At 63.5% G+C, this 56,360-nt stretch carries 53 protein-coding genes and 4 pseudogenes (2 of these 57 cut by a window edge); 21 read left to right on the top strand and 36 right to left on the bottom strand.

The window, feature by feature from the left end:
- A protein-coding gene (locus ACQY4Y_RS17180; RefSeq protein WP_428491810.1) for a hypothetical protein crosses the window boundary here: on the bottom strand, positions 1-397 show its 5' portion. Its footprint begins 350 nt before the window's first position; the window shows 397 of its 747 coding nt (coding positions 1-397); its start codon is at positions 395-397; the stop codon falls past the left edge of the window.
- A 177-nt stretch (positions 398-574) separates the two neighbouring features.
- Positions 575-982: a DUF6471 domain-containing protein gene (locus ACQY4Y_RS17175; protein WP_428491788.1), complete on the bottom strand. Its 408-nt coding sequence runs from the start codon at positions 980-982 to the stop codon at positions 575-577.
- Here ACQY4Y_RS17175 and ACQY4Y_RS17170 point away from each other — a divergent pair.
- Complete coding sequence (locus tag ACQY4Y_RS17170) at positions 918-1,892, top strand: IS1595 family transposase (protein ID WP_428491787.1); 975 nt, start codon at positions 918-920, stop codon at positions 1,890-1,892. The genes ACQY4Y_RS17175 and ACQY4Y_RS17170 overlap by 65 nt on opposite strands.
- Positions 1,893-1,903: 11 nt before the next feature.
- Here the strand turns inward: ACQY4Y_RS17170 and ACQY4Y_RS17165 are convergent, their stop codons facing one another.
- Together ACQY4Y_RS17165 and ACQY4Y_RS17160 are read right to left on the bottom strand one after the other, a co-directional pair.
- Positions 1,904-2,797 (bottom strand): hypothetical protein, encoded by an 894-nt coding sequence (locus ACQY4Y_RS17165; protein WP_428491786.1) that lies wholly within the window; start codon positions 2,795-2,797, stop codon positions 1,904-1,906.
- Positions 2,798-2,886: 89 nt separating this feature from the next.
- Entirely contained in the window at positions 2,887-3,327 is a 441-nt protein-coding gene (locus ACQY4Y_RS17160) for a hypothetical protein (RefSeq protein WP_428491809.1), read from the bottom strand.
- Positions 3,328-3,420: 93 nt separating this feature from the next.
- Here ACQY4Y_RS17160 and ACQY4Y_RS17155 point away from each other — a divergent pair, with 93 nt between their 5' ends.
- Positions 3,421-4,308, top strand: a complete 888-nt coding sequence (locus tag ACQY4Y_RS17155; RefSeq protein ID WP_428491808.1) for an efflux RND transporter periplasmic adaptor subunit — start codon at positions 3,421-3,423, stop codon at positions 4,306-4,308.
- Here ACQY4Y_RS17155 and ACQY4Y_RS17150 read toward each other — a convergent pair.
- The 6 genes from ACQY4Y_RS17150 to ACQY4Y_RS17125 all read right to left on the bottom strand — a co-directional run bounded on the left by ACQY4Y_RS17150 (position 4,283) and on the right by ACQY4Y_RS17125 (position 11,471).
- Positions 4,283-4,765, bottom strand: coding sequence for a GNAT family N-acetyltransferase (locus ACQY4Y_RS17150; RefSeq protein ID WP_428491807.1), 483 nt, complete (start codon positions 4,763-4,765; stop codon positions 4,283-4,285). The genes ACQY4Y_RS17155 and ACQY4Y_RS17150 overlap by 26 nt on opposite strands.
- A gap of 62 nt (positions 4,766-4,827) precedes the next feature.
- On the bottom strand, positions 4,828-5,586 hold the full coding sequence (locus tag ACQY4Y_RS17145) for an alpha/beta fold hydrolase (RefSeq protein WP_428491806.1): 759 nt from the start codon (positions 5,584-5,586) through the stop codon (positions 4,828-4,830).
- Positions 5,587-5,703: 117 nt separating this feature from the next.
- A complete protein-coding gene (trpE, locus tag ACQY4Y_RS17140; protein WP_428491805.1) occupies positions 5,704-7,236 on the bottom strand; it encodes an anthranilate synthase component I in 1,533 nt (510 codons plus the stop codon).
- Between the two features lie 33 nt (positions 7,237-7,269).
- Positions 7,270-9,195 (bottom strand): peptidyl-prolyl cis-trans isomerase, encoded by a 1,926-nt coding sequence (locus ACQY4Y_RS17135; protein ID WP_428491804.1) that lies wholly within the window; start codon positions 9,193-9,195, stop codon positions 7,270-7,272.
- Positions 9,196-9,420: 225 nt separating this feature from the next.
- Entirely contained in the window at positions 9,421-9,705 is a 285-nt protein-coding gene (locus tag ACQY4Y_RS17130; RefSeq protein WP_428491803.1) for a hypothetical protein, read from the bottom strand.
- 266 nt (positions 9,706-9,971) lie between these two features.
- On the bottom strand, positions 9,972-11,471 hold the full coding sequence (locus ACQY4Y_RS17125; RefSeq protein ID WP_428491802.1) for a flavin-containing monooxygenase: 1,500 nt from the start codon (positions 11,469-11,471) through the stop codon (positions 9,972-9,974).
- A gap of 247 nt (positions 11,472-11,718) precedes the next feature.
- Between ACQY4Y_RS17125 and tpiA the strand changes: the two genes are divergently transcribed.
- From tpiA to ACQY4Y_RS17110, 3 genes are all read left to right on the top strand, one after another.
- Positions 11,719-12,456, top strand: coding sequence for a triose-phosphate isomerase (tpiA, locus tag ACQY4Y_RS17120; protein ID WP_428491801.1), 738 nt, complete (start codon positions 11,719-11,721; stop codon positions 12,454-12,456).
- A gap of 114 nt (positions 12,457-12,570) precedes the next feature.
- Positions 12,571-12,927, top strand: a complete 357-nt coding sequence (gene secG, locus ACQY4Y_RS17115) for a preprotein translocase subunit SecG (protein ID WP_428491800.1) — start codon at positions 12,571-12,573, stop codon at positions 12,925-12,927.
- Positions 12,928-13,161: 234 nt separating this feature from the next.
- Positions 13,162-14,793: a CTP synthase gene (locus ACQY4Y_RS17110; protein ID WP_428491799.1), complete on the top strand. Its 1,632-nt coding sequence runs from the start codon at positions 13,162-13,164 to the stop codon at positions 14,791-14,793.
- A 152-nt stretch (positions 14,794-14,945) separates the two neighbouring features.
- On the opposite strand, the gene ACQY4Y_RS17105 is transcribed toward ACQY4Y_RS17110, so the two are convergent.
- Positions 14,946-16,274, bottom strand: coding sequence for an FAD-dependent oxidoreductase (locus ACQY4Y_RS17105; protein WP_428491798.1), 1,329 nt, complete (start codon positions 16,272-16,274; stop codon positions 14,946-14,948).
- A 77-nt stretch (positions 16,275-16,351) separates the two neighbouring features.
- Here ACQY4Y_RS17105 and ACQY4Y_RS17100 point away from each other — a divergent pair, with 77 nt between their 5' ends.
- Positions 16,352-17,686: an MFS transporter gene (locus ACQY4Y_RS17100; RefSeq protein ID WP_428491797.1), complete on the top strand. Its 1,335-nt coding sequence runs from the start codon at positions 16,352-16,354 to the stop codon at positions 17,684-17,686.
- Positions 17,687-17,722: 36 nt separating this feature from the next.
- Here ACQY4Y_RS17100 and ACQY4Y_RS17095 read toward each other — a convergent pair whose 3' ends face one another.
- Complete coding sequence (locus tag ACQY4Y_RS17095) at positions 17,723-18,784, bottom strand: IS630 family transposase (protein WP_428493640.1); 1,062 nt, start codon at positions 18,782-18,784, stop codon at positions 17,723-17,725.
- A 442-nt stretch (positions 18,785-19,226) separates the two neighbouring features.
- Here ACQY4Y_RS17095 and ACQY4Y_RS17090 point away from each other — a divergent pair, with 442 nt between their 5' ends.
- The 3 genes from ACQY4Y_RS17090 to ACQY4Y_RS17080 all read left to right on the top strand — a co-directional run bounded on the left by ACQY4Y_RS17090 (position 19,227) and on the right by ACQY4Y_RS17080 (position 21,848).
- The gene (locus tag ACQY4Y_RS17090; RefSeq protein ID WP_428491796.1) at positions 19,227-20,573 is read left to right on the top strand and encodes an LLM class flavin-dependent oxidoreductase; all 1,347 of its coding nucleotides are present in this window, start codon (positions 19,227-19,229) and stop codon (positions 20,571-20,573) included.
- Positions 20,574-20,648: 75 nt separating this feature from the next.
- Positions 20,649-21,263: a glutathione S-transferase family protein gene (locus ACQY4Y_RS17085; RefSeq protein WP_428491795.1), complete on the top strand. Its 615-nt coding sequence runs from the start codon at positions 20,649-20,651 to the stop codon at positions 21,261-21,263.
- Between the two features lie 3 nt (positions 21,264-21,266).
- On the top strand, positions 21,267-21,848 hold the full coding sequence (locus tag ACQY4Y_RS17080; RefSeq protein ID WP_428491794.1) for a histidine phosphatase family protein: 582 nt from the start codon (positions 21,267-21,269) through the stop codon (positions 21,846-21,848).
- A 32-nt stretch (positions 21,849-21,880) separates the two neighbouring features.
- On the opposite strand, the gene ACQY4Y_RS17075 is transcribed toward ACQY4Y_RS17080, so the two are convergent.
- Genes ACQY4Y_RS17075 through ACQY4Y_RS17060 form a run of 4 tightly spaced genes read right to left on the bottom strand, consistent with a single transcriptional unit; the run spans position 21,881 to position 27,660 of the window.
- A complete protein-coding gene (locus ACQY4Y_RS17075) occupies positions 21,881-23,557 on the bottom strand; it encodes an ABC transporter ATP-binding protein (RefSeq protein ID WP_428491793.1) in 1,677 nt (558 codons plus the stop codon).
- A complete protein-coding gene (locus ACQY4Y_RS17070; protein ID WP_428491792.1) occupies positions 23,554-24,597 on the bottom strand; it encodes an ABC transporter permease in 1,044 nt (347 codons plus the stop codon). The genes ACQY4Y_RS17075 and ACQY4Y_RS17070 overlap by 4 nt, the downstream gene beginning before the upstream one ends.
- Positions 24,597-25,673, bottom strand: a complete 1,077-nt coding sequence (locus ACQY4Y_RS17065) for a microcin C ABC transporter permease YejB (RefSeq protein WP_428491791.1) — start codon at positions 25,671-25,673, stop codon at positions 24,597-24,599. The genes ACQY4Y_RS17070 and ACQY4Y_RS17065 overlap by 1 nt, the downstream gene beginning before the upstream one ends.
- A 46-nt stretch (positions 25,674-25,719) precedes the next feature.
- Positions 25,720-27,660, bottom strand: coding sequence for an extracellular solute-binding protein (locus tag ACQY4Y_RS17060; RefSeq protein WP_428491790.1), 1,941 nt, complete (start codon positions 27,658-27,660; stop codon positions 25,720-25,722).
- Between the two features lie 362 nt (positions 27,661-28,022).
- Here ACQY4Y_RS17060 and ACQY4Y_RS17055 point away from each other — a divergent pair, with 362 nt between their 5' ends.
- Positions 28,023-29,543, top strand: a complete 1,521-nt coding sequence (locus tag ACQY4Y_RS17055) for a hypothetical protein (protein WP_428491789.1) — start codon at positions 28,023-28,025, stop codon at positions 29,541-29,543.
- Positions 29,544-29,561: 18 nt separating this feature from the next.
- On the opposite strand, the gene ACQY4Y_RS17050 is transcribed toward ACQY4Y_RS17055, so the two are convergent.
- The gene (locus ACQY4Y_RS17050) at positions 29,562-29,969 is read right to left on the bottom strand and encodes a DUF6471 domain-containing protein (RefSeq protein WP_428491788.1); all 408 of its coding nucleotides are present in this window, start codon (positions 29,967-29,969) and stop codon (positions 29,562-29,564) included.
- Between ACQY4Y_RS17050 and ACQY4Y_RS17045 the strand changes: the two genes are divergently transcribed.
- Positions 29,905-30,879: an IS1595 family transposase gene (locus ACQY4Y_RS17045; protein WP_428491787.1), complete on the top strand. Its 975-nt coding sequence runs from the start codon at positions 29,905-29,907 to the stop codon at positions 30,877-30,879. The genes ACQY4Y_RS17050 and ACQY4Y_RS17045 overlap by 65 nt on opposite strands.
- A gap of 11 nt (positions 30,880-30,890) precedes the next feature.
- Here ACQY4Y_RS17045 and ACQY4Y_RS17040 read toward each other — a convergent pair whose 3' ends face one another.
- The 8 genes and pseudogenes from ACQY4Y_RS17040 to ACQY4Y_RS17005 all read right to left on the bottom strand — a co-directional run bounded on the left by ACQY4Y_RS17040 (position 30,891) and on the right by ACQY4Y_RS17005 (position 39,684).
- Entirely contained in the window at positions 30,891-31,784 is an 894-nt protein-coding gene (locus ACQY4Y_RS17040) for a hypothetical protein (RefSeq protein ID WP_428491786.1), read from the bottom strand.
- Positions 31,785-32,102: 318 nt separating this feature from the next.
- Complete coding sequence (locus tag ACQY4Y_RS17035) at positions 32,103-33,539, bottom strand: Ig-like domain-containing protein (RefSeq protein ID WP_428491785.1); 1,437 nt, start codon at positions 33,537-33,539, stop codon at positions 32,103-32,105.
- A 959-nt stretch (positions 33,540-34,498) separates the two neighbouring features.
- Positions 34,499-34,736: pseudogene (locus ACQY4Y_RS17030) on the bottom strand (MerR family transcriptional regulator); the annotation flags it as partial.
- A 102-nt stretch (positions 34,737-34,838) separates the two neighbouring features.
- Positions 34,839-35,150, bottom strand: a complete 312-nt coding sequence (locus ACQY4Y_RS17025) for an integration host factor subunit alpha (RefSeq protein WP_428491784.1) — start codon at positions 35,148-35,150, stop codon at positions 34,839-34,841.
- 94 nt (positions 35,151-35,244) lie between these two features.
- Positions 35,245-36,216, bottom strand: a complete 972-nt coding sequence (locus ACQY4Y_RS17020; protein ID WP_428491783.1) for a beta-ketoacyl-ACP synthase III — start codon at positions 36,214-36,216, stop codon at positions 35,245-35,247.
- Between the two features lie 351 nt (positions 36,217-36,567).
- A pseudogene (gene plsX / locus ACQY4Y_RS17015) lies at positions 36,568-37,575 on the bottom strand (phosphate acyltransferase PlsX); the annotation flags it as partial.
- A gap of 31 nt (positions 37,576-37,606) precedes the next feature.
- The gene (gene rpmF / locus ACQY4Y_RS17010; RefSeq protein WP_428491782.1) at positions 37,607-37,810 is read right to left on the bottom strand and encodes a 50S ribosomal protein L32; all 204 of its coding nucleotides are present in this window, start codon (positions 37,808-37,810) and stop codon (positions 37,607-37,609) included.
- A gap of 164 nt (positions 37,811-37,974) precedes the next feature.
- Complete coding sequence (locus tag ACQY4Y_RS17005) at positions 37,975-39,684, bottom strand: AMP-dependent synthetase/ligase (protein WP_428491781.1); 1,710 nt, start codon at positions 39,682-39,684, stop codon at positions 37,975-37,977.
- A 116-nt stretch (positions 39,685-39,800) separates the two neighbouring features.
- Here ACQY4Y_RS17005 and ACQY4Y_RS17000 point away from each other — a divergent pair, with 116 nt between their 5' ends.
- Entirely contained in the window at positions 39,801-41,597 is a 1,797-nt protein-coding gene (locus ACQY4Y_RS17000) for a M3 family oligoendopeptidase (protein ID WP_428493659.1), read from the top strand.
- A 74-nt stretch (positions 41,598-41,671) separates the two neighbouring features.
- On the opposite strand, the gene ACQY4Y_RS16995 is transcribed toward ACQY4Y_RS17000, so the two are convergent.
- From ACQY4Y_RS16995 to ACQY4Y_RS16970, 6 genes and pseudogenes are all read right to left on the bottom strand, one after another.
- The gene (locus ACQY4Y_RS16995; RefSeq protein ID WP_428491780.1) at positions 41,672-43,009 is read right to left on the bottom strand and encodes a tetratricopeptide repeat protein; all 1,338 of its coding nucleotides are present in this window, start codon (positions 43,007-43,009) and stop codon (positions 41,672-41,674) included.
- The gene (locus ACQY4Y_RS16990; protein ID WP_428491779.1) at positions 42,979-43,551 is read right to left on the bottom strand and encodes a hypothetical protein; all 573 of its coding nucleotides are present in this window, start codon (positions 43,549-43,551) and stop codon (positions 42,979-42,981) included. The genes ACQY4Y_RS16995 and ACQY4Y_RS16990 overlap by 31 nt, the downstream gene beginning before the upstream one ends.
- A gap of 37 nt (positions 43,552-43,588) precedes the next feature.
- Positions 43,589-43,786: pseudogene (locus ACQY4Y_RS16985) on the bottom strand (ABC transporter substrate-binding protein); the annotation flags it as partial.
- Between the two features lie 29 nt (positions 43,787-43,815).
- Entirely contained in the window at positions 43,816-44,679 is an 864-nt protein-coding gene (locus ACQY4Y_RS16980; RefSeq protein WP_428491778.1) for an ABC transporter substrate-binding protein, read from the bottom strand.
- Between the two features lie 14 nt (positions 44,680-44,693).
- On the bottom strand, positions 44,694-44,972 hold the full coding sequence (locus tag ACQY4Y_RS16975) for a hypothetical protein (protein WP_428491777.1): 279 nt from the start codon (positions 44,970-44,972) through the stop codon (positions 44,694-44,696).
- Between the two features lie 341 nt (positions 44,973-45,313).
- On the bottom strand, positions 45,314-45,505 hold the full coding sequence (locus ACQY4Y_RS16970) for an ABC transporter substrate-binding protein (RefSeq protein ID WP_428493658.1): 192 nt from the start codon (positions 45,503-45,505) through the stop codon (positions 45,314-45,316).
- 338 nt (positions 45,506-45,843) lie between these two features.
- Between ACQY4Y_RS16970 and ACQY4Y_RS16965 the strand changes: the two genes are divergently transcribed.
- A protein-coding gene (locus ACQY4Y_RS16965) for an ISAzo13 family transposase (RefSeq protein ID WP_428491776.1) occupies positions 45,844-47,036 on the top strand; the annotation gives its coding sequence in 2 pieces (ribosomal slippage) (positions 45,844-46,333 and positions 46,333-47,036; 1,194 coding nt in all).
- Between the two features lie 23 nt (positions 47,037-47,059).
- On the opposite strand, the gene ACQY4Y_RS16960 is transcribed toward ACQY4Y_RS16965, so the two are convergent.
- Both ACQY4Y_RS16960 and ACQY4Y_RS16955 read right to left on the bottom strand, forming a co-directional pair.
- Positions 47,060-47,311 carry a hypothetical protein gene (locus tag ACQY4Y_RS16960; protein WP_428491775.1) on the bottom strand — a complete coding sequence of 84 codons (252 nt, stop codon included), beginning with the start codon at positions 47,309-47,311 and terminating at the stop codon, positions 47,060-47,062.
- A 214-nt stretch (positions 47,312-47,525) separates the two neighbouring features.
- On the bottom strand, positions 47,526-48,245 hold the full coding sequence (locus ACQY4Y_RS16955; protein ID WP_428491774.1) for a cysteine hydrolase family protein: 720 nt from the start codon (positions 48,243-48,245) through the stop codon (positions 47,526-47,528).
- Between the two features lie 236 nt (positions 48,246-48,481).
- Here ACQY4Y_RS16955 and ACQY4Y_RS16950 point away from each other — a divergent pair.
- Positions 48,482-48,694, top strand: a pseudogene (locus ACQY4Y_RS16950) (ABC transporter permease); the annotation flags it as partial.
- A 157-nt stretch (positions 48,695-48,851) separates the two neighbouring features.
- A complete protein-coding gene (locus ACQY4Y_RS16945) occupies positions 48,852-49,496 on the top strand; it encodes an ATP-binding cassette domain-containing protein (RefSeq protein WP_428493657.1) in 645 nt (214 codons plus the stop codon).
- A gap of 174 nt (positions 49,497-49,670) precedes the next feature.
- On the opposite strand, the gene ACQY4Y_RS16940 is transcribed toward ACQY4Y_RS16945, so the two are convergent.
- Positions 49,671-50,945: an ISNCY family transposase gene (locus ACQY4Y_RS16940; protein WP_428489471.1), complete on the bottom strand. Its 1,275-nt coding sequence runs from the start codon at positions 50,943-50,945 to the stop codon at positions 49,671-49,673.
- A gap of 111 nt (positions 50,946-51,056) precedes the next feature.
- Here ACQY4Y_RS16940 and ACQY4Y_RS16935 point away from each other — a divergent pair, with 111 nt between their 5' ends.
- From ACQY4Y_RS16935 to ACQY4Y_RS16915, 5 genes are all read left to right on the top strand, one after another.
- Positions 51,057-51,353, top strand: coding sequence for an oligopeptide/dipeptide ABC transporter ATP-binding protein (locus ACQY4Y_RS16935; RefSeq protein WP_428491773.1), 297 nt, complete (start codon positions 51,057-51,059; stop codon positions 51,351-51,353).
- A 74-nt stretch (positions 51,354-51,427) separates the two neighbouring features.
- Positions 51,428-51,604, top strand: a complete 177-nt coding sequence (locus tag ACQY4Y_RS16930) for a hypothetical protein (protein WP_428491772.1) — start codon at positions 51,428-51,430, stop codon at positions 51,602-51,604.
- On the top strand, positions 51,604-53,007 hold the full coding sequence (locus ACQY4Y_RS16925; RefSeq protein ID WP_428491771.1) for an amidase: 1,404 nt from the start codon (positions 51,604-51,606) through the stop codon (positions 53,005-53,007). Before ACQY4Y_RS16930 ends, ACQY4Y_RS16925 begins: the two co-directional genes overlap by 1 nt.
- Before the next feature lie 12 nt (positions 53,008-53,019).
- Positions 53,020-53,220, top strand: coding sequence for a hypothetical protein (locus tag ACQY4Y_RS16920; RefSeq protein WP_428491770.1), 201 nt, complete (start codon positions 53,020-53,022; stop codon positions 53,218-53,220).
- 102 nt (positions 53,221-53,322) lie between these two features.
- The gene (locus ACQY4Y_RS16915; RefSeq protein ID WP_428491769.1) at positions 53,323-54,531 is read left to right on the top strand and encodes an ISAzo13 family transposase; all 1,209 of its coding nucleotides are present in this window, start codon (positions 53,323-53,325) and stop codon (positions 54,529-54,531) included.
- Between the two features lie 23 nt (positions 54,532-54,554).
- On the opposite strand, the gene ACQY4Y_RS16910 is transcribed toward ACQY4Y_RS16915, so the two are convergent.
- Both ACQY4Y_RS16910 and ACQY4Y_RS16905 read right to left on the bottom strand, forming a co-directional pair.
- The gene (locus ACQY4Y_RS16910) at positions 54,555-55,415 is read right to left on the bottom strand and encodes a penicillin-insensitive murein endopeptidase (protein ID WP_428491768.1); all 861 of its coding nucleotides are present in this window, start codon (positions 55,413-55,415) and stop codon (positions 54,555-54,557) included.
- Positions 55,412-55,933, bottom strand: a complete 522-nt coding sequence (locus ACQY4Y_RS16905; protein WP_428493656.1) for a polysaccharide biosynthesis/export family protein — start codon at positions 55,931-55,933, stop codon at positions 55,412-55,414. Before ACQY4Y_RS16905 ends, ACQY4Y_RS16910 begins: the two co-directional genes overlap by 4 nt.
- 281 nt (positions 55,934-56,214) lie before the next feature.
- Between ACQY4Y_RS16905 and ACQY4Y_RS16900 the strand changes: the two genes are divergently transcribed.
- On the top strand, positions 56,215-56,360 hold the 5' end (the start) of the coding sequence (locus ACQY4Y_RS16900) for a GumC family protein (RefSeq protein ID WP_428491767.1). The gene runs 2,128 nt beyond the window's last position; the window shows 146 of its 2,274 coding nt (coding positions 1-146); its start codon is at positions 56,215-56,217; its stop codon lies beyond the right edge, outside the window.

Here is a 56,360-nt window from a genome sequence, read left to right as displayed (position 1 = left end):
AAGACGTCTTCGGTGGAAATGGAGTCAATGGGCTCTCTTCTTGCCGGTTAAGACTGATCGGACCCGGGCTAAGGATGACATCGGCAAATACTCCCAATATAACAGCCGGACCACTCCCGTGATTTACAAGTTGGAAGATGAACCGCAGTCTTTCGGAATCTCCCCGATAGCAATCCGAATAGTTGTGAGTGACTCGCTCGATAAAAACGTACGGGCGGCCAAGGGCAGACACAGCTATGTCGCGGGTTTCGTCAGCGATCCCTGTTTGTCGCCGAGCAATTTTTGCTTGCTGAATGCCAATCCACACCTGTCCAAAGGTGAACAGGACAATCGCGACATCCGTCCACTTGACATCGGAAGCCCACGCCGCCGCCCAAACGTGGCGAAGCCAGTCCATCCACAATTTCCGGCAATCCTTCTCGGCTGCATTCTTATGGCGGCGGCATACCAAACGGGCTCCCGTGAAGGGAGAGCCTGGACCATCGTTGCAATTTTGTTGGCGGCATCTGCGTGGCCTGTAATTTTCGTTGGAAGCTTAATTGTTCAATCTTTCTAAGCCACATTGTGAAAGACGCTAACCGTCTGCAGGTTCTCCCAATCGCAGTGTGTGGCAACCGACTGCAACGAGGCACTGGACAAAAAACACGGCCGTAAATCCTCCTCGGCTGATCTTGTTAGCTATGTTCCGCTCGCTTTCTTGAACGCCGATCTCTCCTAACTTCACCGCCAATTCACGATAACCGACGTTCCGGCGCTTCAGCTCCGCTCGGAGCATACCCTTCACCAGATTTTGCCATTCAATATCTGTCGCCATACCATCTCCGGATTCAGTGTTTAGATCATCATATTCGATGTTTTGACCATTGACAACAGGGTTGTTTGTCATCATATTCGGTGCATCAACACCGGATACGATGATGTCACAGCATTTCCTTCTCTCAGCCAAAGCCCGGACGCTCTCGCTAGCGTCGGTGATGCGCATGACGGCCTTGGAAGCTGAGACTGTGTTTCGGGCCGTACGTTGGGATGAAGGCAAGGCAATCTGCCCGCACTGCGGTTGCCCGACCGTCTATGAATGCCGCCGCCCATCCGGCGCGCTGCGGTTCCGTTGCAAGGCGTGTCGCAAGGACTTCAGCATCACGAGCGGCACCCTGTTTGCATTCCACAAGATGCCGCTGCGGCAATACCTCGCGGCCATCGCCATCTTCGTGAACGAGGTTAAGGGCAAGAGCGCGTTGGCTCTCTCCCGTGATTTGGATTGCCAATACAAGACCGCATTTGTCCTGGCGCATAAGCTGCGGGAGGCGATGGCGTTCGAACTGAAGGGGATGCGCGTCGGGGGCGAGGGCGAGACTGTCGAAATCGATGGCGGCTACTTCGGTGGGTACGTGAAGCCTGCCAACCATCGCGAGAACCGCCGCGACCGACGCCTTGCCAAAAACCAGAACGGAAAGCGTCAGGTCGTAGTGGTGGTCAAAGAGCGCGGTGGCCGTACCGTCCCAGCCGTCTTCAATGCCGAGGTGGACGCTATGGGGTTCATCGTCCAGCGGGTGAGCCCGGTTTCGAGGATCGTGGTTGACGAAGCGTCGTCTTGGAACGCCCTACATGCCGGGTTTGACGTGGCCCGGATTGACCACGGCAAGCTCTACAGCGACGGCTCAGGCGTCTACACGAACGGTGCGGAGGAGTTCTTCTCCCGGATGCGCCGGGCCGAGATTGGACATCATCACCACATCGCAGGCCGCTATCTGGTCCGCTATGCCCAGGAAAGCGCGTGGCGTGAGGATTACCGCCGGGTTGCCAACGGCCAGCAGGTCAAAGCCGTAGCGGGGCTGGCGATGTTGGCGCCTACCTCGGTTGATTGGTGCGGGTATTGGCAGCGTGCTAATTAGTTTGCGGCCGGTTACAGAGGCAGAGGAATTTGTCTGATGCCCGGACGATGCTCAATAACTTGCACCACCGTGTACTCTGTTTTAAGGCCGCCATCGGTTTGTTTTTGGACAACCCTAACCTTGCAAAGCAAGATGTCACCCTTGGAGAAAGATATCTGATTGGTATCGACTTTGCTCAAAAAGCCAGCGTCCTCGATCGCGGCGCTGATTGCATTGGTTCCGTCATTGAGCCGCCATTTATTATCTTCTTTGAAAGCAAGAGAAATTATGGAGAACGCGGTGACCCGAGTATCATCAACCAAAGTTGCATCTGGGATATGGGGCTTTGCAAAGTAAGAAGCTTCAGACTCTGTGACTCTGACAATCTCTCTGGTTTTCTCTCGAACTTCGAATGAGTTAATTCCCTCTTTTCTCAGGGGTTCCTCGATCACTTTTTGCGCAGCGGTACGAACCGCTATATCCTGATATAATCGCAATAAAGCCGTCGGTACGTCTATTTGCTCAGTGCCGCTAATCAAGCGCACGATGTTCTCGGGTAGTGGCTCGACTTTATCTAATTCACCGCCCTTGAAGCGTTTGATTAAGCCAATGAGCCCGACACCCATTGTTGGAACGCCGACCAAAAGACCGACCAAGTTGTTGGCGGCAGTAATGCCCGGACCGGTAAGCAGAGCCATAAGATGTTCGCCGACCGTTTGAATAACTTCAAACGTAATCTGAAAACACCCCGGTTCGGTGGCCTTAACTTGAACTTTGACGCGGGCGATGTCGCCGTTGAGAATTGTATTCGCCGCATCAAAGAGTTGACCCAGACCTAGCATTGCTGGCGCCAAGTCCCTTACATCCATTGCGTGCTCGCGCAGCGCCGGTCCGTCATAGGCAATCGTAAACTCTGCGCGACTCATGCAGCCATTGTAGAAGGAAAACCGTTTTAGAGTCAATGGGTTAGGTAAATACTAAGAGACTCAAATCATTGAGTCTTCTTTAACAATCCTCAAGGGCGCCGCGTCCATCGCGCACCCAGCCCGTGCCCTATCTTGCCGATTGCGCCGGACATTTGCAGCCGATGCAGCGCACCGAGAAACCGCTTGATCATGTTGTAACGGATTTTGGCGTCCTCCGGGTCAAGCCCCTTCTCCGACATGGTCCACCGGACGATATCCTCGGCTGAAATGGGATCACCATTGGCTCGCCTGACAGCCTCACGGCAGCGGCGGGATATCTCACCGTTGGCGAAGAACCCGGAGCGCGCCGCAGCGGGAGCCTTTGGCCTTATGTTCTGCGGGACTGAATCCGGATCGAAGAGCTTCAACGCCGCGTCTATGTGCGCCATGTCCGCGCGGGCTTGGTGCGTGCGCTCTTCCAGGTCTGTGATGAGACCTGATAACTCCGCGCGCTTCTCGACCAAGCCGCTGATTACAAATGAATTCGACATGCCACATATGGTAGGCTAAGCCACGGCGCCGCGCCTCTATCCTGTGGTGGCGACTGCTACCTAATACCGCGTCGACGCGCAATCCGGGTGTTTGTGACCCTGCTCATCCTGGTGTGCGCGACAGCAGGTGGGGTCTGGATGTGGAACCACTATCTGGTCGGGCCATGGACGCGCGACGGGCAGGTGCAGGCCAACGTGGTGAGCATCGCACCAGAGGTGTCGGGCCGGATCATCACGCTCTCGGTCAGCGACAACCAGTTCGTGCACAAGGGCGATCTTCTTTACGAAATCGATCCTTTCGATTACCAGGTGGCGTTGGCCTCGGCGCAGTCGGATTTTCAAAGCAAGCAAGCCAGTCTGCAAAACGCCAATACCGAGGCCGAACGGCGCAAGCAGTTGGGAACCTTGACGACCTCGGTGGAGGAGAGACAGACCTACACCACCAATGCCGATGTCGCGCAGGCGGCGTTTGCGTCCTCGATGGCCAATCTGTCGCAGGCGCGGATAAACCTGCAGCGCACCAAGGTAGTTTCGCCGGTGAACGGATATATCTCCAACCTGCTGCTGCATTTGGGCGATTATGCGACCAAGGGAACCCGCAACATATCCGTGCTGGACAGCGACAGTTTCTGGGTCGCGGCATATTTCGAGGAGACCAAGCTGCACGGCATCCACCCTGGCGATCCGGCGGCGATCGGGTTGATGGGGTTCGATGCGCCGCTAAGGGGTCATGTCGACAGCATCGCCCGGGGCATTAGCTCGCCGAACTATGATCCTGGCACGCTGGGTCTGGCGTCGGTCAGTCCGGTGTTCACCTGGGTTCGGCTGGCGCAACGGATTCCGGTGCGTATCCACATCGACGAAGTGCCCGAGGGCGTGTTGCTGGCAGCCGGCGAGACAGCAACGGTAACCGTCGGGGCGCGCGCGATAGAGGCAACGCGGACGACGCACGGGATCATTTCGCGGCTGTTCTCCCGGTGACGGCGCCGGGTTGCCGGCTGACCGGGCGTGGTCGTCCACTGTTCGTCAGCAGCCGCTTGCGCAGGAAGATGCGCTTGTGATCCGCCGACCAGTCAAGTTCAGCGAAGACCTGATAACCAAGTTTCAAATAGAAGTCGGGAGCCTGGAAGCTGAACGTGTCGAGCCAGGCGGAGTGGCAACCTCGGTCTTGTGCCCGCTCTTCGCCGGCATCCAGCAACCGCCGCCCGAACCCTTGGCCGCGCAGTTCCTCCGTTACCCAAAGATATCGCACGAACAGCCAGCCGCTGTAGGTTTCTCCAGCTAGGCCAGCGACGATGCGGTGGGAATCCCGCACGAAGACCCCCAAGGGTTTCCAAGGCTGATGTCGCGGCCAGCGGATTTCGTTGAAGTCCTCCAGCCCGCGCGGGAGGACCTCGATGTCGGCTTCGATCGGGTCGTCCTCGATGTCGAGGCGCAAGCCGGGGGGCAAGATCACGACAAACCTCGATCGGAGATTTTCGGCTTTGGCTTACGCGAAGTTCAGCGCGCGGACGCCGGTCGATGGGCCCGCAGGAAAGACCGCGTTTGGCGTACCACCAGCGGAATCCGATCCTTCGGGTCTTTCCACGGGAACAAACTGACTTCGGAATTGGGCGCCAGCATCACGGATTCCATCGCCACCGCGTACGGATGGGCCGGGACATCATCCGGTAACACCAACACCGGCGTCTGGCAGGCGCGGACGAAATCCCGCGATACCGTCAGCACGAAGTCGGGATCGGAACGGTACATCCTGGTCAGGAAAGCCTTGACCATCGGCATCGTGATGTCGGGCCGGTGGGCGCACAGTTGCGGACCCCAGCCGGTCATATTGTTGTTGTAGAACAGGTCAGGCTGCTCAGGACGCACCCCGCTGGGCTGCGCTAGCACGGCAGCCGCGATGCGTCCCGGCGCCCGCCGCAACAGGTTCCAGATGAACGGGCCGCCGATGCAGAAGCCGATCACCATGAACTGCTTGATCCCCAGGTGATCCATCAGGCCGAGTTGGTCATCGGCGTGCGAGTCCCACGGCCGATCGACCTCCAGCGGGCCCGAGGACTGGCCTCCGACGGCGTTGCGCAGGTCCATCGCGATGCAGCGATATTCATCCTTGAACTCCTGCATCGGGTTGAACGGCGCGCCCTCGGTGAGGAAGGAAAGCGTCGAGTTCAACCCGCCGCCCGGGATGATCAGCAAAGGCATGCCGGAGCCGGCTTCCTGGTAATGGATGCGGAGTTCGTTATGTTCGTAGAATGGCATTTTCTCCCTCCCGTGTCTGGTGCGGCGTTACGCGCCTGGGTGCCGGATCGGCCGGACGGACAGTCTTGAGCCGGACGCGTGGCGCGGCAACCCTGGCTGCGGGCCATAGCCCGGCGTTCAGCCGCGGGCGGCGTTTCCCCTGGTCTTGCCGGCGGCGAAGCGCACCGCTTCTTCCGCCGCCCGCACCAGTGCGCGGGCTTTCTGGTGGCACTCCTCGTACTCTGACTCCGCCACCGAGTCGGCGACGACACCTGCGCCGGCCTGGACGTACATCATGCCGTCCTTGACCAACGCGGTGCGCAGCCCGATGCAGGTGTCCATCGTTCCGTTCGCCGCGAAGTAGCCGATGCATCCGGCGTAGATGTTGCGCCGGTCGGGCTCCAGTTCCTCGATGATCTGCATCGCCCGCACCTTGGGCGCGCCGGACAGCGTGCCGGCCGGGAACCCGCCGGCCAGGGCGTCCAGCGCGTCCAGCCCCGGGCGCAGCCGGCCCTCGACGTTGGACGAGATGTGCATCACGTGGCTGAAGCGTTCGACGATGAAGCTCTCGGTCACCTTGACCGAACCGACCGCGGCCACCCGGCCGACGTCGTTGCGGCCGAGGTCGAGCAGCATCAGGTGTTCGGCCCGCTCCTTCGGGTCGGCCAGCAGTTCGGCTTCCAGCGCCTGGTCTTCCTGATGAGTGGCGCCGCGCCGGCGGGTGCCCGCCAGCGGGCGCACGGTGACGATCCCGTCGCGCAGCCGCACCAGCACCTCGGGCGACGAGCCGACGATGGAGAACCCGCCGAAGTCCAGGTAGAACAGGAACGGTGCCGGATTGATCCGGCGCAGTGCGCGGTACAACGAAAACGCCGGCAGCGCGAACGGCACGCTGAAGCGCTGCGACAGCACGATCTGGAACGCGTCGCCGGCGGCGATGTAGTCCTTGCACCGAACCACCCCGGCGATGAAGTCCGGCTTGGAGAAGTTCGAGGCCGGCGCCGGCGGGTCGGGCAGCATCACCGGCGGCGGCTGATGCGGCAGCGGCCGGTCCAGCGCGGCCTCGGCGGCGTCCAGGCGGGACATGGCGCGCTGCCAAGCGATTTCGGCCGAGACATCGCCGGCCGGATAGACCGGCGTCACCACGGTCAGCTCGTCGTTGACGTTGTCGAATATCGCCAGCAGCGTCGGGCGCAGCATGATGCCCTCAGGCACGCCGATGACGTCGCGGTTCTTCGCCGGCAGAGCCTCGATCTGGCGCACCATGTCGTAGCCCAAGTAGCCGACCAGCCCGCCTGCCATCGGCGGCATGTGCGGGGGCACCTCCAACTGGGATTCGGCGATCAGCGACCGCAGGCTGTCGAGCGGCGGCTTGGTCTCGGCTTGGAAGGCGTGCGGTGCCGACAGCGCGTGCCGGTTGACCGAGGCGCGGCCGTCCTGGCAACGCCACACCAGATCCGGCTGCATGCCGATGATCGAATATCGCCCGCGCGCGGCGCCGCCTTCCACGCTTTCCAGCAGGAACGAATTGGGTTGGCCGTGCGCCAGCTTCAGGAACGCCGCCACCGGGGTTTCCAGGTCGGCCACCGTCTTGCGCCACACCAGGCTACCGCGTCCGGCCTGGTAGGCCAGCCGGAAGGCGGCGATCCCAGGGGCGAGCGACAGGTTCATGGCACCACTCCGTTGCTGAGCCTGCGCCTACTTTTACTGTGCCTGGATGACACTGTCGAAGCCTTGCTGGTTGATCCGCGGATTGGCCCGCTGGCGCAAGGCGGCGACGAAGACGTCGACCATGTCGTTGCCGATCGACTGGCTGACGGCGGCGCGGGCTTGGTCATAACCGGCCTTGTCGGTGGCCGGGTCCGGCTTCACCACTTCGGCCAGTTGAGCGACGAGGAATCCCTCCGGCAGTTCGACCACCGTTGCCTCGGCCTTTTTCAGGTTGAACAAGGCGCGTTGCAGTTCCGGCGGGACATCCGGGTTGGGCTGATCGCGGGTCACCAGCGGGGTGAGCTTCGGCGTGACGCCAGCCACTGTCGCGGCATCGGAAAACGACTTGCCGGCCTTGACCGAGGTCATCATCGCGGTTGCCGCGTGGCTTTCGAATTGCCGCCGCTGGTCCAGCTTCCAATCCTCGGTCACGTTCTGCTTCACCGCGTCGAACGGCTTGCGGCCGGCCGGTATGATGTTCTCCACCGCCACCGCGTAATACGCCGACCCGCCGGTGGACGGGGTCTGCACCTCGGTCAACTGCGGCACATCACCCCGGTGGGCCTTGAACGCGGCGGCGATCATCGCCGCTTTCAGTTCGGGTGGGCCCGGGATCGGCGCCGCCGATCCGGTCTCGGTGTCGCCGTTCGCGTTCATCGTCCCGGCCACTCCGATCAGCCCGAGATCGCCTGGCAGGTCGTCCAGCGCGGTGCCGTTGCCCAGCAACTGGTCCAGCTTGTTGGCTCGATCATACATCAGATCGGCGGCTTTCGAGGCGCGCAGCCGCGCCAGCAACGCGTCTTTGGCCTGATCGAACGTCGTGCTCACCCCGGGGGTGATCTTGGTTACCTTCACCACGAACCAGCCAAGCTGGCCCTTAACCGGTTCGGAGACGGCATTCGCCGGGGCCGAGAACACCGCCCTTGCCAGGTCTGGATCGGGGAATTGCACCTTGGTCGCATCATCCTGGGTGATCGCCGAGGCGCCCTGGGCCTTCGCGGCCGCGCCGATCGCCGCCCAACCCGCGGCGCCTGCGGGCGCGCCACGCCACTGCGCGGCCAGCGCCTGCGCCTTGGCCTGATCCGGCGCCGAGATCACCTCGGCCGACCGCGTCTCGGGCTTCTGATAGTCCGCCTTTTGCTCGTCGTAGGCGGCGTGCAGTTCCTGGTCGGTGACGCTGATCTGCGGCCCGAGCGACTGCGGCGACAATTCGATCGCCTTGATGCGGCGGAACTGCGGAGTGGTGTAGCTCTTGGGGTGGTTTTTGTACCAGGCCTGCAGCGCGGCCTCGTCCAGGGGCGCCGGTTCAGACGCGGCGGATAGCGCGAACAGCGCGGTATCGGCCGAGCGCTTTTCGAATTCGCTTTCGTAGAGCGGCTTGACCTCGACGTTTGGGGCGGCCACCGATCCGCTGACCGCGGACAGCAATTGCTGCTGGGCGATATCGGCGCGCATCTGCTGCAAAAATCCGGCCTCGCTGTAGCCGTTGTTTTGCAACACCTGCGTCAGCACGGCATGGCTGAACTTGCCGTCGGATCCCCGGAACGCCGGCATCGAGCGAACCACCGCCGCCAGCGCTGCGTCCGGTGTCACCACGCGCAGATCGCGCAACTCCGCCGCCAGGGCGGCCTGGGCGATCATCCGGTCCAGCGTCTGCCGCCCGACCTGGCGGCGCAGATCGGGGGTCGCCTCCTGGCCCGACGGCAGGTTTCGGGTCTGCTGAGCCATCGCCCGCTGGTATTCGGCCTGGAAGGCGGGAACTTCGATGGTCTGGCCGCCGACTTTGGCGATCCAGCTTGGCGGCCCCATTATCCGGAACAGATCGCCGCTGATACCCCAGCCGACGAACGAGACCGCCATGATCACGAAGAAAATCCGGGCGATCCAGGACTCGGTGAAGCGGCGGAATAGGGACATCATGCGACGGAACAGGCCCGGAAGTGGGAAACCGGCGCTGCGTATACGGCGCCTCGGGCCGCAAGGCTAGAGCGTTCCGCGGCTGACCGTGCACCGCGGAAGCGCTCTAGCCCTTTGATTTGTCGCACGATTCACGCGCCGTGGCCGTTTCGTCCGGCGCGATAATGTCGGCGCGCAAATGCTGTCGCGCGATCATGCCGCCGACGGTTGGGCCGGCGGCAGCGGCTGTTACTCGCCGACGGTTGCGCCGGCGCCGGCGGGGACCTCGGCGCCGGAGAGCGGGGCGGTGACCACCATCGCGTCATCCCACAGAACGCTTGAAAAACCGCACTTGCGAGCGGTCCTTTCAACGCGGCGCTTGGCCTCGGAGCCGCTGGCGCCGAGCTGGTATCGCGGCAGATCGTGCAATTCGGCCGCGATGCTGTCGGTGCGGTAGTTGATGTGAAATAGCCCGCGTTCGACTTGGCAAAGAGTCGCTCTGAGGACTCGTTGTCGCAGGCGTTCGGATTCCATTGTTACCTCCCTTGCGAGGACGGTCTCGCCTTTGCCTGGCGCCACGGACGGATGACCGCCGTCGAACCGCCGCCGCGAATCACCGTCGCTCCGGGCAATACCAGAGTTGTGGGCACGCTGACGGCCAGTCACAAATGCGTCATCATTATAAAACGACCGATTTTGTCGCCGCTTTGACGGCATGGAACAGGATCGTGCCAAGCAAACCGCTCAAAAGTGCGCACATCATGTGACAAAATAGACGAATCGAGGCTTTCCCCGGCTGGTCAGGCATAGACGAATGTCCCGCCATCCAGATCGATCTCCGGGAACTCGTCCTTTTCCGTCCAATAGTCCTGGGTGTGCTGCCACTCCGCCTTGTCGCCGCGTTTCGGCAACAGGTGCATGCCGCGCATAATGTATCCGGGATTGAAGTTTTCCGGATCGATCCAGGGCAACAACGGCATCGCTCGGTCTTCCGCTCGCAGCGCCGGCTTCACCCGCCGCACCCCCTTGGCGTGCATGTGATTGAGCAGCCGGCAGACGAAATCACCCACCAGATCCGCCCGCAACGTCCAACTGGCGCGGAAATAGCCGAACACCCAGGCCATGTTGGGCACGCCGGTGAACATCATGCCGCGATAGGTCACGGTATCGGAGAACACCAGCTCTTCGCCGTCGATGCAGAATGCGATGTCGCCCAGCACGTTGAGGTGAAAGCCGGTCGCGGTCACGATGACGTCGGCGGCCAGCGCCTGGCCAGACTTCAGCTGGATACCGGTCTCGGTGAAGCGTTCGATCTCGTCGGTGACGACCGAGGCCTTGCCGGAGCTGATGCCCTTGAACAGATCGGCGTCCGGCACGAAGGCGATACGCTGCCGCCATGGCCGATAGCTGGGGGTGAAGTGCGACGCGACATCGTAATCCGGCCCTAGCTCGGCGCGCACCGCCGAAAGCAACTCGCGCTTCACCACCTCGGGTTCGCTGAATGACCGGCGGGTGAACACGTCCTGGTCGTGCAGGATCTTCCGTCGCACGATCTCGTGGATCCAGGCTTCCTCGATCCCGAGGTCGCGCAGTTCCTCGGCCAGCGCGATGGCGTTGCGTCCGGTGCGGAAATAGGTCGGCGAACGCTGCAGCATGGTGACGTGGGCGCAGTCGTCGGCGATCGCCGGCACCAGTGTCGCCGCCGTGGCCCCTGATCCGATCACCACCACCTGCTTGGACCTGTAGTCGAGGTCGTCGGGCCAGGTCTGCGGGTGCACGATCCGGCCGCGGAAGTCGGCCATGCCCGGCCATTCGGGCGTGTAGCCGACCGAGTGCCGGTAATAGCCCTGGCACATCCACAGGAAGTTCGTGGTGAACCGCACCACCTGGCCGGAATCCGTTGTTGTGGCCTCGAGCGTCCAAAGGTTGTCCTGGCTGGACCAATTGGCGGTGGTGATCTTGTGCCGGTAGCGAATGTGGCGGGCCAGGTCGTTTTCCTGGATGACCTCGCCCATATAGGCGCGGATTTCGGCGGCGGTGGCGATCGGGGCGCTGGTCCACGGCTTGAAGCGATAGCCAAAGGTGTGCAGGTCGCTGTCGGAGCGGATGCCGGGATAGCGGTGGGTCCACCAGGTGCCACCGAAATTGTCCAGCGCCTCCAGCACGACGAAACTCTTGGCCGGACATTGCCGGGTCAGGTGATAGGCGGCGCCGACCCCGGAAATGCCGGCCCCGACGATCAGTATGTCGAAGTGCTCGGTCTGTCCGACAGGTTGAGTGAGGCTTGCTGTTTCGCTCATGGAGGTCTTTTCCGGCTGTTGGCGGCATAAGGGCGTCGCCAGGGGTGTGCGCGCAAGGAGGGCGATCCATGATACGGCCGTCTGCGAGGTTTGGAAGATCCTCTCTTATCCAGCCTGATCGGCGGAACGCGTCGAGGCTTCGATCGGGCGAACCGGGCGGATCACGCAGCGGCGATTCCGGTGTTCTCACTTGACGCTCATGACCAGTGCGCTAGCAGCATATTCGGACAGCAATGGAGAGCCGTCGGTGCCACAACTGATTGCCGGGAACTGGAAGATGCACTGCCTCGCGGCCGAGGCGGTGGCGCTGGCGCAGGGGATCGCCGCTGGCGCCCAAGGCATCGCCGCCGAACTGCTGGTCTGCCCGACTGCCTTGCACCTGGCTGCGGTCGCCGAGGCGTTGCACGGCAGCAGCGTCGCGGTCGGCGGGCAAAATTGTCATCAGGCGCCGCAAGGTGCCCACACCGGCGACATCGCCGCGCCGATGCTGCGTGATCTCGGCGCCACCTGGGTCATTCTCGGCCATTCCGAGCGCCGGCTGAACCACGGCGAGACCGATGAACTGGTGCGCGAAAAAACCGTGGCCGCGGTCGAGGCCGGCCTGACCCCGATCGTCTGCGTCGGCGAAACGACCGACCAACGCGCCGGGGGCGCGGAAACCGAGGCCGTCGGTTGGCAGCTCGCCGGCAGCCTGCCGAAGCCGTTCACCGGCGTGCTTGCCTACGAGCCGGTCTGGGCGATCGGCACCGGCAAGACCGCAACCGAGGAGGACGTCGCCATCATGCACGGCTTCATTCGTGAGGAGTTGGTCCGCCAGTTTGGCGACCTCGGGCAGGCCATCCGTATCCTCTATGGCGGTTCGGTCAAACCGGCCAACGCGGGCTCGCTGCTGGCGGTGGCCAACGTCGGCGGCGCGCTAGTTGGTGGGTCGAGCCTCGATCCGCGGGAGTTCCTGGCGATTGCCCGCGCCGCCCAGGCGGGCTAAGAGGCCCGGCCGGCGATCGGTGGTTTTTCACCGGGCAGCGTCATCGAGTCTGTTAGAGATACCCCAAGTTGATGGCCCGATCCGCGGGCCAGGTCGGTCGGAAAGTCCCGCGCGTTGACCACCGTTTTGCTGATCATCCATTTGTTCGTCACCCTGGCGCTGATCGGCGTCGTGCTGATCCAGCGCTCCGAGGGCGGCGGGCTGGGCATCGGCAGCTCGCAGGGCATGGGATCGTTCATGTCCGGACGCGGCACCGCGAACCTGCTGACCCGCGCCACGGCGATCCTGGCGGTTATCTTCATGGGGCTGTCGATGACCCTGGCACTGCTCAATCGCGGCACCTCGGGGTCCACCACCCGCTCGATCCTCGACACCCCGGCTCCGGCCTCCGCCCCCGCTCCGGCGTCCACCCCCGGCCACGCCCCAACGCCGCCAGCGGCGCCGGCGGGGCCGTCCGCACCGACTAACTGATCGCTCTGGCTGCGTGGCCGGCGGCCTGCAACGTTTCGCCGAAGCCGCTTTCGACGCCCATTCTCGCTGTTGACGTCATGGGTCAGGCGTCTGATCTAGGCGAGCTTTTCAACATCGAGGCAGCGCCAGAGCCACGTCCCGCTTATGGTCGATTGCCACCCCGCCGGGATTAATTCCGCGCCGCTCACCACCGGGCTTCCCCAAGCCCGATTCGGTTCGGTATGATGGGCGCCCATGACGCGATATGTATTTGTTACAGGCGGCGTGGTCTCTTCGCTGGGAAAAGGCATTGCCGCGGCGGCGCTGGGTGCGCTGCTGCAGGCCCGCGGTTTCACCGTCAAGCTGCGCAAGCTGGATCCCTATCTGAACGTCGACCCGGGCACCATGAGCCCCTATCAGCACGGCGAGGTGTTTGTCACCGATGACGGCGCCGAGACCGACCTCGACCTTGGGCACTACGAGCGCTTTACCGGCGTTCACGCCACCCAGTGGGACAACGCCACCACCGGGCGTATCTACCAGGACGTGATCGCGCGCGAGCGGCGCGGCGACTACCTCGGCGCCACCGTGCAAGTGATCCCCCACATCACCGACGCGATCAAGGACGTGGTGCTGCGCGACACCCAAGCGGTCGATTTCGTGCTGGTGGAGATCGGCGGCACCGTCGGCGACATCGAAAGCCTGCCGTTCCTGGAAGCCATCCGCCAGTTGGGCAACGAGCTGGGGCCGCTGGCGGCGATGTTCGTCCACCTGACCCTGGTGCCCTATATCCCCTCGGCGGGCGAGCTGAAGACCAAGCCGACGCAGCACTCGGTGAAGGAACTGTTGAACGTCGGCATCCAGCCACAGATGCTGCTGTGTCGTTGCGACCGGCCGATCCCCGACAATGAGCGGCGCAAGATCGCGCTGTTCTGCAATGTCCGCCCCGAGGCGGTGATCCCGGCGCTGGATGTCGATACCATCTACCAGGTGCCGATCGCCTACCATGACGAAGGCCTGGACCGCGAAGTGCTGCGCCAATTCGGGCTGGGCCTGGACAGCGAGCCGGATCTGTCGCGCTGGCGCGACATAGTCGACAAGGTGCGCACTCCGGAGGGCGAGGTCCGCATCGCGGTGGTGGGCAAGTACACCAACCTGCTGGACAGCTATAAATCGCTGTCGGAGGCACTGGCGCACGGCGGCATCGCCAACCGGGTGCGGGTCCGGCTGGACTGGGTGGACAGCGAGATTTTCGAGCAGCCCGGCACCGTGCAGCGGCTGCAGGACGTGCATGGCATCCTGGTGCCCGGCGGCTTCGGTGAACGTGGCACGCCAGGCAAGATCGAGGCGGTCCGCTTCGCGCGTGAGCACAAGGTGCCGTTCCTCGGCATCTGCTTCGGCATGCAGATGGCGGTGATCGAGGCGGCGCGAAACCTTGCCGGCATGGAAGATGCCTCCTCAACCGAGTTCGGCCGCTGCGACCGGCCGGTGGTCGGTCTGCTGACCGAATGGGCGCGCGGCAACCAGATCGAGCGACGGAGCGAACGTGACGCCAAGGGCGGGACGATGCGGCTGGGGGCGTATCCGGCGTTGTTGCGCGACGGCAGCCTGGTGCGGGCGATCTACGCCGGCGCCGCGGTGATCGAGGAACGCCATCGCCACCGCTATGAGGTCAACGTCAACTTCCGTGCGTCGCTGGAGGCGATCGGGCTGCAGTTCTCCGGCATGTCGCCCGACGGAATCCTGCCCGAGATCGTCGAGCTGCCGGCTCACCCGTGGTTCATTGGCGTGCAGTACCATCCGGAGCTGAAGTCAAAGCCGTTCGCGCCGCATCCGCTTTTCGCCGGTTTCATCGCTGCCGCTGTACGTCAGGCGCGGCTGGTGTAGTTTTCGAGGCCGAGGTTTGCCGCAACCCGGTGAACCCCGGTCTCGCGCCCGTGTCACGCTGTTTCGGTGACCCGCCTATTTGCTGCGCCCTCTTGCCGACGGTATCGGGTTTCGACCGCGCGCTCGGAGCCGCGCAACGTGCCAAGTTCATGTCACGAGGGCATTGTTTTCAGCACCGGCATCGACGCCAGATCAGCCTTATCGATCAAAGCCCCCTGCTGTTTCAGCAGCGCCCGCACCTCTGCCGCGCGCACGTCCGCCGCCTGCATTGGGCCGGTATCGGCGAAGCGGGCGGCGGCGACACCGGCCGCCTGCCCGGTGGCGAATGCCGTCCCCATGACCCGCAGGCTGGCACCGGCGCGCCGATCGCCATCGGCGGTGCGGCCGGCGCCGAACAGGTTGGTTGTGTCCTTGCTGATCAGGCAACGCAGCGGGATTTCGTAGGCCGCGCCGTCGGGCGGCGGGGCGAAGCTGCTGGCGAAGCTGGTCCGGTCGTGCCACTCCACGCCCCAGGCGCCCAGCGCCACGCTGTCATCGAACGGTGTCTGCTGCGTGACCTGGTCCCAGGTCAATTGCCCGCCCGAGTCGATATGGCGGGATTCGCGGGTGCCGAAATCGGGGCCGGTGGAGACCAGATAGGCGCCGCCGCAGCCGGGCAGCGTGCGCAGGACCTGCAGATACGCCCAGGCCTGGCTTCGCCCGCCCGCCTCGGCGCGAGCCAGGCCGCGGACGTCGCGCGGGTCGTAGTCCTCGGAGGCGAGGTAGCAAGCCAGATCGCCCGAGATCGGCAGGCGCACCAACACGGAGCTTTCCTTGCTCAGCCGCGCGCCGCGCGCCTTGGCGGTCTTGATCGCGGCCTCGAACGCCGGCAACGCGATCCGGGTAACGGGGGCGATGCCGCCGAAGCGCATCCCGAGCGTGCCGAGGTTGACCGCGCCCTGGTTGCCGTATCGGGTGGAAGCGCCTGCCAGCCAGGCCAGATCGCCGTCGCCGGTGGCATCGACGAAGGCGGCGGCGGCCATCGCGTGGGGGCCGCCGTGGTCGTGGAAGGTCAGTTCGGTGACGCGGTCGCCATCGCGTCTAGCGCCGGTGATGAAGGCGTGCAGCAGGACATCGACCCCGGCCTCGGCGCAAAGCGCGTCGAGGGTGTGCTTCACCGCCTCGGGATCGAACACCACGAAGACGCCGCGATGGCGGAACGGCGGGGTCACCGCGCCGAGCACCCGCAGCCTGGTCAGCACGTCCTCGGCCACGCCGCGCACCTCCTGACGGGTTTCGCCGCCGAGGGTGTAGAGGCCACAATAGGTCAGCACGTTGCGGATGGTGGACGCTCCGCCCAGGCAGCCGGCGGCTTCGACGAGGGCGGTGCGGGCGCCGGCGCGCGCGGCCCCGATCGCGGCGGCTACCCCGGCGCTGCCGCCGCCGGCGACGATGACATCGTAGGGTTTCGACAGGGAAAGCTGGACCTGACTGGCTGGCATGTGTTTGATCGAACCTTCAAAACATTGAAACCGCACGGGCGGTTCACCATCGGACAGCACGTGGATGGGGATATCAGATGCAAGGCGCGCAACCTCACTGGTCGTCGCGGTTGCCGTTCTACTACGGCTGGGTGGTCATCGGCATCGCCTTCGTCACCATGGCGTTCGCAGTGACCGCGCGCACCGCGTTTTCGCTGCTGTTGCCTCCGCTGATCACCGAGTTCGGCTGGGACCGGGCTCTGGTCGCCGGAGCGTTTTCCTTCGGCTTCCTGGTCTCGGCGATAACGAGCCCGATTTTTGGCCGGGTGATGGATCGCCACGGTCCGCGGATCGTCATCGGCAGCGGCATATGCCTGATGAGCAGCGGGCTGATCTTGGCATCGGCGATCGAAAAGCCCTGGCAGCTTTATGCCACGCTGGGTGTGCTGGTCAGTGCCGGGGCAAATCTGACGACCTATACGGCGCATTCGCTGTTCCTGCCGAACTGGTTCGTGCGCCGCCGCGGCCTGGCGATCAGCATCGCATTTTCCGGGGCAGGGGCCGGGGCGATCGTTTTGCTGCCCTGGTTGCAGACGATAATCGGCCGCGACGGCTGGCGAACGTCGTGCTGGGTGATGGGGCTGCTGGTGCTGCTGGTCGTTGGTCCGTTGACCCTGCTGCTACGGCGCGCACCCGAGGATATCGGACTGGTGGCGGATGGCGCCTCGGGTTCGGCGGACGCGGCGCAGTCGCGCGGCAAGTCGAACGTTGTCGATCCGGCGTGGGCCGCGGTTGACTGGACACTGGCGCGGGCGATGCGCACCAGCCGGTTCTGGTGGATCGCGCTGGGGTTTTTCTGCGCGCTGTTCGCCTGGTACTGCATCCAGGTGCACCAGACGCAGTATCTGATCGAGATCGGTTTCAAACCGCTGGTCGCGGCGTGGTCGCTGGGCATCATCAGCGTCGTCGCGATCCCGGGCCAGATCGGCCTCGGTGCGTTGTCGGATCGTATCGGACGAGAGTGGGTATGGATGGCGGCGTGTTGTGGCTTTGCGGTCTGCTACGTTGCGCTGATCGCGCTGCAGCACGCCCCGTCGTATCCGCTCCTTTACCTGATGGTGGGCTCGCAGGGGTTTTTCGGCTACGCGGCGACATCGGTGATGGGGCCGATCGTGGTGGAGATTTTCGAGGGGCCGCACTATGGCTCGATCTTTGGCGCCATTACCGTCCCACTGGTCGGCGGCGGCGCGGCCGGGCCGTGGGTGGCGGGGGTCGTGCATGATGCGACCGGAAGCTACCGGCTGGCGTTTCTGCTAGCGATCGCGTGCTGCGCGGTTTCCGCGGCGGCGATCTGGATCGCGGCACCGCGCGAGGTGCGGCTGGTGCCGGGGCGGATCTCGACCCGGGGGGCGGCGCAGGAGTCGGGTGTTTGATCTTTACAGCGCGCGACCACCTAGTACCCAGAATCGCTAAACCGCGAAACATGGCTTGAGCCGTTTTTGGTGAACGGCGCTTTTGGTCCAGACGAAGGGGCGGGCGTTTTTGTTGTAGCTATTGATGAAGCTTTCGATGTGGGTCACCAGTTCGGCAACGCTGCCGAATGAGGCGCCTTTCAATGACTGGCCCGCCAGGATCGAGAACCAGATTTCGATCTGGTTCAGCCATGACGTGTGGGTCGGCGTGTAGTGGAAATGTACGTTTGGGTGCCGCGCTAGCCACAAATCCCGCTTCGGCTTGTGGGTTGACAGGTTGTCAAGGATGACGTGGATCTCCTTGCCCTCATGTTGCTTGACAACCCGGTTCATGAAGTCGCGGAACTCCGATCGGCGACGGCGTTTGTAGTGCTTGCCGATGACCTGGCCGGTGGCAACGTCGAGCGCGGCGAACAGCGTCGAGGTGCCGTGTCGCTTGTAGTCATGCGATTGGCCGATCATCGCCCGGCCATTGGGTAACTTCAGGTATCCCTGTGTCCGCTCCAGCGCCTGGATCGATGGCTTTTCATCGACCGAAAGCACCACGGCATGGCTCGGAGGGGCCAGGTAAAGCCCAACGATGTCAGCGGCCTTGGGCACAAAATCCGGGTCCGTGCTTTGGCACCAGGATTTGCACCTGGACAGGTCGATTTTCTGCACACGCAGGAACCGCCAGATATGCTGCTCGTGGATATCCACCAGTTCGCGTGCCAACAACGGGGCGGTCCAGTTAGCATACCCAGCCGGGGGTGGCTGATCCAACAGGGCCAGAATGCGCCGCCCGTGCTCAGGACCATACTTGGGCTCGTTGCCGCGCTCGCCAGTCTCACTCAGGCCAGCCATTCCCTGGTTAGCGTAGCGCACCCGCCATTTCGAGGCCGTGCCGGGCGTGCAACCGACTTCCCGGGCAATCGCGCGAGACGCCATAGCGGCGCTTGCCAGCAGCACAATCCGCGCACGATCGCGCATCCGGGCCTCGGTTTTGCGCGAAGCAGCCAACGCCTCCAGAACCTGCCGGTCCTCAGGCGTCAACGCGACCGTCGTCGCAGCAGGAATGATCTTCATCCCGCCTACGAATCATGACTCGCGCTTCAGCGATAGTGGGTACTAGGGACGTGAGTTGACCGACAGCGTTCGACGATCTGGCGACCCGATAACGCGCTCGACTGTGCCTCTGCCGAGGACCGACCTCAAGGCCGCCGCCGGTGGCGGCGCGCTTCACGGCTGTGGGCCTTGACCTCGGCCCTCGGCAGAGAGTGCTGCTCGGCATGCCATAAATGGATCAGAGGGGTCGCATCTCGCTGGTTTCGACGCGGAACCTGTGACAGCGTCCGTCAACTCGAGATCAGACTTTTCCACCTAAGTGCCGTCGAAGCCGCATTGTGTCGATTACCCGCGGGGACATTCTAACTTTGCGTTGACAGCATCCGCCACGCCAACCTTCCCCGATCCCTCCCACCCCGCTATAAAGACCTACCAAAGCCGGCGGGGAACCACATCGATGCGACAGATGACACTCGTCGGCTTCCTGCAAGCGCAGAACTGCACCAACTTCGTCGGCTCCTGGCGCCATCCCGAGGCCCGCCAGGATTTCACCTCGGCCGAATACTACCGCCGCATCGGACGCGCCCTGGAAGCGGGAAAATTCCATCTCGGCTTCTTCGACGACCGCCTGGCGATGCCCGACCGGTTCGGCGGCGACCACGCCCACACCGTCGCCAACGGCATCCGCTGCGTCAAACTGGACCCGATCACCATCCTCACCGTGATGGGAATGGCCACCGAACGCCTCGGCCTCGGCGCCACCTTCTCCACCACCTATTTCGAGCCATTCCACGTCGCCCGCGTGTTCGCCACCCTCGACCTGGTCACCGACGGCCGCGCCGCCTGGAACATCGTCACCTCGATGAACGATGGCGAGGCCCTCAACATGGGCCACGCCTCGCACGGCGAGCACGATCGCCGCTACGACCGTGCCGATGAATTCCTAGAAGTCGTCATGGGACACTGGGACGCCTGGGACGACGGCGCCATCGTCGCCGACCGCGAAACCGGCCTGTTCGCCCATCCCGACAAGGTCCGCCGGCTCGATCACCAGGGCGAATACTTCCACTCCCGCGGCCCCTTCACCGTCCCCAGGTCGGCGCAAGGCCATCCGGTGCTGATCCAGGCCGGCCAGAGCGGCCGCGGCCAGAAATTCGCCGCCCGCTGGGCCGAGTGCGTGTTCGTCGCCTATCACGGCCTGGACCAGGCCCAGCGCGACTACGCCGGCTTCAAGACCCAGGTGGCAGCCGCCGGCCGCGACCCGGAAAAAGTCTTCGTTTGCGCCGGGGTCTACCCGGTCGTGGCCGAAACCCGCGCCGAGGCGGAAGACCACGTCGCCCTGATCGACGCGCTGCCGAAACAGATCGACAGCCTGTCGTTGCTGTCCGAGGTGCTCAACTTCGACTTCTCCAAACAGCCGATCGACACCCCGTTTACTCAGGACCAACTCGACAGTTGGACCGGCGTGCAAGGCATGCGCGACCGCATCAAGCGCGTGCTCGGCAATCGTCTGCCCACCCCGCGCGACTTCATCGACATCACCCGGCGCGGCACCTTCCATGACCACCCGCGCTTCATCGGCAGTCCCAAGGACGTCGCCGACGGCATGGAGGAATGGTTCGCCACCCGAGCCTGCGACGGCTTCGTGGTCGCCGCCTCTCACGTGCCCGGCGCCTACGAAGACTTCTCCCGCCTCGTTGTCCCCGAACTGCAACGCCGAGGCCTGTTCCATACCGACTACACCGGGGTCACGTTGCGGGAGAACCTCGGCCTCGACCGCCCCGCGGTCGATGCCTGGCAATGAACCGCCCCGCGGTCGGTGCCTGGCAATGAACCGCCCCGCGGTCGGTAACTGGCAATACCCGGAAGGAAACCTCAGATGAAACTTTATTACGCACCCGGCGCCTGTTCGATCGGTATCCACATATTGTTGGAGGAAATTGGCAAGCCATACCAAGCCGAACGCATGAACCTGCAGCAGGGCGAGCAGTACAAACCGCCGTTCACCACCGTCAATCCGAAGTCGAAGGTGCCGACGCTGGAACGCGACGACGGTTCGGTGCTGACCGAATTCCCTGCGATCGCCTATTGGCTGGCAAAGAAGAATCCGGCCGCCAATCTGCTGCCCGATGACCTCGACCTGCAGACCAAGGCGTTGGAACTCACCGACTACGCCGTGGCCACCATCCATATGCAGGGCTTCGGGCGCCAGTTCCGACCGTCCAACTTCACACCGAACGCAGCCGATGAGGGTGCGGTGAAGGCTCGCGGCAAGGACCTCGCGGAAAAAGGCTTCGCCTTGATCGACAAGGCGATGGACGGCAAGGATTATGCGGTCGGCAAATTCTCCATCGCCGACTCCGCGATCTTCTATGTAGAGTTCTGGTCCAAGCGCGCCGGCATGACTCTGCCGTCCAATTGCGCCGCCCATATCGACCGCATGCTCGCGCGTCCCGCCGTGCAGCGCGTGATGCAGCAGGAAGGCTTGGCCTGATCGATGAACACGCCCCCCGCTGACAACATCCATCCCGTCGCGTTCTGGTTCCTGCGCCATGGCGAGACCGACTGGAACACGAAGGATTTGTCACAGGGGGCCGTCGATATCCCACTCAATGACACCGGCCTCGCCCAGGCTCGGGCCGCCGCGCTGCTGCTGCGCAACCGAGGTATCCGCAGCCTGATCTCGTCGCCATTGTCCAGGGCCCGCGTTACCGCCGAGATCGCGGCAGCCGAGTTGGGGCTGCCGGTCCAGATCGATGACGGCCTGCGGGAGGTGTCCTTTGGTGTGCAGGAAGGCACCCCAATGGCCGCCTGGGGGTTTCAGGACTGGGTGGATGGGCGGCTGACCCCAGACGGCGGCGAAAGCTTCCCGGCGCTGACCGCCCGGGCGGTCGCCGCGATCAACCGGTGCATCGCCCGTCCGCCGACGGTGCTGGTGGTGGCCCACGGCAGCCTGTTCCGCGCCATGCGCGGCGCGATGGGCCACGAGCCAAATGTGCGCACCCGGAACGCGGTGCCGGTCTGGTGTGCGCCGCCAGCGGGGGACGCAACGATCTGGCAACTCACCTACGCGGACTGAGCCGCGCACTATCGCCCGGATCCACCAACGACCTATTCTTCCACCACCACGCTGTCGTCCGCGTCCAGCGTGAACGCCGCCGCCATCAGTGCCCGGGTATATTCGTGTCGCGGCCGCGCCAGCACCTCATCGGCAGGTCCGTGCTCGACGACCACGCCGTGGCGCAACACCACGATGCGGTGCGCCAGCGCCCGAACCACCCGCAGATCGTGGCTAATGAACAGATAACCCAGGCTATGGTCATGCTGCAGCATTTGCAGCAGGTCGACGATTTGCGCCTGCACCGACATATCCAGCGCGCTGGTCGGTTCGTCCAGCACCACGAACCTCGGCTTCAGTACCATCGCTCGGGCAATGGCGATGCGCTGGCGCTGCCCACCGCTGAATTCGTGCGGGTAGCGGTCGCCGATATCGGCAGTGAGGCCGACCTCTTCGAGCGCCGCCGCCACCCGCAGGCCGCGTTCGGCGCGCGACAGCGAGGGCTCGTGCACCGCCAGGCCCTCGGCGACGATCTCCGCCACCGTCAGCCGAGGCGACAGGCTGCCGAACGGGTCCTGAAACACGATCTGCATATCGGCGCGCAGTCGCCGCAGCCGACGTTTGTCCAGCTTCGCAAGGTCGGTGCCGTCGAAGCGGATGCAGCCCTGCGCCCGCACCAGGCGCAGCAGCGCATACCCCATGGTGGACTTGCCCGATCCGCTTTCGCCGACCAGCCCGACGGTCTCGCCTTCGTGCACCACCACGTCGACGCCATCAACGGCGCGGATATGTCCCACCGTCCGCCGCAACACGCCGCGACGCACCGGGAAATGCACCTTCACCCCGGAACCCTGGATCAGCGTCGGCGTGTCGGGTCGCAGCGGCAACGGCCGGCCGCGCGGTTCGGCCGCCAGCAGCAGCTTGGTGTAGGGATGGCGCGGGTTGTCGAACACCTCCGACACCAGCCCGGCCTCCACAACGCCGCCGTTCTTCATCACGCAGACCCGGTCGGCGTAGCGCCGCACGATTGCCAGGTCGTGGCTGATCAGCAGCAGCGCCAGGCCGCGCGCTGATTTCTCCTTTGCCAGCAGCTTCAGGATCTGCGCCTGGATCGTTACGTCCAGCGCCGTAGTGGGCTCGTCGGCGATCAGCAGCGCCGGGTCGTTCGCCAGCGCCATCGCGATCATCACCCGTTGCCGCTGGCCGCCGGACAATTGATGTGGATAGGCGTCCAGTCGGTGCGCCGCATCGGGAAACCCGACCTCGCCCAGCAACTTGATCACCCTGGCGCGCGCCGCATTCTTGGTGACGCGCTGGTGCAGCCGAACCGCCTCCGCGATCTGCTTGCCGATCCTGGCCAGCGGATTGAGGCTGGTCATCGGCTCCTGGAACACCATGCCGGCGACGCCGCCACGCAGCCGGCGCAGCAGCCGGTCGCCGCCGCCGATCGTGCTCTGGCCATCCACCATCACATGGCCCCGGCAGGTGGCGCCCGGCGGCAGCAATTGCAGCAACGACAGCGCGGTCAACGATTTGCCGGAACCACTTTCGCCGACCAGCGCCAGCGACTCGCCGCGATCCAGGTTAAATCCGACGCGGTTCACCACCACGCGGCCACCGAAGGCAACCGTCAGATCTTCGACATTGACCAGGCTGGTATGGCCCGCTCGACTGGTTTGCCCGGCCAGACTGGTTTGCCCGGCCAGACTGGTTTGCCCCGCTCGGGTCATTTGCGCCGCCCGATGCGCGGCGTCTTGCGCGGATCGAACGCATCGCGCACTGCCTCGCCGATGAACACCAGCAGCGTCAGCAGCCCGCCCAGCACGACGAATGCGGTGATTCCCAGCCAGGGCGCCTGGATGTTGTTCTTGCCCTGCGACACCAGTTCCCCCAGCGACGGCGACCCCGGCGGCAGTCCGAAGCCCAGGAAGTCCAGGCTGGCCAGGATGGTGACCGAACCGGACAGCGTGAACGGCAGGAAGGTGAGTGTCGCCACCATGGCGTTGGGCAGAATATGGCGCCACATCACCGCGGCGTCCGACACCCCCAGCGCCTTGGCGGCGCGGACATAGTCCAGGTTGCGGCCGCGCAGAAACTCCGCCCGTACCACGCCGGTCAGGTTCATCCAACTGAACAGCAGCAGGAACACCAGCAAGACCCAGAAGCTGGGTGTGATGATGCTGGCCAGGATGATCAGCAGATAAAGCTGAGGCATCCCGGACCAGATCTCGATGAAGCGCTGGAACAGCAGGTCCACCAGACCGCCGCGATAGCCCTGGATGGCACCGGCGGTGATGCCGATCACCGACGAGATGACCGTCAGGGTAAAGCCAAACAGGACCGAGAGGCGAAATCCGTAGATCACCCGAGCCAGCACGTCGCGGGCCTGGTCATCGGTGCCCAGAAGGTTCTTGCCATCCGGCGGCGACGGCGCCGGCGTGGACGGATGGCGCACCACGGTATGGTAGTTGTAACGGATCGCCGGCCAGATCATCCAGCCGTGGGCGTTGATCGAGGCTTGCACTTCCGGATCCATGTAATCCGCCTCGGTCGGCATGAAACCGGACCCAAAGGTGTCCTCGCTGTAGTCATGCAGCACCGGCACGTACCAATGACCATCGTAGCGGATCAGGATCGGTCTGTCGTTGGCCAAAAACTCGGCGAACAACGACAGGCCGAACAACACCAGGAAGATCCACAGCGACCAGTAGCCGCGCCGATGGCCCCGGAAGATCGCCAATCGCCGGCGAGTCAGCGGCGAAAGCTGCACTATTGCCGGGCCTCGAAATCGATCCGCGGGTCCACCACGGTGTACAGCAGGTCGCCGACGATCTGCATCAGCAGGCCCAGCAAGGTGAACACGTAAAGCGTGCCGAACATCACCGGGTAGTCGCGCTGGATCGCCGCCTGGAACCCCAACAGCCCCAGTCCGTCGAGCGAAAAGATGATCTCGACCAGCAGCGCCGAGGAAAACAGGATACCGATGAACGCCGCGGGAAATCCGGCAATGATCAACAGCATCGCATTGCGGAAAACATGACGGTACAACACCCGCTGTTCGCTGGCTCCCTTGGCTCGGGCGGTGATCACATACTGCTTGCGGATCTCTTCCAGGAAGCAGTTCTTGGTCAGCACGGTCAACCCGGCGAACCCGCCGACCACCAGGGCGATGGTCGGCAGCACCATGTGCCACAGGTAATCGACGATTTGCGCCGGCAGGCTCCAGGACCCGCTGCCCATGCTGTGCAGACCCCGCATCGGGAACCACTGCACGAAACTGCCGCCGGCGAATAGCACCACCAGCAGGATCGCGAACAGGAAGCCCGGCACCGCATAGCCGACCAGCACCGCGGCACTGCTGAACACGTCGAAGCGGCTGCCGTCGCGCACCGCCTTGGCGATGCCCAGCGGGATCGAAACGAAATACACCAGCACCGTCGACCATAGTCCCAAAGAGATCGAGACCGGCAATTTCTCGCGGATCAGTTTCATCACCGGCTGGTCCTGAAAGAAGCTGCGCCCGAGATTGAAGGTCAGATAGTCGCGCAGCATCAGCAGGAAGCGTTCCGGCGCCGGCTTGTCGAAGCCGAACATCTTCTTGATGTTGGCCACCATGTGCGGGTCCAGGCCGCGCGCGCCGCGGTAATGGCCGTCGTTCACCGGCATCACCTCGGCGGTGCCCGCACCGGTCATACGTCCGGTCACCGCGCCGCCGCCTTTCAGTTCGGCGATCATCTGTTCCACCGGGCCGCCGGGGGCGAACTGCACGACCACGAAGTTGATCGTGATGATGCCCAACAACGTCGGTATCACCAGCAACAGACGACGAATCAGATAGGCGCCCATTAGGCCTCGATGCCCCTTATGGCGGGCAACCGACCCTGGCGACCGCTCAAGGCCCGTGGCTCCGGGCGGCGGCAATCGCGGCGGCCTTCACCGGGTCGACCCACCAACTGTCGAATTCCAGCCCGGTGCGCACCGGCTTGCCGGGGTTGCCGAAGCGGTCCCAGAATGCCGCGCGCACCGATTGCAAGTACCACTGCGGCACCACATACCACCCGGCCAGCAGCACCCGGTCCAGCGCATGCACGTCAACCACCAGGTCGGCGCGATCCGGGGCCGACACCACCCGGTGCACCAGGTCATCGATCACCGGATTGCACACCCCCATCAGGTTCCAGCCGCCCTCCGGCTTGGCGGCGCCGCAGGTCCAGTAGCCGGTCTGCTCGTTGCCCGGACTTTCCGATTCGCCATAGGTGACCACGATCATGTCGAAGTCGTAAGTATCTGTCAGGCGCTGGAACTGAGCCGGATCGACGGTCCGCACGTGAGCCTCGATGCCCAGGCGCGCCAGCCATTGCACGTAGGGCAGGGACACCCGCTCGAACGCCGGCTGGTCCAGCAGGATCTCGAAGCGGAACGGTTGACCCTGGGCGTTGACCAGCTTGCGATCCTTGACCTTCCACCCGGCCTGCTCCAGCAGCGCCAGGGCACCGCGCAATTCCGCGCGGTTGTCGCCGGTTCCGTCGGTGACCGGAAGCTCGAACGGCTTGGTGAACAGATCGGGCGGCAGTTGGTCGCGATACTTGTCCAGCAGCGCCAGTTCCTTGCCCTCGGGAATGCCGCTCGACGCCAGGTCGCTGTTGCTGAAATAGCTCTTGGTCCTGGTGTAGGCGCCATAGAACAGGTTTTTGTTGGCCCATTCGAAATCGAACGCCATCGCCAGCGCGTGCCGTACCCGGACATCCTGGAACAACGGCCGGCGAGTGTTCATGCCGTAACCCTGCATGCCGGTCGGCAGCTTGTGCGGCAACAGTTCTTTTTTCACCAGCCCCTGCTGCACCGCTGGAAAGTCGTAGGCGGTGGCCCAGTCCTTGGCGACGTTTTCCTCGCGGAAGTCGATCTGTCCGGCCTTGAACGCCTCCAGCGCCACCGTCCCGTCACGGAAGTATTCGGTCCGCCTGCGATCAAAATTGTTCAGCCCCCGCATCACCGGCAGGTCCTTCGACCAGACGTCGGGCACCCGATCCATCGAAATCGTGCGGCCGAACTCGAAATGGCCGACCCGATAGGGCCCCGATCCCAGCGGCGGATCGGTCAGCGGCTTTTCGAAATCGCGCCCCGCCCACCAGTGCTTCGGCAGGACCGGCATCTGCCCCAGGATCAGCGGCAGTTCGCGGTTATTGTCGGACTTGAAGTGGAACACCACCCGCCGCGGTCCCTCGACCGTCACCGAGGCGACATCGGCGTAGTATTGCCGGAAGAACGGCCGGCCCTTTTCGCGCAGCGTCTCGAAGGTCCAGGCGACGTCCTCGGCGGTGACCGGCGTGCCGTCGTTGAACTTCGCCTCCGGCCGCAGCTCGAAGGCGACGCCCATGCGGTCGGATGGCACCTCGATCACCTTCGCGAGAAGCCCGTATTCGGTCTCCGCCTGGTCGGCGTCCGATTTGGTCAGCGAGTCCCAGACCCTGGCAATGTCGCCGGGGGCGGTACCCCTGATGATGAAAGGGTTGAAGCTGTCGAAGGTGCCGACGCTGCTGAGCGCGACCTCGCCGCCCTTCGGCGCATCCGGGTTGACATAGTCGAACGATTTGAAGTCCGGAGGCAGCCCGAGCTTGCCCATCAGCGAAAGGCCGTAGGTGCGCAGCGGCTGCCCCGCCGGGGCAGGTTTTGCCGCCGCGGGTTGCTCGGCGCCGGCTGGCGTCGAGGCCGTCGGTGCCTGGGCCGCGGGTGTCTGGGCCACGGGTGTCTGGGCCGCGGCTGTCTGGGCATTCGTCGCCGCGCCGGCGGCAGCTAGCCAGGCTGCCACCGCAAGTCCCCATCGCAGGCGCATTTTTCTGCCTCCCGTATTTCCGGCATGATAGCCTGTGCTGTCCCGGTTCGTCAGCCGGGTTCCGCGCGAGCACGGCTTTTTGCCGGCGCTGTCGGCAACGTGACGCCGCTCCGAACCGGTGGCACAGCGCCCGGGGTTTACTTCGGATGCTCGCGCCCCTCGGTGGCAAGCGGAACCGGATTGCCGTGCCACCGCGGCCGTTCCGCGCCAAGCTCGTCTAGTCGCAAACGATTGGCCTGAAGCTTTTGCAACCAAATTCGGCGCGAAAGCCAGCTCTGACACGCCTCCGCTTAACCAGTTTTTAACCCTTCTCGTGCAAATCAGCCGTTCGGCCGTTCCATAGCTGAACTGTAACCGCTCGCATGCCCCTTTCCCTCAGTTTGAGCGGCAGCCAGGCCAGCCAGCGGATCAGCGATCAGTCCACGATCGTGCCGTTGGCCGGCGCCACGATCGGCGATGACACCGGCCAGACCGAGACCGTTACGGTAACGCTGTCAGCCGCCGCAAACGGCACGCTGACCAATCTCGGCAGCGGCACCTTCGATCCCCTGAGAGGCGTTTATACCGACAGCGGTTCGGCCGCAGCCGTTACCCGCGACCTCGACGCGCTGACCTTCACACCGACCCCCCAGCAGGTGGCGCCGGGTCAGACCGTCACCACCGTGTTCCGGATCAGCGACACCGATGCCGCCGGGTCCAGCGTCAGCGACAGCACTACCTCGGTGATCGTCACCGCCGGCACCCTGGCGCCGACGATCGGCAATACCGTCGCCAGCCAAGCGGCCACCGATCACACATCGATTGCGCCGTTCGCCTGGGTGGTGATCGGCGATCTGAATGTCGGCCAGACTGAAACCCTGACGGTGAAGCTGTCGGCCGCGGCGAATGGCGGGTTAACCAACCTCGGAGCCGGCAGCTACAACGCCGGCAGCGGCATCTACACGGTATTAGGTAGCAGTCGCCACCACAGGCCGCGTTTAGGTACGGTCGGTAAATGGTTTCTCGTTATATGGATCAGCGCCGCTATTCATGCGGCCGCGTGCGCTCAAGCCGGTATGATGCTTCGTACCGAACGGGCTTTCATATCGGACGCTGGCGATCAACCAAGGCGCAGTCCCGTGATGCCCACTTGGAATTATGAAAGGGAGGCGATTGTAATCCGGGGTCTCTGGCCGAGGGAAAGTCCAAAACGCTTCGCTTTCAAAGATGCGGCTGCTTTCTCCGGCGCGGAGGATGAACGGGATAGAATCGTAACGCCAGCTCTCTTCTTGCGGTCTAAGTTCGATTTTAGTGTAAGCCGACCAAATATGATAGCCCGTGAGGGGAAAAGACGTCTTCGGTGGAAATGGAGTCAATGGGCTCTCTTCTTGCCGGTTAAGACTGATCGGACCCGGGCTAAGGATGACATCGGCAAATACTCCCAATATAACAGCCGGACCACTCCCGTGATTTACAAGTTGGAAGATGAACCGCAGTCTTTCGGAATCTCCCCGATAGCAATCCGAATAGTTGTGAGTGACTCGCTCGATAAAAACGTACGGGCGGCCAAGGGCAGACACAGCTATGTCGCGGGTTTCGTCAGCGATCCCTGTTTGTCGCCGAGCAATTTTTGCTTGCTGAATGCCAATCCACACCTGTCCAAAGGTGAACAGGACAATCGCGACATCCGTCCACTTGACATCGGAAGCCCACGCCGCCGCCCAAACGTGGCGAAGCCAGTCCATCCACAATTTCCGGCAATCCTTCTCGGCTGCATTCTTATGGCGGCGGCATACCAAACGGGCTCCCGTGAAGGGAGAGCCTGGACCATCGTTGCAATTTTGTTGGCGGCATCTGCGTGGCCTGTAATTTTCGTTGGAAGCTTAATTGTTCAATCTTTCTAAGCCACATTGTGAAAGACGCTAACCGTCTGCAGGTTCTCCCAATCGCAGTGTGTGGCAACCGACTGCAACGAGGCACTGGACAAAAAACACGGCCGTAAATCCTCCTCGGCTGATCTTGTTAGCTATGTTCCGCTCGCTTTCTTGAACGCCGATCTCTCCTAACTTCACCGCCAATTCACGATAACCGACGTTCCGGCGCTTCAGCTCCGCTCGGAGCATACCCTTCACCAGATTTTGCCATTCAATATCTGTCGCCATACCATCTCCGGATTCAGTGTTTAGATCATCATATTCGATGTTTTGACCATTGACAACAGGGTTGTTTGTCATCATATTCGGTGCATCAACACCGGATACGATGATGTCACAGCATTTCCTTCTCTCAGCCAAAGCCCGGACGCTCTCGCTAGCGTCGGTGATGCGCATGACGGCCTTGGAAGCTGAGACTGTGTTTCGGGCCGTACGTTGGGATGAAGGCAAGGCAATCTGCCCGCACTGCGGTTGCCCGACCGTCTATGAATGCCGCCGCCCATCCGGCGCGCTGCGGTTCCGTTGCAAGGCGTGTCGCAAGGACTTCAGCATCACGAGCGGCACCCTGTTTGCATTCCACAAGATGCCGCTGCGGCAATACCTCGCGGCCATCGCCATCTTCGTGAACGAGGTTAAGGGCAAGAGCGCGTTGGCTCTCTCCCGTGATTTGGATTGCCAATACAAGACCGCATTTGTCCTGGCGCATAAGCTGCGGGAGGCGATGGCGTTCGAACTGAAGGGGATGCGCGTCGGGGGCGAGGGCGAGACTGTCGAAATCGATGGCGGCTACTTCGGTGGGTACGTGAAGCCTGCCAACCATCGCGAGAACCGCCGCGACCGACGCCTTGCCAAAAACCAGAACGGAAAGCGTCAGGTCGTAGTGGTGGTCAAAGAGCGCGGTGGCCGTACCGTCCCAGCCGTCTTCAATGCCGAGGTGGACGCTATGGGGTTCATCGTCCAGCGGGTGAGCCCGGTTTCGAGGATCGTGGTTGACGAAGCGTCGTCTTGGAACGCCCTACATGCCGGGTTTGACGTGGCCCGGATTGACCACGGCAAGCTCTACAGCGACGGCTCAGGCGTCTACACGAACGGTGCGGAGGAGTTCTTCTCCCGGATGCGCCGGGCCGAGATTGGACATCATCACCACATCGCAGGCCGCTATCTGGTCCGCTATGCCCAGGAAAGCGCGTGGCGTGAGGATTACCGCCGGGTTGCCAACGGCCAGCAGGTCAAAGCCGTAGCGGGGCTGGCGATGTTGGCGCCTACCTCGGTTGATTGGTGCGGGTATTGGCAGCGTGCTAATTAGTTTGCGGCCGGTTACAGAGGCAGAGGAATTTGTCTGATGCCCGGACGATGCTCAATAACTTGCACCACCGTGTACTCTGTTTTAAGGCCGCCATCGGTTTGTTTTTGGACAACCCTAACCTTGCAAAGCAAGATGTCACCCTTGGAGAAAGATATCTGATTGGTATCGACTTTGCTCAAAAAGCCAGCGTCCTCGATCGCGGCGCTGATTGCATTGGTTCCGTCATTGAGCCGCCATTTATTATCTTCTTTGAAAGCAAGAGAAATTATGGAGAACGCGGTGACCCGAGTATCATCAACCAAAGTTGCATCTGGGATATGGGGCTTTGCAAAGTAAGAAGCTTCAGACTCTGTGACTCTGACAATCTCTCTGGTTTTCTCTCGAACTTCGAATGAGTTAATTCCCTCTTTTCTCAGGGGTTCCTCGATCACTTTTTGCGCAGCGGTACGAACCGCTATATCCTGATATAATCGCAATAAAGCCGTCGGTACGTCTATTTGCTCAGTGCCGCTAATCAAGCGCACGATGTTCTCGGGTAGTGGCTCGACTTTATCTAATTCACCGCCCTTGAAGCGTTTGATTAAGCCAATGAGCCCGACACCCATTGTTGGAACGCCGACCAAAAGACCGACCAAGTTGTTGGCGGCAGTAATGCCCGGACCGGTAAGCAGAGCCATAAGATGTTCGCCGACCGTTTGAATAACTTCAAACGTAATCTGAAAACACCCCGGTTCGGTGGCCTTAACTTGAACTTTGACGCGGGCGATGTCGCCGTTGAGAATTGTATTCGCCGCATCAAAGAGTTGACCCAGACCTAGCATTGCTGGCGCCAAGTCCCTTACATCCATTGCGTGCTCGCGCAGCGCCGGTCCGTCATAGGCAATCGTAAACTCTGCGCGACTCATGCAGCCATTGTAGAAGGAAAACCGTTTTAGAGTCAATGGGTTAGGTAAATACTAAGAGACTCAAATCATTGAGTCTTCTTTAACAATCCTCAAGGGCGCCGCGTCCATCGCGCACCCAGCCCGTGCCCTATCTTGCCGATTGCGCCGGACATTTGCAGCCGATGCAGCGCACCGAGAAACCGCTTGATCATGTTGTAACGGATTTTGGCGTCCTCCGGGTCAAGCCCCTTCTCCGACATGGTCCACCGGACGATATCCTCGGCTGAAATGGGATCACCATTGGCTCGCCTGACAGCCTCACGGCAGCGGCGGGATATCTCACCGTTGGCGAAGAACCCGGAGCGCGCCGCAGCGGGAGCCTTTGGCCTTATGTTCTGCGGGACTGAATCCGGATCGAAGAGCTTCAACGCCGCGTCTATGTGCGCCATGTCCGCGCGGGCTTGGTGCGTGCGCTCTTCCAGGTCTGTGATGAGACCTGATAACTCCGCGCGCTTCTCGACCAAGCCGCTGATTACAAATGAATTCGACATGCCACATATGGTAGGCTAAGCCACGGCGCCGCGCCTCTATCCTGTGGTGGCGACTGCTACCTAATACCGTGAAGGTGACGGAAGTCGTACCCGTGTTGCCGGCGGCGTCGGTCTCGCTGGCGGTGATGGTATGCGACCCATCGGCCAGGTTGGAGGGGGTGAAGCTCCACACGCCGGTGTTGTCCGCGGTGGTGGTGCCGAGCGTGACGCCGCCTTCCGTCAAGGTCACCGTCGCGTTGGCGTCGCCGGCGCCGTTCAGCGCGTCGTCCCTGGTCACCCCGTCGGTTGACGAGACGCCGGTATCGGTTGTCAGCGCCGCCGTCACCGCCGGGGGGATGGTGTCGAGGGTGACGTTCAGTACGCTGGAGGCCAAGGAGGTATTGCCCGCCGCGTCGGTCTGCGTGGCGGTGATGTTGTTGGCGCCTTCGGTCAGCGCCGTGGTGGCGCTGACCGACCAGGCGCCGCCGGAGACCGTGCCGGTGCCGATCGTGGTGCTGCCGTCGAGCAGGGTGACAGTGGCACCATCCTCACCAACGCCGGTGAACGTGGGCAGGGGGACATTGGTGATGTCGTCCGAGTTGGAGGCCCCGCTGTCCGAGGCCGCCGATAGTACAAGGGCGCTGGGCGCCACCGGTGCGGTGGTGTCGAAGGTGAAGGTGACGGAAGTCGTACCCGTGTTGCCGGCGGCGTCGGTCTCGCTGGCGGTGATGGTATGCGACCCATCGGCCAGGTTGGAGGGGGTGAAGCTCCACGCGCCGGTGTTGTCCGCGGTGGTGGTGCCGAGCGTGACGCCGCCTTCCGTCAAGGTCACCGTCGCGTTGGCGTCGCCTGTGCCGTTCAGCGCGTCGTCCCTGGTCACCCCGTCGGTTGACGAGGCGCCGGTGTCAGTTGTCAGCGCCGCCGTCACCGCCGGCGGTGTCTCGTCCACCGTCAGGGTTCGGGTCATATTCGCTGAGCCATTAGCGGGATCGGTGACGTCCGCCGATACCGTATGGGGGCCGTCTGGCAACACGGCAGGAGCAAGGTCGGCTGCCGGGATATCCAACGTCCAGGCATTGCTCGCCACCGTCGTAGTAAAAGTCCCGGAGTTGAACATGACCGTAACGGTCTGGCCGTCCGCGACGTTTGTGGTGGTGCCGCTAATGGGCAGGTCGGAGGCCGCCTCCCCAGCGTTGAGGATGTCGTCACCGGCAATGGTGGAGATCGTGATGCTCGACGCTGACATGCTGATTGACTCACTCGATTTGATTGTTTCTGCGGCGAATATAACGGCCGAACATGCGGTTGTATACTCTAAAATTCATAAACCAGTGGTTGTTCTTTTCGAGTTACGATCTTCAATCTCTCGCTTGGCTTGTAGCCAGAAAGTAACCTTCCCTTCACGGTCGTCGACGTTCTCCAGACGGTCGTGGCGCCCCTCGGCGCTCGATGGTTCCGACCCCAATCGTCGACGGTGAGCAAGCGCCTGGGCTCGAGGCTCCTGCAACAAGCCTGCGAACCCCCTTTTGGCATGCGCGGTGGCCAAGTCGGTGAGCAATCACCGTGTCCAATCGGGGTACGCCATGGTCGCGCTCACCACTCGACGCCGGGTCGCTGCCGGAAGGAGCGCACCGCGCCGCTAGCGCCTCGAACGGTCGGACTCGGTTAGGCAGAGAACTCCCAGGGCGAAATGACCTGATAGTCATTTCATACCACGACATATCTGAAACCGTAAGGAGTGGTCCGGTCGTCCACGAGAAAGCGACCGCTGCGTCCGATGGGCCCGTGACACCGCCCGCATCATCTCAATGCGCGCTTCCCCGACGCTGTTAGGCAAACTGATACTGTTCGAGGCCGCGGAGAATGATTTCGATTACAGGGAGCCACTGTCGACAAGCACGAGGTGTGGCGACTGATCTGTAGACTGTCGTATCAGGCCCGGGCCTCGCGCAGCCTACCCCAGCCGTGCCCTGAGCGCCTCGAGTTCGCCCAGCGCCTCCAGCAGGAGAACACGCAGCCGTTCCTGTTCGCCATCGGGGCGCGGGCGAATGATGCCGCGAACCACTTGCGCCAGCACCGGCGGCGGCGAAACCAGTTCGAGCCCCGGGATCAGCGGCGGTTCGGTGGGAGCGAGCGCCGCCTTCTCGGCCTCGGCGGCGGCGCGTTCGTCCGCCGTCGGTGGCGGGATATCGTCGGACAACTGACCGCCGCCTTCGCGCAGCAGTCGTTGCACGCCCTTGATCGTGTAGCCCTGAGTGTAGAGCAGATCGGCGATCCGCCGCAGCAGCACGATGTCGTCGGGGCGGTAGTAGCGCCGGCCGCCGCCGCGCTTCAACGGCCTGACTTGCGGAAACTTCGTCTCCCAGAACCGCAGGACATGCTGCGGGATGTGAAGATCGTCTGCTACCTCACTGATTGTGCGAAAAGCATTGGGGGCCTTCTTCGGCCGGGACCGCACGCGGTGATCGATGTCGTCATGGGTCAAGTCACCGCTCACGGGCGAGTCCACGGATCGCCCCCGGGATCAGGCGTTATGTGAACCGGATCATTCATCGTCGTCCGTACCGGGCGTCGTGCCGTTGACATGCGCCTTCAGGACGTGGCTGGGGCGGAATACCAGCACCCGGCGCGGCAGAATGGGCACTTCCTCGCCGGTTTTAGGATTGCGACCGATGCGGCGCCCTTTCTGTCGAATAGAAAAGGTTCCGAAGCCACTGATTTTAACAGATTCACCTTGTTCCAGGCGGCCGGCCACACGCTCCAGCACATCTTCCAGCAGATCGGCCGAATCATTGCGCGAAAGCCCAATCTGCGTGTAGATCATTTCGGCGATGTGGGCGCGGGTAATGGTCAGCATGAGCCCGACGCTATGCAGATCATGCCGGCACGTCAAGATTTCGCTGTAAAAATCTTAATGGATCAGGGGTTTGCGGCCGGTCCTAACGTCGAGCTCACAGTCTGACCAAGGCCGATCCCCAGGCCAGGCCGCCGCCAAGCGCCTCCAGCAGCATAAGATCGCCGCCGCGGATGCGCCCGTCAGCGCGAGCCTCGGCTAAAGCCAGCGGGACGGAGGCTGCCGATGTATTGGCATGGCGGTCCACCGTCATCACGACACGCTCCGATGGCAACCCCAGCTTCTTGCCCATGGCGTTGATAATACGGCTATTTGCCTGATGCGGCACCAGCCAGTCGATGTCGGCATAGGTCAAGCCGTTGGCGGCAAGCGCCTCATCCACCGCCTCGGCCAATCGCGTGACCGCGTGGCGAAAGACCTCTCGCCCATTCATCACCAAGTGGCCGGGCCGGTCGGGTTGGCCGACAGCGCCATCGATGTAGAGAATATTGCCCAGGCTGCCCTGGGCATGGATGTGGGTGGACAGCACGCCGCGCCGGTCGTCGTCACGCGGATCGCTGGCACGCAGGAACACCGCCCCTGCTCCATCGCCGAACAGCACACAAGTGCCTCGGTCCTGCCAGTTCAGGATACGCGAGTAAACCTCGCTGCCGATCACCAAGACCCCGCGCACCTGCCCGGCTCGGATCAACCCGTCGGCGACGGACAGGGCGTAGATGAAACCGGCGCAGGCAGCCGAGAGGTCGAAACCGAAGCCCCGGTTGACCCCAAGTTCCGCCTGCACCCGCAGCGCGGTCGCCGGAAACGCCTGGTCCGGCGTGCTGGTCGCCAGGATGATCGCATCGACATCGGCGGCGGTGGCGCCGGCGTCGGCAAGTGCGGCGCGCGCAGCCTCTGCGCCCATGAACGCTGCCGTCTCATGGCTGGCGGCGAAGTGACGCTGTCTGATCCCGGTGCGCTCCCGGATCCATTCATCAGATGTATCGACGGTTCGGGACAGTTCGTCGTTGCTGACGATCCGTTCGGGAAGATAGCCGCCACAGCCGGCAAGGATGGAACGAAGCGGCATCACGGGTCCTGATCAGGCGGTGGCGAACTGAGGATCGTCGTTGCTGCCCGGGCGGGGACCACCCGCGTGCGGGTCCCCCATGAGCGGTTCGGATGCCGGCCCGTAAGGCGAGACGTTGGGGAGCTGCTGCTTCAGGGATTCCGCTTGGGGGGCGTGCCCGTTTCGGGCCGGTCGCTCGTTGCGGCGCTGGCCGTTGCAACACGCTTCACCGCTGCGACGCTGGTCGGGTGGCGGTTGGCCGGCCTGTGAGGCCATGGCGGATGCATCGCCGGCAACCGAGACCTCGCGGTCGTTGCGATCGGCTTCGGTATCCTCGCTCGGCTCTGGCTTGTCCTCCGGCTTGTCCAACGCGATCCGCGCCAGGTCCTCGCGGATTCGATCGTTGAACCGATGCGTGACCATGTCCATGGCGACATCGACGGCGTGAGCAAAGCCTTGTGCGTCGGTGCCACCGTGCGATTTGACCACGACGCCGTTCAACCCGACCATCACCGCCCCGTTGTAACGGCGCGGATCCAGCCATTCCCGCAGCCGATCCAGACCCGGGCGCACCAGCAGGTAGGCCAACTTGCCGAGCAGGCTGCCGCTGAAGATCTGCTTCAGGAACTCGACGATGAGCTTAAGCGCGCCCTCGCCGGTCTTCAGCGCGACATTTCCGGTAAAGCCGTCGGTGACGATGACATCGGTGGTGCCGGCGGCAATATCGTGGCCCTCGACAAAGCCCCAAAACTGCGGGCCGAGATGACTGGCGCGCAGGATTTCGGCCGCCTCGCGGACCGTATCATTGCCTTTCAGCTCTTCCGACCCGACATTCAGCAGGCCGACAGTAGGGGCGGTAAGACCCAGCACGGTGCGCGCGAACACATCCCCCATCACCGCGAATTCCACCAGGTTGCGCACGTCGCACTGCACATTGGCACCAAGGTCCAGCATCACGACATCGCCCCGCGCGGACGGCCCGATGCCGGCCATTGCCGGGCGGTCGATCCCGGGCAGCGACTTGATGACGATCTTGGCCAACGCCAGCAACGCGCCGGTGTTGCCGGCCGACACCAGGCCTGACGCCTCCCCGCTCGCCACCGCATCGACCGCGACGCGCATCGACGATCGCCGGCTACGCAGCGCCGCGGTCGGCTTCATCTCGTTGCCGATCACGTCGGGTGCGTGGCGAACGGTGCAGGCGCCGCGAGCGCGGCGGTTGCGGGCCAGCAACGCCGACAACGCCGCTTCATCACCGACCAGCAGGAAACGGGCCGAGGGATGGCGTTCCGCCGCAATCTCCAGGCCCTGGACGACCATATCGGGGGCATTGTCGCCACCCATCGCGTCCACCGCCAGGGTGAAGGGACCGCTGGTCACGAGCGAACCATGGGTGCGTCGCGACCCGGACTCAGATCCGGACAGCGCCCCGTAGCGGCTTGCCGGCCGCGACCACTTCCCGCCCGTTGTAATATCCGCAATGGCTGCAGACGTGATGCGGACGCTTGGTCTCGCCGCAGTTGGGACATTCGGCATGCGCTTCTTGCGGCAGGGCCTGGTGGCTGCGGCGCATCCCGGCCCGCGACGGTGAAGTCTTTCGTTTGGGTACAGCCATGGGACATCGCCCCTTCTCTAACGACAGGTGCCCCGCGCATCGCGCGAGGCCTGACAGAAATCCACGATCGGACAAAAACGCGAGCCGCGCCCTCTAGCAGAGCAACCGCGCCATCGCAATGGCTGATCAATCCAACAACCCGTTCCCCCAACCATCTCGTCCTTTTAGTGCAGCAGAGCCAGAATATGGGCATTGGCCCGCATCACCAAGACGCGTCGGATTTTCTGCGACGGCGTCAGCAGTCCGTTGTCGATGGTGAACGGGGACACTACGGCATGCTTGCGGACGCGCTCAGTGACCGACAAGCGGTAATTTGTCCGACTGATCGCCACCGCCACCCCCACGTCGTCGTAGCCCTCCGCGGGGACCACCAGCGCGCTGACGCCGCTGCGGCCCTCGCCGGTAACGACCACCTGGGCGATCTCGGTTTCGGCCATCAGCATGCCCTCGATCTTGGCCGGCGAGACGTTTTCGCCGCCGGACAGCACGATCATGTCCTTCTTTCGGTCGGTGATGCGCAGGTAGCCCTGCTCGAGTTCACCGATATCACCGGTATGCAGCCAACCGTCGCGGATCGTCGCCTCGGTGTCGCGCGGGCGGTTCCAGTAGCCGTCCATCACCAGTCCGCCGCGCACCAGGATCTCGCCGTCCTCGGCGATCCGCACATCGACCCCGGCAAGCGGCTTGCCGACGGTGTCGATGCGGATCGCATCCGGTGGATTGGCACTGATCACCGGCCCTGCCTCGGTCTGACCGTAGCCCTGCATGATAGTCATGCCGAGCGATTGGAAGAAGCGGCCGACCTCCGGCTCCAGCCGCGCCCCGCCCGACATCGCGGCGACCAGGCGGCCGCCGAATCGCGCCCGCACCTTGGCCCGCACCAGGCGATCCAGCAGCGGATCGAGCAGCCGTTCGAACAGCGTCAGCCGCTCCCCGTCCACCCGCTTCAGGCCGATCGCGGCCGCGGTCCGGAACAGGTGTTGGCGGAACGGTGTCTCGCGCGCGAGCTGCGTCAGCACGCGCATGCGGATGACCTCCAGCACGCGGGGCACGGCGGTCAAGATGGTGGGGCGCACGGTAAGCATATCGGCCGCCAGATGCTCGACGCCGCGGGCGTAGACGATCTCGGTGCCGAGGCTGAGCATGAAGAACTGTCCGACGGTGTGTTCATAGGCGTGCGACACCGGCAGGTAGGACAGATACACCTCGTCGTGCAGCCGCAGCGGCCGCACCAGTTCGGCGGCGCCGGCGCAGTTGGACAGGATGCAGCGGTGCGGCAACATCACGCCGCGCGGCGACCCGCCGGTTCCAGAGGTGTAGATCAGACAGGCCAGCGCGGTTGGCGGGATATCGGCGACTTCGGCGGCGACGTCGTCGGGCGTGCGCTGATCCTCGATCAGGTCTGCCCACGGTAGCACCCTGGCGGCGCCGGCATCGACGCTTGGGAGGCCATCGGTGACGATAAGCAGTCGCAGTCCATTTCCCTTGGCGGCGGCCGCCAGCAGACGATCGGCCAGGGCAGCAGAGGACACCACCGCGGTGCGCGCCCCGGAGTCGCGCAGCAGGTGGGCGTGGTCGTCCACCGTATTGGTCGTGTAGGCCGGCACCGGCACCGCCTGGATCGCCATCAGCGCCGTCTCGATCAGCGGGAATTCAGCCCGGTTCTCCATGCACAGCAAGACGCGGTCGCCGGCCGCGACGCCGGCCTGACGCAGATTTCGAGCGCAGGACGCGGCCATGCGGGCGAACTCGCCCCAGCGGATGGTGTGCCAGACGCCGTCGCGCCAGCCCCGCAGCATCGGCCGCGAAGGCCATTGCCGGGCCAGCGCGAACATCATCGAGGCCAGGTTCGGCCATGTCGGGTTGCCTTGCACGCATCCTCCGCTGCCCGGTTCGGTCAGGCTCGGGCCCAGTCGCGCCGTTTGACGCGCGCCCTTTGACGTTCGCCTCCTGTAGCCTACATGACGCCAGCATGCAGCAGACCAGGGACATGAAATCCGCGATGAATGACGCAGCCGCCACCGCGACCCACGCTCTCCCGGCCTGGGACTTGTCCGACCTATATGCTTCCGCCGACGATCCCGCCGTGTCGGCCGATTTGGCGCGGGCCGAGCAGACGGCAAAACGCTTCGCCCAGGGCCATGGCGGGACGCTGCCGACCCTGTCGGGAGCGGCGTTGGCCGCGGTGATCGCCGAATATGAGCGTATCCAGGAGGTCCTGGGCCGGATCGCGTCTTATGCTCAACTGCTGTTCGCCGGCGATTCGACGGATCCGGTGATCGGGCGGTTCTACCAGACGGTGAACGAGCGGGTGACCGCGATCAGCAGCGACCTGATTTTCTTTCCGCTGGAACTGAACCGGATCGATGACGCACTGCTGGAAGCCAAGCTGGCTGATCCGGCGCTGGCGCGCTACCGGCCGTGGCTGCGCGACCTGCGAGTTTTCCGCCCGCACCAACTCAGCGACGAGTTGGAAAAATTGAACCATGAGCGGGACCTAACCGCCAACGCCGCCTGGGTGCGGCTGTTCGACGAGACCGTCGCGGCCATGCGCATCGGGCTGAACGGCGAGACGCTGACCGTCAGCGACACGCTGAACCGGCTGTCCGACCGCGACCGGTCGGTGCGCGAGGCGGCCGGCAAGGCTATCGGCGCGGCGTTTGGCGACAACATCCGGCTATTCTCGCTGATCACCAACACGCTGGCCAAGGATAAGGAGATCGAGGACACTTGGCGGCACTATCCTCGCCCCGGCAGCTTGCGCAACCGGGCCAACATGGTGGAAGACGAAGTCGTCGACGCGCTGGCGACCGCGGTGCGGCAATCCTATCCGCGGCTATCCCATCGCTACTATCGGATGAAGGCCAAATGGCTTGGGCTGTCGAAGCTGCAGCACTGGGACCGCAACGCACCGTTGCCGAACGATGACGACCGGCTGATCGCATGGCCGGATGCGACCAAACAGGTGCTGGGGGCGTATCGCGCGTTCAGCCCCGAACTGGCCAAGGTCGGGCAAGATTTCTTCGACAAGCCGTGGATCGATGCGCGGCTGACCCCGGGCAAGTCGGGTGGCGCGTTCGCGCACCCGACGGTGCCAAGCGTGCATCCCTACCTGCTGCTAAACTATCACGGCAAGACGCGTGACGTGATGACGCTGGCGCACGAACTTGGCCACGGCGTGCATCAGGTGCTGGCCGGCCCGCAGGGCGCGCTGATGTCGCACACGCCGCTGACCCTGGCGGAAACCGCGAGTGTGTTCGGTGAGATGCTGACCTTCCGCTCGCTGCTGGATACTGCCACGCCCGGTCAGCGCCGCATCATGCTGGCGGCAAAAACCGAGGACATGCTGAACACCGTGGTCCGCCAGGTGGCCTTCTATCAGTTCGAGACGCTGCTGCACGACGAGCGTCGGTCGGGAGAACTGCTGCCGGAGCGGATCGGCGAACTATGGATGCAGGTGCAGGCCGAGAGCCTGGGGCCGGCGTTCGAGTTTACTCCCGAGTACAGCGTGTTCTGGTCCTATGTGCCTCACTTCATCCACTCGCCGTTCTATGTCTATGCCTATGCGTTCGGGGACTGTCTGGTGAACGCCTTGTATGCGGTGTTCCAGTCCGGGCACCTGGGCTTCCAGGCGAAGTATCTCGATATGCTGCGGGCCGGCGGCACCAAGCGTCATAGGGAACTGCTGGCCCCGTTCGGGCTGGATGCATCGGATCCGGCGTTCTGGAACAAGGGGCTGGACGTGATCTCGGGCTTTATCGATGAGCTTGAAGCGAGCGATGCTTGAAGCGAGCGCTTGAGGCGGCGAGCGATTGAGGAATCGAGCGGGAGGGAGCGCTCAGCACAGTAGCCCGGCAGCCATCACAGCAGCCCAGCGGCCATCGCGTAACCGCGCCGGCGCTCCGGCGGAATGGGGTTTCGCCCGGCCACACGCTGCAGCAACATGCGCGCATCGCGATCTGCCCCAGCCTTCAGTGCTGAATCGAGAAAAACCTGCTCGAGCACGTCCTGCTGAGCATGACTGCCGCCCATCCGGTGCATCTCGCCGATCACCAGGCGCATCGCGGCCACCGCATCGGCGTGGCGGCCCTGCCCGTTCGCCAGCACCGCCTCGGTAACCGGCAGGGCGACCTCGGCCACCAGCCTGGCGATCGGCTGCTCGCCAGCGGCGAAGTCGCGCATTCCGGACAACATGGAAGCGGCGGCTTGGTCGCGCCCGGTCGCTGCCAGTGCCATCATCCAGTGCGGCAAGGTGAATGCCGATTGGCAATCACCGATCCGGGTCTCGGCTTTGTCGGCCAGTTCGGCCCAGCGATCGCCGACGTCGACGCCGTGGCGCCGCAGACGGAACAGCATCGAGGCGGCGTTCTGCACGTCGATATAGAGATCCGGCGCGATCCCCGTCAGCGGCGACGCTAGATCGCGAAAACCGGCGTCGTAGCGTTCCAGCACCTTGGCGAAGTCACCGAGCTCCAGGTGATACATCGCCTGGTGCCACCACAGATGGTGCTTCAGGTTGTTGCCGGCAGACCAGCCTGACTGCAGACCCTCGACCCAGGCGATGCCTTCCAGCCGGCGTCCGGTCATTTCCAGCACATGTGCCACGCCATGCGCGGCCCACAGGTCGGTCGGATCGAGGCGGACCGCTTCACGCCCTGCATTCTCGGCCTGAAGGTAAGATCCGGCTTCCTCGTGCGCGAAGCAGCGGCACCCCAGGATTGCGACGAAGCCGGGCAGCGCGTCGCTCCAGTGCCGCTCGACCGAGAGCACCGAGGCCAGCATCGCCTGCGGCCGGCCGGACCAGAAATTGACGAAATGTGCAAGCCGGAACGCAAGGATGTCGTGCGGATGTTGGCGCAGGATGTCGTCCCATACCGCCACCGCCTGGTCTGGGTCGCCCTCGATCCAGTGTGCCAGCGCCTGGGCATGGGCTTTTTCGCGCGCTGTCGCGTTGCCTTGCCGGGCGGCGGCCAGGGCGGTGCGCGCCGCGCCCAGGGTATCGGATCGGAAGCCCATCAGCAGCAGGTAGCCCATCAGGCAGTGCGCCAGGACGAAGTCGGGGTCGGCGGCAAATACCTCGGCCACCCGCTCTGGCATATCGACGCGATAGCCCAAGTAACTGTCGACGGCATGATCGAAGGCGGCAACCGCCTGGCCTGAAACCGTGGTTAGGGGCAGGCCGCGGCAATCCTGGAACATCCTGGTACTCCCGTTTCGACTCGCGGGAGTATGGCCGGATGGCAGCGCGCTTCAAGCCGCCGGGGAACGTTTCGACGTCGGGTGAAACGGATTAAGCCATCGAAATCTGGGTGAAATCTACGAACCAGCTCTGCAACGGCGCGAAACCCTGGGCCTTTTTCGACATCGCGCGGATTGATGTCATACGCGAAGAACAGCCAGGGCGCCTGGTCCACCATCTTGCCATGAGCTGCGGCCAGCAGCCTGGTCTGCTCGGCCGGGTCGAAACTCGACTGCGCCTGTTTCAGCTCCGCGGTGACCGTGGCGTCATCGGAATGGCCCCAATTGTAGGTGGTGGGCGAGAAACTGTCCTTCGCGTAATATCGGAACATCGAAGACGGGTCGACCGAACTGAGGCTTATGTTGATGCCCTGATCGCCGTGCGACTCCGGGGCATTCGGATCACTGCGGATGGCACCCCATTCGACCTCATCGAAATCGATCTGCATGCCGACGCCAGCGAATTTCTGCTGCAGGAACTCATTCATCGAAATCGGCAGCATCTGGCCTGACCCGGACGTCGAGTTATGATCTTGGCCTTCAGCGGCTTGTCCGGACCGTAACTTGCCTCAGCAACGCCTTCGCCTTGGCCGGATCGTGGTCGTAGTGCTCCGTCGGATCGCCGAAATACTGATTGCCCGGCGGACACAGCACAACCCTCGGCTTGGCGATGCCATTCAGCAGGCTGCACAGGCCTTGCCGATCGATCGCACAATTCATCGCTCGGCACACCCGGACATCCTTGAACGGCTAATCGTCCTCAGTATTCAGGCAGTCATGGATAGGTGTGCGGATAAGGCCAGAGCGTGACGACGAAACCGGCGGCTTTCAGTGACGGGATGGACTCCGGTGCTGGCACCTCGATCCAGTCCACCTGGCCCGACCTGAGAGCGGCGATGCGCGTGGTCGCTTCCGCCATCGGACTGACCACCAGTTTTTTCCAGCTTCGGAATGCGGGTTGGGTCCCAGTATGCATCGTTACGCACCATCTCGATATACTGGCCCGGAACGATGCGGGTGATCTTGAATGCGCCGCTGCCCGCCGGTTGTTTGCCGAATGCTGCCCAGGTCTTTCCCACCTTGTCGAACTGGGCCGGGCTCAATATGCGGGTCAGCAGATAGGGCAGGAAGTTGAACGGATACTTCGTCGTCATCACAATCGTGCTGTCGGTCAACTTTTCGTAGTTGCCCACCATCGAGACCGATGCCTTGACGTTCGGTGCCGCAGTTGCGTCGTAGTGCGGAGATTGTGAGATCCGTTGCAGGTTCCAGATCACTGCGTCGGCATTGAAATCGGTTCCATTATGGAACTTCACGCTTTTTCGCACCATGAAGATCCAGCGCAGCGGGTTGGTCTCGTCAATCCTCCACGCGGTGAAAAGGCCCGGCGTGATATCGGCCGGCTTGTCCGAATGGTACCGCAAATCCCAGTTCACCAGCCCGTCGTAGGGTGGATAGCCCAGGAAGCGATATCCCTCGACACCATTATTCTGAATCCGGTGCGCGCTGGGCAGGTCCGCCGCGATCATTGCGACGCGCAGCGTGCCGCCACCGACCGCCATGGCAGGCAGTGCTGTAGCCGTTGCCGTTGCCGCCGCGGCAACGCCGGCAAGCAGGTCGCGTCTGAGCATTCTGTTGGGGCCTCTCATGCCATGCTGATTTGGGTAAAATCCCGATACCAACTCTGCGTCGGCTTGAACCCGATCATTTTTTTCGATATCGCCTGCGGATTGAGGTCATGGACGATGAACAGCCACCGCGCGCCGTCCACCACCATCGCGTGGGCCTGCGCCAGCAGCTGGGTCTGTTCGGTCTTGTCGAACGTGGCCTGGGCACGCCTCAGCAAATCGGTCGCCGCCGGGTTGTCCCAGTGTCCCCAATTGTAGTTGACCGGAGAATAACTGTCCGTGGCATAGTAACCCACTCGACCACATTGAAATCGTCGATGCCCACCACCTCAAAGTTCTGCTGCATGAATTCGTTCATCGGGATTGTCACCATCTGGCCGGATTCCGAGGTCGAGATCGTGATATTGGCCTTCATCAGCTTGTCGTGTCCTTAGCCGGCGTCCTTCAACAACGCCCTTCCAGGATCGATTTCGTAATGGTTTTTTGGCATGCCGAACACCGAATTGTCCGCCGGATACAGTCCATCGGCCGGCTTCGCGGTGCCGTTCAACAGATCGTACAGGCCGACACGATCGGCAGCGTAGCTGATCGCCTGCCCGCACCCAAGGCCACAGGCTGATCCGCAGGCCGGCGGCCTTCAACGATGGATCGAATCCGGCGGTGGGACCTCGATCCAATCGACCTGGCCGGAGCGCAGCGCGGCGACGCGGATGGTCGCCTCGGGCATCGGGTAGACCATCACCTTGTCGAGTTTCGGCACCCGCGCCTTGTCCCAGTGACTCTCGTTGCGCGACATCTCGGCGTATTGCCCGGGCACGACCTTGGTGATCTGAACGGGCCGGTGCCGGCTGGGTGCTTAGCGAATGCCGCCCAGTTCCGCCCGGTTGCCTGCCACTGAGTCGGGCTGGCGATGAGGATTCGGGTCAAAAGATCCGGCAGGAAGTTGAACCGGTATTGCGTTGTAATGATGATCGTCTTGTCGTCGGGCATTTCGTACTTGTCGATCATCGAGACCGTTGCGCGAACGATCGAGGCGACCGACGCGCATATTGCAGCGCCCCTTAGGACCCGCCGAGAAATTATCGAATCGCAGCGACTTTAAGAACGCAGGAATAGAATCGCGAATTTGCTGGCTGCGACGCGGTACCGCACGGCTAACCTGAGCCGGTGATTGATATCGACGACATCCGCGCGCGCTGGCAGTTGGCGGCCCCGTTTCTCGACGAGCGTGGACGGCGCTTGTTCGCCGCCAATGAAGCGCTGGCCCAAGGGCTCGGCGGCGTCACCGCAACCGCGCGAGGGTCGGGGCTGGCGCACAGTACGATCAACCGTGGCATGCGCGAGCTTCGGTCTGCGCGCAACGATATCGATCGGCGGGTGCGCCGTCCGGGCGCCGGGCGTAAGCCTGCGGTGGCGCATCAGCCTGGCCTGCCGGCAGCGTTGGAAGCGCTAATCGAGTCGGCGATCCGCGGTGATCCGGGTTCGCCGTTGCGCTGGGTCAGCCGCAGTCAGCGTCACCTGGTCAAGGCGCTCGCCGAGCAGGGGTTCAAGGCCAGCCAGCGCGTCGTCGCCAATCTGCTGCGGGAGCTGAACTACAGCTGTCAGGCCAACAGCAAGACCCGAGAAGGCGGTAAGCACCCTGACCGGGATGCGCCACCGTGAAGGCCGCGACCAACGCCGGCGAGCCGGCGATCTCGGTCGACACCAAGAAGAAGGAACTGGTCGGCGACTTCAAGAACAACGGCCGCGAACTGCGTCCCAAGGGCCAGCCGGAGGCGGTGCGGGTGCACGATTTCAAGATCCCCGCGTTGGGCAAGGTCGCCCCCTACGGCGTGTATGACATCGCGGCCAATCATGGCTGGGTCAGCGTCGGTGTTGATGCCGATACCGGGGCATTTGCCGTCGAGAGTATCCGGCGCTGGTGGTACAAGCTTGGCCAAACGCGCTATCCCAATGCCAAATGCCTAACGATCACCGCCGACTGCGGCGGCAGCAACGGGCCGCAAGTCAAGCTATGGAAGCGCGAGTTGCAGCGCTTCGCCGATCAGACCGGTCTGACGGTGACGGTGGCTCACTTGCCGCCTGGCACAAGCAAATGGAACAAAATCGAACACCGCCTGTTCGCCTTCATCACCACGAACTGGCGCGGCAAGCCGCTGGTCAGCCATCAGGTGATTGTTCAGCTGATCGGATCGACAACAACCGAAACTGGCCTCAAGGTCTGCTGCGAGATCGACGGAAACCTCTACCCAAAGGCAATCAAGATCACGCACAAGGAAATGCAGGCGATCAACATCACCCGCGATGAGTTCCATGGCGAATGGAACTACACCATAGCACCCACCCAACGACCGCCTTGAAGCACTTATTATTCCGCAGGCCCTTAGTCGAAGATGCGGCCGAAATTGAATATCACCGAATCGGCGGTGAAATTGCTGCCGTCATGGAATTTCGCGCCCTGGCGGACATCGCAGATCCAGCGCAGCGGGGTTGGTCTCATCAATGCGCCAGGCGGTGAACCGGGGGTGATGTCGGTCGGCTTGTCGGTGTGGGTAAAGTCCCAGTTCACCAGAGAATTGTAGGCCGGATAGCCTGAGCAAGCGAAAACCCTCGCCGCCGTTGTTTGGGATGCCATGCGTGGTCGGCAGGTCGGCCGCGGTCATGCAGATACGCAACACCTGCGGGCTGGCCGCGTGCCCCGGATCGCAGGCAACGTTGCGACCCCGGCCGCGCCAGCCAGAAGGTCGCGTCTCGAAACTGTCAAGCCGCACTCCGTTGCCCGCAGCCGCATCACGGATCGAACCACCCAGCGGGCCGGCCCGTCCTGATCGGTCGCGATTACCCAAGGCCTATGCCACGGCAGCTTCCGATGCGATCGCGGCCGCGCGCTTCTGCCCAATCAGATCGATCAGCGCGGCTGACTCGATAACATCGCAGAACGTGTAGCTCATCGCCGACAACGTGGCATTATGCTCGTGGTCAGTGAAAGTCGCAGTGCCATCGGCCACGAAGAACACTTTGTAGTTCAGCATCATGGCATCGCGAGCGGTCGACTCGCAGCAGACCTGGGACGCGGTTCCGGTAATGATAAGTGTATCGACGTCACGCCGCTGCAGGATCGCATGCAGATCCGACGAACCGGCCACGAACGCGCCGAACCGGCGCTTCTGGACCCTCAGATCCTCGACCCGCACGTCGAGAGCCGGCCACAGCGCATGGCCCTCGGCACCCGGGGTGAAGGCCTCGATCATGCGCTGGCGACGTGATGCCGAGCAGAAGTGGTCGAAGTAGGTCGACCAGGTGCGGACCGCCTCGGCGTCGAACGTGTTCTGGATGTATACCACGAGTCCGCCCGCGGCCCGCACCGCCTCGCTGATCCGATTGACCGCCGGCACGATGGCACGCGCTTCGGCGATTTCGGCGACCGCTCCAGGTGCCATGAAACCGTTCTGCAGATCGACCACGACATGGGCAGTGCGCTTAGACTCAAGGCGGTCAAACACCCGCAAGCCGCCCCGGCGCTGAGCAACCCGTTCAATAACCGAGGGATCAATGACGCTGTTGTGCATAATCCACTCCATTTATGCCTAGTGATTGATCACAATTCCCATTCAAACGCTAGTCGTGCGACGGAATTTATGCAACCGCATAAAAATCATCCAATCCCGCTCTGGACAGCACCGCGCGGTGTGCTACGACCGGAGTTGTTGCAACGCAACATAGGCTCAGCGCACAATTTTGCCGCATGACGTCCGTTTCGTAGTCGAACGTAGTTTCCCTTGGCATCCGGAGAAAAACCGACCGCATGCTCGTGTTCGCCATTCGCCGCCTGCTCCAGGCCATTCCCGTCCTGTTCGGGGTTTCGCTGGTCGTGTTTGGACTGGTGCACATCGTGCCAGGCAATCCGATCGACATGCTGATGCCGCCCGAGGCCTCGCCCGAGGTGATCGCCCAGATGAAGGCCGCGTTCGCCTTCGATAAGCCGCTTTACATGCAGTATCTGCTCTGGCTGCTGCGCGCGTTGCACGGTGCTTTCGGGCTGCCGGTTTTCAACGCCACGCCAATCTGGGGTCAACTTGTCGTTGCACTAAAAAATACCTTGGTTCTCGCCATCCCCGCCGCCGTACTAGGTTTCTCGCTCGGTATCCTGTTCGGCATGCTCTCGGCAATGTACTATGGCCGCTGGCCGGACAAACTGTTTTCCTCGATCGCCACCATTGGCGTGTCGTTGTCGCATTATTGGTGCGCCATCGTCCTGGTGGTGTTCTGCGCAGTGCTGCACGAATGGCTGCCGGCCCAGGGCATGTGCGAAGGCGCTAATGGGATTGCTGCCCGCTTACGCCGGGATATCGGGAGAGGTCTGGCTGAACGGAGAGGAGATCCTCGGGCTGCCGGCCGCTGCGCTGGCCAAGCTGCGCGGGGGCGCAGTGTCGATGATCTTTCAGGAGCCGATAGCGGCACTCGATCCCGTCTATACGATTGGCGAACAGATCGCCGAAACCATTGTGCAGCACGAAGGCTGCGACAGCGGGACCGCGATGAAGCGCGCGCTGGGGTTGCTGGAACAGGTCAGGATCCCCTCACCGGAACGGCGGCTGAAGAATGTTCCGCATGAGATGTCGGGCGGCATGCGGCAGCGGGCGATGATCGCGCTGGCGCTCGCGCGCAAGCCCAGCGTGCTGCTGGCGGACGAGCCGACCACGGCCCTGGATGTTACGGTCCAGATCCTGTTTCTGCTGCGGCAGTTGCAGCAGCAACTTGGCATGGCGATCGTCTTCGTCACCCATGATGTGTCAATGCAAAGTAGAGATGTCCCCTGACTCCCCAAAGTTAAAATGTCCCCTGTGGGCTGGGCGGGGGGTGGGCACCGGTCAAGCGTTAGTCCAATCGCGGTGTTGGAGCGGTGGGTAAGTGGCCCGCTGGAGTGATCGTTCAGAATCGGGCGCAAGCGGGCCACTTATCCACGGCTGCGGCGGCTGTTACGCGGGCTGTACTCACCCCGGGACGGTTTCAACCGCGGCGTTGGGGATGTGCCGCGCAGCGATCATTGCGTCGATCCGGGCATCGATGGTCTTGCCGTCCACCGCCGGGGCGGGCATGGCATAGCGGGCATAGGCCGTTACCGGCAGGATCCGGTCTTTGTAATGCACCCTCAGCGCACCGTCGGGAAAGTGATGCAGCGTCACCTTCGCGCCGCGCAGCGCGGTGCCAGGCCCGGGTGTCTTGACGCAATACATCGTCCCGCCGGAGCGGAAGGTCAGCGCCTTCGACAGCACCCGCTGCTCGCGCCGTGCCAGTTCGTCGTCCAACGCTTGCGCGGTCTTCGTCCACGGCCGGTGCGCCGAAGCCGGGTCGCGCGGCGGCACCGCAAACTTTGCGTTGAAGCGCGCCATGAACGCCGGCGCGAAGCCATTCGCCGCCTCGATCGAGCCAATGCCGGCCAAACGCATCTCCTTGACCAGCCGGTCCTGCAGGGTCTGGTTGGCGCGCTCGACACGACCCTTGGCCTGCGGGGTCAGCGCATGGATCGGCTCGATCCCAAGCCGATCCGCCACCCGTCCGAACTCGGTCTTGCCGTCGCCGCTCGTGGCGTCCTTAGCGTTGATCCGGAAGATGCCGTGCCGGTCGGAGTAGAACGCCAGCGGCCGGCCATGGTCCAGCACGTGGCCGCGCAGCGCCGCCAGATAGGCCGCCGTCGTCTCCGCCGGGGCGAAGCGTAGCGCGGTCAGCCGGCCGCTGGCGTCGTCGATGAACACGATCAGCGCACAGCGCGGCCCGCGCCGCTCGAACCAGTGGTGCGCACTGCCGTCGATCTGGATCAACTCGCCAAACCGCGGACGCCGCTGGCGGAGCTGAAACACCCGCCTGGCCCGGCGGCGCTTGGGCCGCCACAGGCCAAGGCCGATCTGCATCTGGCGGATCGTCTCTGCCGAAACGACGATCCCGTCCAACTCCAGCAGCTTCTCCGCCGCCAGCGTCGCGCCGAAGTCGGGGTATTTGTCCCTCAGCAGCGTCGCGATACGACCGCGCAGCGCCGCCGACATCCGGTTGTTCGATGGCCGGCCGCGCTGATGCGAAACCAGACCCGCGTCGCCCTCAGTCTTCGCCTTACGCACCAAGCGCTTGAATTGGCGGACACTGAGGCCAACGCGCTCCGCTGCTTCAGCCTGGCCCAACCGACATTCGATCGACTGGCGCACCCAATAGGCGCGATCGCGCTCCGCCTGCGTCATCCACAACCCCGTCTCGGCCATTGCGTCCCCAAGCATGCGCAAAAGGGGACATTCTAACTTTGGACGGAGGGGACATTCCTACTTGGGGCTAACATCGTCACCCATGATGTCGGCGCGGCGGCAGAGATTTCCGACCGGATCGCGGTGATGTATGCCGGTCGTTTCGTCGAGACCGGCACCACCCGCCAGCTGATGCGCAGCTCAATGCAACCATATACACAGGGTCTGCTGTCCTCGACCGTGCATGACGGCATGAGGGGACGGGCGCTGGAGGCGATTTCCGGCAGTCCGCCGAATCTCGCGGCGCTGCCGCCGGGGTGTCCCTTAGCGCCGCGCTGCCGTTACGCCATCGATGCGTGTCGACAAGGCGAGATCCCGGTCGTGACGACGCAAGCCTGCGCGATGGCTCGCTGCGTGCGGGTGAAGCAAGGGGTCGAAGTATAAAAGTCGGCGGGGCTGGCCGGGAGAAAGCGGGCGTGACACAACCGTCGGGGACGCGGCGATTTGGGGAAGATGGAATGGACAAACAGGAATTCAGCTTTCTGGTGGACCGCAGCGGACTGCGGCTCAGCCAGGCGCAAAAATCGGCGTTGTTCGCCGCCTACCCGATGTTTCAGGCGATGGTCGAACGCGCTACCCCGCCGATGCCGCGCGAAGCCGAACCCTCGGTGGTTTTCACGCCGGAGGTGAAATGATGGCGCTGTTCCCATCAATCGCGGAGGCCGCCAGGCTGATCGCGGCGAAACAGCTTTCGCCGGTCGAACTAACCCGTATCTGCCTCGACCGGATCAGCAAACTCGATGGGACGCTGCACAGCTTCCTGCTGGTCACCGAGGACCGCGCGATGGCCGATGCCCGCGCGGCGGAAAATCGCATGATGTCGGGTGCGCTAAAGGGAAAGCTGGACGGCATCCCGATCGGCCACAAGGACATCTACAACACCGCCGGCATTCGGACCACGGGTCATTCCAAGCTGCTGGAGCACAACGTGCCAACCGAGGATTCGGTGGTGGTCAGCAAATGGGCCGAGGCCGGTTCGGTGCTGATGGGCAAGCTCGCCACCCATGAATTCGCCATTGGCGGGCCGTCGTTCGACCTGCCCTGGCCGCCGGCGCGCAATCCCTGGAATTCAGATCATTTTACTTCCGGATCGTCCTCCGGCACCGGCGCCGCGGTCGCCGCGGGATTGGTGCTGGGGGGCACCGGGTCCGACACCGGTGGATCGATCCGCGGCCCGGCGGCGTTGTGCGGTCTGGCGGGCATCAAGCCGACCTATGGGCTGTGCAGCCGGCGCGGCGTGCTGCCGTTGTCGCAGACGCTTGACCATACTGGGCCGCTGGCCTGGACGGTGCAGGACTGCGCGCTGCTGCTGCAGGCGATGGCCGGGCATGATCCGCTCGACCCGGCCAGTGCCGACCGGCCGGTGGCCGATTTCGGCGCCGAGTTGGACACCGGCGTGAAGGGTCTGCGCATCGGCGTGATTCGCCACTTCCACGAGGTCGACAACCCGGTCAGTCCGGCGACGAAACGCGGCATCGAGGACGCCATCGGCCTGTTCCGCGGCCAGGGTGCCGAAATCCGCGATGTCACGGTTTCGCCGATGATGGACTACAACGCGCCCGGCTGGGTGATCCTGACGGCGGAGGCCTACGCGATACACGAACCATGGCTGAAGGAGCGCTTCGACGACTATGGCGAGCTGATGCGGGATCGCTTGGCGTTCGGTGCCCTCATGGGCGCCTCGGACTATGTCCAGTCGTTGCGCCGACGGCGGGTGCTGTGCCTGCAGATGCGCGAGGCGATGGCCGACCTCGACATCCTGATCACCGCGTCGGCGCCGTCGGAGGCGCCGAAAATCACCGAAGTGCCGAAATGGGCTATGTTCGAGCGCCCGAATTTCACCATGCCGTTTAACCTGACCGGTCTGCCGGCGCTGAGCGTCTGCACCGGCTACGGCGAAGGCGGCCTGCCGGTCAGCATGCAGATCGTCGGCAAGCCATTCGCCGAGGCCACCGTGTTTCGCGCCGGCCATGCCTATGAGCAAGCGAACACCTGGCGAAGCAAGCGACCGGCAATGTCCAACGCCCTGGCGACCTGAGGGGCGGCCGCGGTGAGCGATGCCAAATTCGAGGCGCGGATGAAGGCAACCGGGCTGCGCCCAAAGCCCGAAGACCTGCCGATGCTGGAAGCACTGGTGAAAGACCTCGATCGCGCCGCCGCCGCGCTGCGCGGTTTGCGGCCCTACGCCCAGGAGCCACTGAGCGCGTTCCGGCTGAGGCCGGAATGGCGCGCCGAACGTAGCCGATCTTAGGACCCGCCGAGAAATTATCGAATCGCAGCGACTTTAAGAACGCAGGAATAGAATCGCGAATTTGCTGGCTGCGACGCGGTACCGCACGGCTAACCTGAGCCGGTGATTGATATCGACGACATCCGCGCGCGCTGGCAGTTGGCGGCCCCGTTTCTCGACGAGCGTGGACGGCGCTTGTTCGCCGCCAATGAAGCGCTGGCCCAAGGGCTCGGCGGCGTCACCGCAACCGCGCGAGGGTCGGGGCTGGCGCGCAGTACGATCAACCGTGGCATGCGCGAGCTTCGGTCTGCGCGCAACGATATCGATCGGCGGGTGCGCCGTCCGGGCGCCGGGCGTAAGCCTGCGGTGGCGCATCAGCCTGGCCTGCCGGCAGCGTTGGAAGCGCTAATCGAGTCGGCGATCCGCGGTGATCCGGGTTCGCCGTTGCGCTGGGTCAGCCGCAGTCAGCGTCACCTGGTCAAGGCGCTCGCCGAGCAGGGGTTCAAGGCCAGCCAGCGCGTCGTCGCCAATCTGCTGCGGGAGCTGAACTACAGCTGTCAGGCCAACAGCAAGACCCGAGAAGGCGGTAAGCACCCTGACCGGGATGCGCAGTTCGCCCACATCAACGCCACCGTGAAGGCCGCGACCAACGCCGGCGAGCCGGCGATCTCGGTCGACACCAAGAAGAAGGAACTGGTCGGCGACTTCAAGAACAACGGCCGCGAACTGCGTCCCAAGGGCCAGCCGGAGGCGGTGCGGGTGCACGATTTCAAGATCCCCGCGTTGGGCAAGGTCGCCCCCTACGGCGTGTATGACATCGCGGCCAATCATGGCTGGGTCAGCGTCGGTGTTGATGCCGATACCGGGGCATTTGCCGTCGAGAGTATCCGGCGCTGGTGGTACAAGCTTGGCCAAACGCGCTATCCCAATGCCAAATGCCTAACGATCACCGCCGACTGCGGCGGCAGCAACGGGCCGCAAGTCAAGCTATGGAAGCGCGAGTTGCAGCGCTTCGCCGATCAGACCGGTCTGACGGTGACGGTGGCTCACTTGCCGCCTGGCACAAGCAAATGGAACAAAATCGAACACCGCCTGTTCGCCTTCATCACCACGAGGCGCGGCAAGCCACTGGTCAGCCATCAGGTGATTGTTCAGCTGATCGGATCGACAACAACCGAAACTGGCCTCAAGGTCTGCTGCGAGATCGACGGAAACCTCTACCCAAAGGCAATCAAGATCACGCACAAGGAAATGCAGGCGATCAACATCACCCGCGATGAGTTCCATGGCGAATGGAACTACACCATAGCACCCACCCAACGACCGCCTTGAAGCACTTATTATTCCGCAGGCCCTTAGCCTGCGAGGATCGCCTGACAGGCGGACGGCAACGGCGGTGGCCGATAGGGTTCGGACGGCTTGGCCGGCGCATTCAACTGATCGAACCACCACTGCAACGTCGGGCCGCAGCCGTCCCCTCGCGGCGGCGGCGGTGCCTGCGCGCAATCGGCCTGGCCCGCCGGGCAGCGGAACCGGATGTGCATATGCGCAGCGTGACCGTACCAGGGCCGGATCAGATGCAGCCAGCTGCGGTCACCGCTCACCTGGCGGCAAAGCTGCTGCTTGATCGCCGGGTTGACCAGGATGCGGTCAACCTCGGGCAGACCGGCGGCAATGTGCAGTAGCGAAACGACCGCGGGCGACCACGCGGCCGGGTCGACGTCGCGCCCATCCGGGCGGACCATGCTGCGCAGCACGACGGATTCGCGGTCGGACGCCGACAATGGCGGCCGCGGCCGCATGTCCAGACCGACATCCACGTCCAGCCCGATTTGATGACTGACATGGCCGCCCGGCAGCGGGCCGCCGCGGGCGCGAGAGATATCCTCGATCAGCAGCGTGGGCAGCCCGGCGGCTTCGGCCTCCCGCCCGAACAATCGCAGGTCGGCAATGGTCTGTGGCGCACCCCAGAACGCGCTGCGATCCAGATGAATGGTTTGAAACCCGGCGCCCTGCGGCGGAAGGCTGACCGCGCCGGCGATGCAGCCGCCGGTACTGGGACCGCCAATGATGTGCAACGGCCCCGGAGCCGGCAATGCGGCGGAAGCCAATGGGGGAACCGCCGAAATCGGAATCGGCGTTGTGGGGGAAACCGGATGCGCCGCTGTCGTAACCGCCAGCGACGTCAGCAGGGCAGTAACACGCGGAAGCCTCAAAACCTGCGCTCGTAAATCGTGATGACGTCACCGGGTTGAATGAAACTTTGCCGCATGGCCTTGCCCTCGACTGCAACGCCGCCGCTGGTTCGCACGATGGAAGCATAATCCTGGATCGCGCGGTAGGTGAAGCCGCCGGCCACCGCAGCAGCGGTCACCATGGTCATGCCGGGCTGGTAAGGGTACTGGCCGGGCTTGCTGACCTCACCCAGCACGAAAATCGGCCGATAGGTGGTGATCTCGACCGACACCGAAGGCGCGGTGTACAGGTTGGCTTTGACCAAGGCATCCCTGACCTCGACTGCCAGCGAGTCGGGCGTCAATCCGGCGGCATGCATGCTGCCCAGCATGGGCAACGCGATCTCGCCGCTGTCGCTGACCCGAAATTCGCCGGTCAAACTGTCGTCACCCACGGTGATCAGCCGCACCACATCGCCCGACCCCAGCCGATACGCGCCGGGGTCGGGCGATGGAAGCTCCGCCAGGCGGCCGCCCGGAGCACAGGCCGTGGCGAGCACACAGAGCAGCAAACACAATAGCGGTCGCACGATGCGGGAAACCCTGTTTTAGGGTTGCACTCAGAGCGCCGGATTTCCGGCCGGCAACACATACGATCCGGTTCGCTAATATTTGGTTAACGCCGCTCCGCCGATTTGTCCTCGCCCATCTGCGCGGCACGATGCGGCAAATCCTGCCGCTATTAGCGAAATCTTAAGCATTAACGGCCTACGAAGGTGTTCTCGCTCAACCCGCCGCGGAAAAAAGTTCCGGGGCGCGACCAAAAGGCCGAACCAGGCGGATGCTCGACAGGCCCGCGGACATCTCGGGGACGACGCCGCTTCCCGATCCGGGGTCACGGCGCTCGGACCGACAGCGCGGATCGTCGCAGGACGGTCTGCCCGGATTTCTCGCGGCGCTGCGCCAGCGGCGCATGACGTTTCTTGC

Origin of the sequence: Rhodopila sp. (genome assembly GCF_965277165.1) — a bacterium.
GTDB lineage: Bacteria > Pseudomonadota > Alphaproteobacteria > Acetobacterales > Acetobacteraceae > Rhodopila.
The sequence above is the reverse complement of the archived record's forward strand: the minus strand, read 5'-3'. Positions and strand labels throughout refer to the sequence as shown.

Coding starts and splice junctions, on each gene's coding strand:
- ACQY4Y_RS17170 (WP_428491787.1), top strand. CDS start 918: ATGTCACAGCATTTCCTTCTCTCAGCCAAAGCCCGGACGCTCTCGCTA.
- ACQY4Y_RS17175 (WP_428491788.1), bottom strand. CDS start 982: ATGCGCATCACCGACGCTAGCGAGAGCGTCCGGGCTTTGGCTGAGAGA.
- ACQY4Y_RS17165 (WP_428491786.1), bottom strand. CDS start 2,797: ATGAGTCGCGCAGAGTTTACGATTGCCTATGACGGACCGGCGCTGCGC.
- ACQY4Y_RS17160 (WP_428491809.1), bottom strand. CDS start 3,327: ATGTCGAATTCATTTGTAATCAGCGGCTTGGTCGAGAAGCGCGCGGAG.
- ACQY4Y_RS17145 (WP_428491806.1), bottom strand. CDS start 5,586: ATGCCATTCTACGAACATAACGAACTCCGCATCCATTACCAGGAAGCC.
- trpE (WP_428491805.1), bottom strand. CDS start 7,236: ATGAACCTGTCGCTCGCCCCTGGGATCGCCGCCTTCCGGCTGGCCTAC.
- ACQY4Y_RS17135 (WP_428491804.1), bottom strand. CDS start 9,195: ATGATGTCCCTATTCCGCCGCTTCACCGAGTCCTGGATCGCCCGGATT.
- ACQY4Y_RS17130 (WP_428491803.1), bottom strand. CDS start 9,705: ATGGAATCCGAACGCCTGCGACAACGAGTCCTCAGAGCGACTCTTTGC.
- ACQY4Y_RS17125 (WP_428491802.1), bottom strand. CDS start 11,471: ATGAGCGAAACAGCAAGCCTCACTCAACCTGTCGGACAGACCGAGCAC.
- ACQY4Y_RS17110 (WP_428491799.1), top strand. CDS start 13,162: ATGACGCGATATGTATTTGTTACAGGCGGCGTGGTCTCTTCGCTGGGA.
- ACQY4Y_RS17105 (WP_428491798.1), bottom strand. CDS start 16,274: ATGCCAGCCAGTCAGGTCCAGCTTTCCCTGTCGAAACCCTACGATGTC.
- ACQY4Y_RS17100 (WP_428491797.1), top strand. CDS start 16,352: ATGCAAGGCGCGCAACCTCACTGGTCGTCGCGGTTGCCGTTCTACTAC.
- ACQY4Y_RS17090 (WP_428491796.1), top strand. CDS start 19,227: ATGCGACAGATGACACTCGTCGGCTTCCTGCAAGCGCAGAACTGCACC.
- ACQY4Y_RS17085 (WP_428491795.1), top strand. CDS start 20,649: ATGAAACTTTATTACGCACCCGGCGCCTGTTCGATCGGTATCCACATA.
- ACQY4Y_RS17080 (WP_428491794.1), top strand. CDS start 21,267: ATGAACACGCCCCCCGCTGACAACATCCATCCCGTCGCGTTCTGGTTC.
- ACQY4Y_RS17075 (WP_428491793.1), bottom strand. CDS start 23,557: ATGACCCGAGCGGGGCAAACCAGTCTGGCCGGGCAAACCAGTCTGGCC.
- ACQY4Y_RS17065 (WP_428491791.1), bottom strand. CDS start 25,673: ATGGGCGCCTATCTGATTCGTCGTCTGTTGCTGGTGATACCGACGTTG.
- ACQY4Y_RS17060 (WP_428491790.1), bottom strand. CDS start 27,660: ATGCGCCTGCGATGGGGACTTGCGGTGGCAGCCTGGCTAGCTGCCGCC.
- ACQY4Y_RS17055 (WP_428491789.1), top strand. CDS start 28,023: ATGCCCCTTTCCCTCAGTTTGAGCGGCAGCCAGGCCAGCCAGCGGATC.
- ACQY4Y_RS17045 (WP_428491787.1), top strand. CDS start 29,905: ATGTCACAGCATTTCCTTCTCTCAGCCAAAGCCCGGACGCTCTCGCTA.
- ACQY4Y_RS17050 (WP_428491788.1), bottom strand. CDS start 29,969: ATGCGCATCACCGACGCTAGCGAGAGCGTCCGGGCTTTGGCTGAGAGA.
- ACQY4Y_RS17040 (WP_428491786.1), bottom strand. CDS start 31,784: ATGAGTCGCGCAGAGTTTACGATTGCCTATGACGGACCGGCGCTGCGC.
- ACQY4Y_RS17035 (WP_428491785.1), bottom strand. CDS start 33,539: ATGTCAGCGTCGAGCATCACGATCTCCACCATTGCCGGTGACGACATC.
- ACQY4Y_RS17025 (WP_428491784.1), bottom strand. CDS start 35,150: ATGCTGACCATTACCCGCGCCCACATCGCCGAAATGATCTACACGCAG.
- ACQY4Y_RS17020 (WP_428491783.1), bottom strand. CDS start 36,216: ATGCCGCTTCGTTCCATCCTTGCCGGCTGTGGCGGCTATCTTCCCGAA.
- rpmF (WP_428491782.1), bottom strand. CDS start 37,810: ATGGCTGTACCCAAACGAAAGACTTCACCGTCGCGGGCCGGGATGCGC.
- ACQY4Y_RS17000 (WP_428493659.1), top strand. CDS start 39,801: ATGAAATCCGCGATGAATGACGCAGCCGCCACCGCGACCCACGCTCTC.
- ACQY4Y_RS16995 (WP_428491780.1), bottom strand. CDS start 43,009: ATGTTCCAGGATTGCCGCGGCCTGCCCCTAACCACGGTTTCAGGCCAG.
- ACQY4Y_RS16990 (WP_428491779.1), bottom strand. CDS start 43,551: ATGCTGCCGATTTCGATGAATGAGTTCCTGCAGCAGAAATTCGCTGGC.
- ACQY4Y_RS16980 (WP_428491778.1), bottom strand. CDS start 44,679: ATGCTCAGACGCGACCTGCTTGCCGGCGTTGCCGCGGCGGCAACGGCA.
- ACQY4Y_RS16960 (WP_428491775.1), bottom strand. CDS start 47,311: ATGGCATCCCAAACAACGGCGGCGAGGGTTTTCGCTTGCTCAGGCTAT.
- ACQY4Y_RS16955 (WP_428491774.1), bottom strand. CDS start 48,245: ATGCACAACAGCGTCATTGATCCCTCGGTTATTGAACGGGTTGCTCAG.
- ACQY4Y_RS16945 (WP_428493657.1), top strand. CDS start 48,852: ATGGCCGCTGGCCGGACAAACTGTTTTCCTCGATCGCCACCATTGGCG.
- ACQY4Y_RS16940 (WP_428489471.1), bottom strand. CDS start 50,945: ATGCTTGGGGACGCAATGGCCGAGACGGGGTTGTGGATGACGCAGGCG.
- ACQY4Y_RS16935 (WP_428491773.1), top strand. CDS start 51,057: ATGTATGCCGGTCGTTTCGTCGAGACCGGCACCACCCGCCAGCTGATG.
- ACQY4Y_RS16930 (WP_428491772.1), top strand. CDS start 51,428: ATGGACAAACAGGAATTCAGCTTTCTGGTGGACCGCAGCGGACTGCGG.
- ACQY4Y_RS16925 (WP_428491771.1), top strand. CDS start 51,604: ATGGCGCTGTTCCCATCAATCGCGGAGGCCGCCAGGCTGATCGCGGCG.